Genomic DNA, 50,901 nt, shown 5'->3' with positions numbered 1-50,901 from the left:
GCGTTTGGTTTTGGTGCTTGTTGGGAAATGGGGGGGGGGGGGGATAGGGCATAAACAGGGGGGTGGAGCGGAGGGGGGGGGTGGGTCGGGGTGGGCCAGCTGGCGGCGTTCCGTCGGTCGTGCAGACCACGAGCCGGCGGGCCGCATGATCTACGGTCACCGGGGACAGGCGGCCCTGGGCTGCGTGTCCCACCGTGCGGAGGTGTATCGCTGGTCGGTCGCGACGCGGGGCCGCGGTCCCCGCCAGGGCTACGGCGTGATGCACGGACAACCTGCGGCAGAGCGGGGATGGACTCCCCCCGGCCGCGGCTGTCGGTCAAGGCGTCCGTTCTAACCGCCGGGAAGCGCTGGCGGGGGGGGAAGCGGGCGAAGACCCTATCTCGCTTCGGGGCCTAACTACCAGACGGAACGCCCCGGGGTTAGCCTGGGGCCGGGGCCGTGACGCCGTGGGTGCAAGTTCCGTGCCGCCCCGAACGGGGAAGGCCCGCGCCGCATCCTCTGCCTGACGGACGCGGGGTGGCCCGTGTCCGGACAAGGAGACGGATGGACCGGCGCCTCGCCCTGGCCGAGCGTACGGCCGTATTCGGAAGAATGCCGGCCATCGGGCGGCGTTCTGGCCCCTCGGGCGGCGGGGCGGTGGAGCCCGCGTCCCGGGGGGCGGGTCCCGATGACCGCGCCGGACGCCGACCCCGGCCTGGCCGACGGCGTGTCTTCGAGGAGTCAAAAACGACGCGCTGCTGTTCTCCACTCCGTCGCCTACCGCCTCTCGGGCAGGCGGACGGGGATCCGACGCCGAGGACGCGGGTGCAGGAACTGAAGCCTGGCTCAAGTGTGTCCGCCGCGGACCGCGTCGGCAAGGTGGCCGAACCGCGAAGGACCACCTGACGGGCGGATCGGTGTGCCCAACGTGGCGCTGGAGCGCTGGCGTTTTCGCCCGGCTACAAGCGGAGCTGTACGTGGTCCACGTGGCTCCGGGACGCGATCCTCACAGCCGAGGGGGACGGCCGCGTGACGAGGTGGCCGTGGTTGGAACGCGCGGAGAGTCGGTGTCGACGGCGCTGCTTGTGGTGCTGGAGACGCTCAGCCCTCTGGAGCGCGGCGGTGTTCGTGCTGCGGGAAGGCGTTTTCGTGGGCTTCGGCCACGCCGGGATCGCCGGAGGCGTTCGAGCGCTCGGAGACGGCGGTAACTGGCAGGCCAAAGCGCACCGGGTCCCGCGCAGCGATGTAAGAGCCCGCCGCCCCCGCTGTCACCGCGGACCGGTCGCGCAGAGGCGCGAGGGTCCAACGGAGGCGGTTTCCTCGCCAGCCACGGGCCGGCGGGGATCGTCACGCGCTGATGAGAGCTGCTCTCACGGACGTCGCCCCCTGTGACAACGGACGGCGGGGCAAGGTTCCGCCGAGGCGCTGCTGCCCGGTGAGGGGCGCGGAGACTGTCGCCGCCTGTCGCGGCCCTCGTCCGCGTCACCTACCAGTTGTGGACCCGGCGGACGTGCCCCCCGGGGCCGTCCTCCGCGGGGAGGTGAACGGCGTGCCGGGCGGTGGTGTTCCACGCGCCGGATCGCGGTGATCGCCACGCTCAAACCTCGACTTTGGTCGCGCGGACGGGGGCCGATCACGGCCCTGGCACACGTGGCAACCCGGGACAAGGCTCCGGCGGGCGTGTCGCCGAGGGCACCGCGTAACGACGTGGGTGCACGGGCGCGATGAGGCGGGCCGGGCTAACCGTAGACGACCGTGACCGGCGCGTGGTCCGACACAAGCGTTTCCGGGCGTGGGGGCCGCGCGCCTCCAACGTACGGGCCTTTAAGCGCGGCGGTCCGCGAGGGGGCCCCCCGGGAGGTCTCTGGTAGTTCGATCCTCCAACCGGGGTAGTCGTTGTCGAGGCCCGGGGGCCCACGGTAACGGTACCACGACCAAGTGTCCGGCCCCGTTCCACCTCGGATGCAAAGCTAGAGCGCCCGCACCACGTCGACGTAGCCTGCTGGCCGTCGGCCGGGTCGAGGCAGGACGCGGAGAGCCACGTCTGGCCCGCTCCTCGGGCAGGAAGCCGAGGACCGGAGTTCTCTTGGTGGTTGCCGCTCCAGTTCTTGGGTCGGGCCTCTCGTGTGCGCGATGTTTCCGAGTTCCGCCGCAGACGGAACGGACCTCGTCGTGGCCCTACTTGGGCACAAGGTCGGGATTCTGCGGCCGAAGCAAAAAATTGGCCAATGCTCCGTCGCACGTTGGTATCGCTTCTCCTCCTATTGTTGCTATCACGCTTTGCGGTCATTTTACAGCGTAGCGTGAACGCGCTCGGTACGGCAGGTTAGTGCTGTTTGGCGTCTCGGGCTGTCTTGCATGACATCTCCCACTCATGGCTAGACTTGCGCTTCTCTGATTGCTGACTGCTGATCCCGTTCCTCTATTTCTGGATATTATTTTGATTGAGCGCCTGCGTCGATTGCATGGGAACTCGTGCACAGGGTCCGCAATACCAGTGCTCCTCGCTGTCCGGGAGTCTGCGGGAACGGCTGGTATGTGTGTTACATAGAGAGATTAGATGTGTATATTTCCGGCCGTTTCGTGTGCTCCACAGCTCTTGCGTCGCGACTAGTCCGGCTGTTTACTACTTCTTGTCGATGGCGAATTCACTCGGGCTCCCGACCGTTTCCGCAGCTGCGCCGGCCCTCGTCCCTTACTCCTGGAGGCACAGCACACGGCGGAGTTCCGGCGAGCCACTCAAACTCACGAAGCCCTTCTTGTCGGGCGGGCCGCGGAGTCCATTGACGTTGACAGAGTCACAGTGAGCACCTAGGTCACGTATACGAACACGCGCAGGTGCCGGGCATGTTTTAAAGGCGGTAATCGTCTGGAAATTCCCTCCCGGTCCCCTAACGAGACCACCGCCGACGTCCGAAAGGGTAAGGCTGACGCAGCCGTCCAGGCCGTGTACACATCCGCTACGGGCGACGCCTGCCCGGCGGGAACTCCACCCCCATAGTGACCCGCCGCTGTGTACTTCCCGTCCGCGCCCTTGAACGGCACCTCACGCCTGATCGAGCCTGACGACGGAGATGCCTCTCAGCGTGCCCCGTGCCTGCCGGCGCGCTGGCGTCGTCCAGGGTGACGGCCCAACTGGGGGGAGGGGGACAAAAGAGTCCGGGGACGGGGGAGGAGGGGGGGGCGACGCCGGAGCAGTGTAAGGCGCATGTACTTCGTCGTGGAGATGCCGGGCGGCAGGGGGGGCGTCGGCACGGGGCCCATCCTCGCCGCCCTGGAGGGGACGGCACCGGCGCCGCCGCCTTAGGCGTCCGCAGATGGGTCCCTGTAGACCGTCACGACAAGGGAAGCAGCCGGAGGCCATCGCACCTGCGTACCACCTCAGCGGCCTACGAGCCCGTGGCGAGGGAAGTTCGGCTAGCTAGCCGCTTCCACGAGACCAGACCGCGTGGCTAGGACGCGAGTACTTGTAGGTCCGCCGGGAAGTACAAGCTCCCCCTGTGCGCGATTGAGTTCCGTGGGGCCACTGTGTTGGAGATGGCGACCAGGGCTTCGCGCCGGGAATCAGGGGAAAAGGCGGCAGACGCGCGCACAAGTCGAAGCCCCCCCCCCCCCGTCCGGTGAACCCGGCCGGGGCTTCGTTGCGTGGACACTGAGGGGATTTGAAGCCCTGGCCCCCTCTATGCGAACGTAGGTGCCTACGGGGGGACTGGCTCCACACAAGGTCCCTTGCAACGAGTGAAACTTTAAGCATCCCGATCGTGGTGCTCAAAAATCGGCGGTTGGGCCGGGTGCTACTCGTTCGCGGCCTTTGGGGCGGTCGCCGTCCTCGTACGTGTGGTCGAACAGCGGGTGCGTCGCCGGCGTCGCTGGGCGTGCCCGGCTGGGCCGGTGCATGGTCTGGCACGGCGGCGTCGGAGCGTGGTGCCGTCGTTCTCTGGTCCCGGTCGGTCGGCCGGGCGCGGCGGGGTGCTCCTGCTCCTCGGCCGCCGCCCGCCCTCTTCCTCGGGCCGGTACGGCTTGCTGGAAACTGGCGGATCGTTCCAGGTGTCGGACGGGGCCCGAGGTCGGACGTCGCGCGTGTTGCGGCGCGCGGGGCGGGGTTTGTTTTTCACTCTGGGCCTGGTGCTACTTACGTGTGGTGTCTAGCGGTGGACGCTGGGGGACCGGGTCGCAGCCATGTCACCAGCCCTGACCGGCCGCCGGCTGCGCCTCTGCGCTGCTGTGTCGAGCGGGCCCACATCGGGCGGTGGTCCGGTCTGGCTCGACCATCGCGCGCCGGTCCGCCGCGAGTCGCGGACAGGCGGGGTCGGTGTCGGCACCGGCTTCCGGTCCCTCCAGGTTTCCCGGGTCCGGGTCGGACTCGTCGCCGGGCCGGGAGCGGAGAAGAGGGGTGGGATTCGCGCAGGGGAGGAGAGACGGGGGGCCGCGGTCCGTCGGCCATTCGCCTGGCGGCGGTCCCATAGGGCTGGGTTAGGCGAACCGCGGCGCTCGGGACGCAGGTAAGAAGGCGATGTATGCGCTGAGCAGCACGGGCGGGATCATCGCCCGGCGCCCCAGAGGAACGCCCCAGCCCGCCGCGGCGGCCGACGACCAAGCAGCCGAGCGTGAAGGCGATGAACAGCATCGTGGGATGGGTGGGCGGCCGACGGCGCCGCGAGGAACCTTCGAGCAGCCGGCGCGCTGCGCGGCGTGCCTGGTCCGCTGCGGTCCCGGCGGCGGCGTCCGGGGGAGCGGCGCGCGGCGGGGGGAACGCCGGGCGCCTGGCGCGGCGGGGAGCCGCGGCAAGCGGGCCCGGTTCCCCTCGGTCGGCGGGCCGCTCCCTCACGCGGGGCGGCCTCCTCCGGCCCAGCTGCGGGTTTCTGCGCGCGCTCAGGCGATGCGATAAGAGGTGGTGCTGCTAGTACCCGCCCGTTCGCCGTGGGGCGGTGACCCGTCCGTGCGCGGCCCGGCTACCGGTGCCCACTCCTCGAGGGCGGGGTCGGTACGGGGAGCCTGGGTCTGGCGACGGGTCTGGGACACGGTGCGAAGGTCCCGGACGTCCCACCAATGTCGGTGATGCGCGATCCGGGTCGTGACGCCCTGGGCTCCCCCTCGCGCGGAGCGCAGCCCTCATCCTTGGCGTACCGGCGCTCCTGCCCGCGCCGTCCGGACAGCAGGTCTGAATGGCGGTGCTGAAGGTTTCGTCGGACGTGCCTCGTTCAGGCTCGTCCTGCCTACGAGCCACATCGCAACCGAAGTAGGCGGGCCCAGGCAAGGCCCCTCGACAATGACTGAGCGTAGATAGGGGCCGCTGCTGCTCTACGAGTCTCACAGGGGCCGTAGAGGGGTTTTTGCACGAGGCATAGGCCAATCTGGGCCGGTGTGGTCCGCACGAATCTGGGGCTGATATTTCGAACTTTTCTTGTGATGGATGCGATCAGGGGACAGTCGCCGGATCCCGGTAATTGCCGTTCCGTTCGGTCATCCCGCTCATTAAGAAAACAATTCAACGTGTATTCCAATTACCGGGGCCGTGCGGAATGTCCGCGGATCGCGGGAGGGCTGGTCCGCGTCGGGCAGTCTCGCGGGTCCGGGGGAGCTCCTTTTGCGCGCAGGGTGCGGCGCTAGCTGGAGGGAAGATACACCGGTCGGGGACGTCCTGGGCCGTGGAGGGGGGGGCTGTGAGTGCGAACAGACAGATGGTCAACCGAGGGCGGGGGCCACGCGCCGGTCATAGTGTTGAGATAGCGCGAGGACGCATGCCCTTCCTCACGGAATCCGAGTGTTTCTCCATCGACCCCTGGCTAGCGGCCTCCGGGGGCGCTCGTTCTCTTAGGGGCGTAATGCAGGACCAGACTCGATGCGGTGCAGTCCGACGGCGCGGAAACAGTGGTCCACGACCATCGCCGACGGACGTGGGCAGCCACGCCCCGGCCGGCCGAGCGGACCGGCCTCGTCCACCCAGTAGCGCTTGTGGCCCCGAGCACACGAACCCCAGGTGATCCCGTTGGCCTGCACCGTCACTCCCGATCCAGGCGCCCCTGGTACTTGGCGATGACGACGGCAGCATGACGGCCGCGCGTTGGGCCCGTCGGGGAGTCGCAGGTGGCGGGACTCACTGCCTGTACGGTGTGGGGCGGTGTTTGACGGGTCCGCTGGGCGTGGGCGGCGGGATGGTCGCCTCCCGAGGGCGAGCTAGTCGCGGTTGCGGACCGGTTTCACCTCGCGCCAGGCCTGGTTCTGGTCGGGCGCATCTTTATCGGGCCGGAGGACGATGTCGGCCCTTCCCTCAGCTCCACGGGCCGTACGGCGTGTTTCAGCGCGCAACCCCCGCGGCGCGTCGCGGCGTCCCGGGACGGGGGTGTCCCCCCGCGGCAGCTGGTTCCACCGCTTGCCTCGCAGCGCTCCAGGACGCGGGAGGCCGGTCTACCCCAGCCGCTGGACCGGGGCAGGTTGACGATCAGCAGTGGGCGCCCAAAGGCGACGCCCGTGATGCTCGTGAGAGGGGGCAAAAGGGGCGGGGTGGGGCACCGGTGTCCCGGCCAAGGGTACGCGCGCGAGATGGCCTCCGCGTGCCGGGGGACGCTGTGTCGGCGGTCGATCACGCGGCGGTTTGCCTCGGTTGGGGGTGCGGCGGGTGGTGCGAGATGCGGGTGCCGCTGGGGGAAAAGAGTGGTGACGACGAGCGTCCCGTAAACACCTGCGTCGCCGGCCCGCGCGGGCCCCAGGGGGCGGCTCTCCACGGGGTCGCGCGTCGGGAACCACCTGCGGGCCGTCGACGGCGAAGGCCGAAGGCGCCTTTCAGGCCGTCGGCGATCAGCGGGGCCGTCACTTGTCGACTTCGATATGGGTCGCCGTGTCCCGCTGGGGGTCGGTAGATAGGCAGACCGGGGCGGCCCTGTTTGATCGTTTGTACGATGTGGACCTGTGACCACGAGCTTGCGTGTTAGCCTGTCCGATGTTGGATTTTGCTGTGCGTGCGAGCCGCGCAATTCATACAGTTGGTAACTACGTGGCGATCCTTGGCCGATCGGGTTTCGCTTTCTGTGTAGCTGTCGTTGTGTATTTGGTTTGGTTTCTGTATTTTGACCGGGCTCCAGTCGCCCGACTTGCCCGCCCGTCTTTCTCCTCCACCGCCAACCCGCACCGTCCGTGATTACCCCCCAATCGCTTGAGGTCGTCCGCCTTGACCATGGGTGTCTGATGCGGTGAGCGCTGGCCACATGGACCGCGGTGGAGGTCTTCCATCTTCGGACGCCCGTGCGTCCGTCGTCCGTAGACTGTTCGGCCTTCGATCTCCACGGCTTCTGTTCCGCGAGCTACGACATTTCCGCATTTTCACCACCGGAGACCAGCGCCAGGGGGGTGACACAGCGGGATCAGGTCGGGGTGCGTTTGGAGCGGCAGCCATGAATGCCCGGCGACTGCGCGCGGTAGGCGAGCGCGTCGCCCTATGGGGCACGGCCCCTCGCCGCGGAGACTCGATCACAGCGGGGCGCGACGTGATGCAACGCGGCCGGTGGCGCGTGCGGGTGCGGGCGGTGACGTCCCTTGGCGACACGTCTACCATGCGGCCGGGGCCCGTCGTCGATGTGGGTCAGAACGTGGACTGGTCCGTCGGTGGGTGCCGGGGTGTCCCCCCGGGATTGGCCACGGTTCATGATCGTGTGGCGCTCCCGGGTCCTCTCTGGGTGGGGGGGGGGCCCTTCGCGGTGCGGGGTTCGCGGGGCACTGCTGTGGCGGACACACGGGTATAAGTCCGCGGGGGGGCAACGGGCGTGCTCAGCCGAGTGCAGGAACCACCCCTCGACCTCGGTGCCGGGCGCCTACGTCCTCGACGTCCCGGGGACACGACGATCGCGTTTCCGCCTGCGCGAGGGCGGGGGTGTTGGGGGGGGTGGGCGGAAGACCAGAATGAGATGCGAAATAAATCCAGGCGCCAGGGGGGTCCGTGGCCGCAGGAGGGGGGGGGCGGCCGGAAAGCGGGGCGCCGACGAGTCGTGTGAACGACTCATTTTTCCGGTCGGCGTAGCCGCCGCGCAGGAACTACTGGCGCGTGTGCTGCGGTGTCCCCGTTCGTCGGCGAGGGTCAGGAGCCGGCCTTCTCCGCGCTCAGTTCGGGGCGCGGACGCGCGGCCGGTGGACGTCCTGGGAGGACCCATCAGGTGCGGGGGATGGCGGGGGCGGACGACAGCTCGGAGGGAGACTGTAGGAGGAGGGACCCCGGGTTGCCGGCGGGGAGGCAGAGAGCGAGACGGGGGTGTGGGGGCGGAGGGGTGGGGTGGGAAAAGGCGGGGGGGTGTGGGTGGGTCTTGGGGGGGGGGGATGGTTGGTCGGGGGGGGCCGAATGGAGGCCGAAGGGGCGCGCCCGTGGCCGAAGCCCTGGCGGCGGGCTGCTTCTGTTAGTTGGCTTGCCCCGGTCCTGGCAATAGAATGGCGAGGAGCGATTGGGCGGAGGGAAGCCTGATGCGGACGGGGGGGAGGCGGGGGGCCCCCTTGAACCGCGGGGGAAGGGACGCCAAACATGGTCCACAAAACTCCACAGAAGGGGGGGGGGGCTTCCAACACAGGAACGAATAACCGATTGCGCGCCAATCCACAGGCACAAAACTCCAACTCGCGCGCAGAAGGTCCACAACATATAGGCGTGGGCAGGGGCACCACCTGGCGGCAGCCCGAGGTCCGCGGGCTGGTCACCGCCGTTCCGGCCCACGCGACCTACTACGGCCTGGTCCACGCCGCGCTGGACCCGGACGGTCCGCCGGCCGGAACGGTGCTGGACCGGGCCGCCGTTGACGGCCTGTCACCGTACGCCCGGCTGGAGCTGCGCTACTACGCCGACCAGGCGCGGGCCCGCCACACCATCGAGCCGTACGCCGCACTGGTCGAACGGATCGAGCTGGTCACGCTGCCCGCGGCTGTGCGGGAGCGGGCGGTGCCGGACGGCGAGCCGCCGGTCTCCGTCCCGGACGCGTACGGCATCACGCACTCCAGCTACTACCTGACCGACTTCGGCCGGACCGCCCCACCGCTCTCCGCCGAGCGGCTGGCGGACGCGCGGGACCTGGTCCGGACGGTGCTGGAGCACTGCGTGCGGCGGAGCTGGTGGGACCTGGCGGCCGAACTGATGATGGCCCAGGTCTGCCTGGGGGAACGGCCGTTGGACACCCCGTGGGGCAGGGCCGCCCTCGACCTCCTGGTCCGGGCCCAGCGGCCGGACGGCGCGATCCCCGGACGCTCGGCCAACACCGCGGCGGCGCCGTCCGCCCCGGCGGACGAGTTCTTCGCGGCGGCGTACCACACCACCCTGGTCACCGCCCTGATGGTGCTGCTGGTCTCCTCGGCGGACGCCCCGGCGGTCGGTCCGGCGGTCGGTGCGGGAGCCGCCTCGTGAGCCGTCGCCGTCGATGGGTGCTGATCAGCCCCGAGTACACCCGGCTCTGGTTCGGCCAGGCGCTCTCCACCGTCGGGGACGCGGTGTTCTCCACCTCCCTGGTGCTCTGGGTGGCCACCGACCTGGCGGCGGGCCGCCCCTGGGCGCCGCAGGCGGTCAGCGGCGTGGTGCTGGCGACCAGCCTCTCCGTGCTGGTCGTCGGCCCGCTGGCGGGTGTCTTCGTCGACCGCTGGGACCGGCGGCGCACCATGCTCGGCACCGAGGTGCTGCGCGGCGGTCTGGCCGGCGTGCTCACCGCCGTCTCCTTCCTCCCGGCGGACGCCCTCCCGATCGGACTCTGGCTCGGCCTGATCTACCTGACGGTCGCGTCGCTCAACGCCGTCGGCCAGTTCTTCACCCCGGCCCGGATGTCCGTCATCGCCGACATGGTCACCGGGGAGGGCGACCGGGCCCGTGCGGCCGGAATCGCCCAGGCGACCGCCACCACCGCCTGGATCATCGGGCCGCCGCTGGCCGCGCCGCTGCTGTTCACCGTCGGCATCCAGTGGGCGCTGCTCTTCAACGCGCTGTCCTACGTGGTGTCCTGGTTCGCCGTCCGCTCGGTGCGCCCGGACCCCTCGACGGAACCCGCGCGGACCCGGCCGAAGGCCGAACGGCCGAGCCTCGTCCGGGACTTCGTGGACGGCCTGCAGTTCTACAGCGGCAACCGGTTCCTGGTCGCGCTGCTGCTGATGTCCGTGATCGGCCAGATCGGCGCGGGCGCGCTGAGCGCCCTGAACGTCTTCTTCGTCACCGACAACCTGCACGTCTCCGCCCAGCTGTACGGCTACCTCGGCACGGCGACCGGGATCGGCGGCATCCTCGGCGCGCTGGCCTCCGGCCGCGTGGTCGAGCGGATCGGGGCACGGCGCGCCGCCTGGGCCGCGCTGCTGGTGAGCGGCATCCTGCTGGTGGTGTACTCGCGGCAGAGCGCGTTCCTGCCCGCCATGGCCCTGCTCTTCGTCGTCGCGCTCCCGCTCACCGTGCTGAACAGCGCGCTCTCGCCGCTCCTGCTGGACGCCGCCCCGGCGGAGTTCCGGGCCCGGGTGATGGCGGTGTTCTACCCCGCCACGCGGCTCGCGTCGATGATCGGCGCGGTGCTCGCCGGCTGGATCGCCGGCACCGGACTGGACGGCTTCCGGGCCACGCTGCTCGGGATGCGGTTCGGGCCGATCGACACCGTCCTGGTGGCTGCCGGGATCGTGATCGTGCTCGCCGGGGTCTACGCCCGGAGCGCACTTCCCGTCCTGGACAGGGGAGATGGCGCCACGGCAGGTCCGAGCCCCGACCGGCCGCCCGAGGCCGCCGATGCCGTCGAGCCAACTGAGGCCGTCGAGGTCGCCGAGACCGCCGGGGTCGCCGAGACCGTCCAGGCCGTGGGTGCGGTCGAGGTCGGGGCGGAGGCCGAACCCCGGGCCGGGTCCGGGCGGAGGCCCGCTCCGGAGGGCAGGCCGTGACCTGCACCGGCTGCGGGTGGAGCGTCGCCGAGGCGGACCGCTTCTGCGCCGGGTGCGGCCGGCCGCTGACCGCCGGCCCGCAGCGCGAGACGCGTCGCAAGGTCTCCGCGCTCTTCCTCGACCTGGTGGACTCCACCGTCATGGCCGAACGGCTCGACCCGGAGCCGCTGCGCCGGGTGATGGACCGTTGGTTCGCCGGCTGCGTCGACGCCGTCGCCGAACACGGCGGTGCGGTCGAGAAGTTCATCGGCGATGCCGTCCTCGCCGTCTTCGGTGCCACCGAGGCCCACGAGGACGACGCGCTGCGGGCGGTGCGGGCCGGGGTCGGGGCGCTGACCGCCCTGGCCGAACTCACCGCCGAGCTCCGCGCCGAGTACCAGGTGGCACCGGAGGCGCGGGCCGGAGTCTGCACCGGTGACGTCGTGGTGCTCACCCGGGCCGGTGAGGACTTCCGCGTCATCGGTGACGCGGTCAACACCGCCGCCCGTCTCCAGACCGCCGCCCGTCCCGGCGAGGTGCTGGTCTGCGCCGACACCGCCGTGATGGTGCGCGGGCAGGTCGGCCTCGCGCCGGTCGCACCGCTCAGCTTGAAGGGCAAGGCGCGGCCGGTCCCCGCCTGGCGGGTCGGCGGTCCCGGGCCGACTGCCGGACCGTCCGCGCCGTGCGTCCCCTTCATCGGGCGGGAGGGCGAACTCTCGGTGCTGGAAGACGGTTTGCGGACGGCCCGGCAGCGGCGCCGGGTGCAGCTCGTCACCGTGGTCGGGGCACCGGGCATCGGCAAGTCCCGGCTGGTGCGGGAGTTCCTGGCCGGGCTCCCGGCGGACGAGGTGGCGGTACTCACCGGCCGCTGCTCCGCCTACGGAAGGGGCATCACCTTCCGGCCGCTCGCCGAGATGGTCGGCGCACTGCCCGGTGGCCTGCCGGCGCTGGCGCGGGCCGGGGCGCCTGACGGTCCGTCGGAGGCGCGGCGCGCGGCGCAGGTGCTCGACCTGGTGGAGAAGGGCGGTTGCACCGGCCTGGTCGGTGTTGAGGACATCACCTGGGCGACCGGCCGGCTGCTCGAAGTGCTCGGCCGCAGCCGCGCGGTGGTGATGCTCTGGGACGACCTGCACCGGTCCGAGCCGAGCCTGCTGGACCTCATCGAGGAGCTGGCGGTCCGGCTGCGGGACACCCCGGTCCTGCTGCTCTGCCTGGCCCGCCCCTCACTGCTGGAGCGCCGGGCCGGCTGGGGCGGAGGCCGGGCGGACACCACCGTCCTCGAACTCGGTCCGATGACGGAGAGTCAGACCACCGAACTCCTCGGCCACCTGGCGCTCCGCGAGGAGGTCCAGGCGCACCAGCTGCCGGTGGACTCCGGCCGGGTCGCCACGCTGTGCGACGGCAACCCGCTCTTCGCCGAGCAGCTGATGGACGTGCTCGCCGAGGGCGCCCCGGGTGCCCGGGTCCCGGTCGGCATCCAGGCCCTGCTGGGCGCCCGGCTCGACCAACTGTCGGAGAACGAACGGCGGTCGGTGGAGCTGGCGGCGGTCATCGGCCGTGAGTTCGGCCGTGCTCCGCTGGTGCTGATGGCCGAGGCGGAGGCCCTCACGGCCCCCGCCCTGGACGAGGCGACCGCCCGGCTGGTCCGGCGGCGGATCCTGGAGCGGGGCCCGGGCGGCAGCCTGCGCTTCGCCCAGGAGCTGATGCGCGACACCGCCTACGAGTTCACCCCCAAGGCGCGCCGCGAGCGTCGGCACGAGCTGCTGGCCCAGTGGTTCGCCGAGCAGCCGGAACCGGACCCGCTGGTGGTCGCGCACCACGTCGAGGCCGCCCACCGGCTGCGCCGGCAACTGCGGCCGGGCGACACCGGTCTGCCGGTGCTGGCGAGCGCGGCGGCGGACACCCTGACCGGCCAGGGCCGGCACGCCCTGGTCCGCCGGGACCTGCCGGCCGCCGTCCAACTCCTCTCACGTGCACGCGACTTGCTCTCCACCGGTGACCACCGCCACACCGCGCTCGCGCTACGCCTGTGCGATGCCGGGATCGCGCTCCGGGACGCGGAGCTGTGCAGCGCGGCCCTGGCCCGCGCCGCGGCCGCCGGGCCGGACGACCCGGCGGCCGCGGCCGTCCTGGCGATCCAGCGCGGGATCGTCGAGCTCCGGCTCGGCCTCGCCCCGAGCTCTGCGGCGGAGCCGGCCCTCGACCCCGGGGACCACCTCGGCTGGTGCCGCCTGCACCAACTCCGCTGCCACCGGCACCTGCTGGCAGAGCGCACCGGCGCTGCCGAGGCCGAGCTGCGGCTCGCGCTGGAGCGCGCCCGGGCGATGGCGGACGACGACGAGGAGGACCGACTGCTGGGCGCCGTCGGCGAGTTGGCGCGGCGTTCGCCCACCTCGGTGGCGGCCGGGCTCGCCCTCTGCGCGGAGCTGGGCGAGCGGTTCGCGGACGGTTGGGCCCTGCTCGTCCCGGTCCTGCTGACCAGGGCCCACCTGACGGCACTCGGCGGGGACCTCGACGCCGCCCGCCGCATCCTGGGCGACCTGCTGATCTCGGCCCGCGACAACCGCTCCGACCCGGGCGACGCGGCGGTGCTCGCGGCCGCCGGGTACGTCGAATCCCTGGCCGGGGCGCACCCGGTGGCCGAGGCCCGGTACCGGCAGAGCCTGGCCGCGCGGTACGCCGGTCCGCACGCCCCCGACGTCCGGGACGCCGAAGTGGCCCTCGCCCGGGCGCTGTTCGACCAGGGGCGGATCGCCGAGGCGGCGGCCTCCCTCCCGGAGGACGGAGCCGCCCCGCTCCGGGCCCTGATCGGCGCGGCCGCGCTGCGCGGCCGGATCGCCTCGGCGCTCGGCCGGCACGAGGAGGCGCTCGCCGCCGCCGACGCCGCGCGGGCCCTGGCCACCGGGGCGGACGACCCCTGCCTGGTCGGCGGAGTGCTCTTCGACCTGGCCGTCGTGCGGCGGGCGGCGGGCCGGGCGCAGCCCGCCCGGGACGCGGGTACGGCGGCCGTACGGGCCTTCGAGGCGAAGGGCGCCGTGCTGCCGGCCGACCGCGTCCGCGCGTGGCTGGGCGCCCTCGGAGGTCCGGATGTCTGAAGCCCTGCCGTCACCGCCTTGGCGCAGGCCGCCGCGCGACCAGTTCCCCGGCGTGCCCGCCTGGAGCATGCCCGTCACGACGGTGCCTCAGGAACCCTTCGACGTCAGCCCGTCGGGCCCCACCCCCGTCACCCGGGACTGGGCCTGGGGCGGCGCGGACGGCTCCGGCGTCCGGGTCTGCGTGCTCGACAGCGGAGTCGAGGCCGACCACCCTCTGATCGGCGGCCTCGACCGCGCCATGGACGTACGCCCGGACGGGTCGGGAGCGCTCACCGTCCACGCCGCCGACCCCGGCGAGCCCGGCGACACCGCCGGTCACGGCACCGCCTGCGCCAGCATCATCCGCGCCCTCGCCCCCGGCGCGGCGATCACCTCGGTCCGGGTCCTCGCCAACGGCCCGCACGGCGGGGGTGCGCACGGCAGCGGCGCGGCGCTGCTCACCGGTCTGAGCTGGGCCATCGACGAGGGCTACGACGTCATCAACACGAGCCTGTCGACCACCAAGCCCGAGTTCCGGGACGCGCTGCGCGACCTCGCGGACCGCGCCTACTTCCGACGCAGCGTCATCGTCGCGGCCGCCCACAACATGCCGGTGCGCAGCTACCCCTGGCTGTTCCCCTCGGTCATCTCGGTGGCGAGCCACGACGGTCCGGACCCGAGGTCGTTCTACTACAACCCCGCCCCGCCGGTGGAGTTCTACGCGAGGGGCGTCCGGGTCCCGGTGGCCGGGCTGGGCGGCGGGCGCCTGCTCTCCACCGGCAACAGCTTCGCCACCCCGCACATCGCCGGCATCTGTGCGCTCATCCTCGGCAAGCACCCCGCACTGACGCCGTTCCAGCTCAAATCCGTGCTGTACCTGACCGCCGAGAACGTGACCGCCATGTCCGCCGACGCCGACACCGCCGCCCGCGCCGACGCTCGCGCGGCCGCCCACACCGATGCCGAAGGGGGCCACCGTGCCGACCGAACCGCCCCGGACCGCTGACCTCCCGCAGCGCCGACTCCTCCAGTCCATCGTCGAGGTGGCCCGCAGCGTCTTCGGCGCCGCCGCCACCTCCGTGATGCTGATCGACCCGGACAACGGCGACCTGGTCTTCGAAGCCGTCGCCGGCGAGGGCGAGCACCACCTCGTGGGCACCCGCCTCCCCGGCGGCACCGGCATCGCCGGCTGGGCCGTCCTCTCCGGCCAACCCGTCGTCGTCGACGAGGTCACCGAGAGCCCCCTGTTCGCCCGCGCAGCAGCCGAGTCGACCGGCTACGTCCCCCGCACCATCATGGCCGCCCCCCTGATCTGCGACGGCGACCGCGTCGGCGTCCTCTCCGTCCTGGACCGCGACACCCACCCCCGCTGCGACCTCGGCGACCTCGGCTCCCTCGGCCTCCTGGCGACCGAGATGGCGACGGTCCTCGAACTCCTCACCCACCTCCGCACCCGCGACACCTTCGACCACCCCCTCCTCCAGCGCCTCGCCGAGCGCCTCCCCACGGCCTCCGACCACGTGAGCGCGACGGTCACCAAGCTCCTCCTGATGGCCGACGACCTGCTGGCCGCCGACGACCGCCCCTGACCGGTCCGCTCCACCTGCCCGTCGTCAGGTGGAGTAGAGCGACGTGATGACCTCGCCGTATCCGAGACCCAGGTCGGCCAGCATCTCGGCGAGTCGGGGCGGGGCTCCGTTCGCGCGCGGGGCGGGCCGTCCGACCAGCCCGGGGACGGCGGAGAGGTCTCCGCCCGAGAACCGCGAAGCGGGAGTGGCCGGTCGGGCCACCCGGTAGGTCCGCCAGCTGGCGACCTGCTGGGTGAGCATGACCAGGTCGGGGCTCCGCCAGGCGATGAAGGTCCAGCGGGAGCCGTTGCGGGCCCGGACGAGCAGTGGCTCGTCCGGGTCGGTGTGCTCGCCCAGCCGGGTGACGGCCCTCGCGGCGATCGGGGTGGCGTTGGAGAACGGGCCGGCGATCTCCCAGATCCGGTCGCGGAGTTCGACCTCCCAGCCGGCGGCCTCGAACTCCGCCCGGACCGCCGCGTGGGGATCGGTGTCCCGGGCGAGGGAGAGGAGACCCTCCAGGTCCCAGCGGTCGACCACCCGTGCGCGGGCGCGCTTCGAGGGCAGCAGCAGGTCCTCGGCCAGCTCGGGGTCGGCGTCCGCGACCAGCGTCCGCGCGTGCGTCCACGCGCGGGCCGCGGTGATGTCGCGGCCGCGGTCGCCGGTGAGGGTGGCGTCCTGGCAGATCAGCGCCATGAGGACCGCGGTCACGGCGCGGAGGCGCTCCTCGGCCTGTGCGGGTGGGGAGTCCGTCTCCTGACGGGCACTCAGGGCGACGAGCAGGTCGGTGAGCCGTTGGCGCCAGCTCTCGTCGTCATCGTCCCAGATGCCCGCGGCGAGCAGTTGGACGCAGAGGCTCGCCACGACGAGCCGGGCGGCGAGCGGCGCGGACGTGACGCCGTCCGACCCGTCCGAGGCACTGGAGACCGCGTCGATCCATCGTCCGGCCCAACGGCGGTAGCGTCCGCGGAGGTCGGTCGGGATGTCCGGTACGAGGTCGGGGTCCTCGGTCGTGGCGGACAGCGTGCCCTCGTCGGTCGTCCGATCGAGGTCGGCGTCCTCCTCGGTGTCCCCGGCCGCCGAGACGGTCCAGGAGAGTCGGCCGGGCGCGGCGGGGAGCCGGGTGAGCAGCGGGCCGTAGGCGAGTGACGTCGGCCAGTGGCCCAGCGCCTCCTGGCACTGGCTCTGGTAGCTCTCCCACTGGTCCGAGCTGCTTGTGGTGGCGACGTCCTGGCGGCTGACGGTCGCCGTAGCGGGAGAGCCGGCCGGCCTGCCGATCTGGCGGAGCCGGTTGAGGTCCTGCTCGAACCGGCGGGCGGCCAGCTCGTCCTCGAACAGGCTGCCGGCGGTGTACTCGTGGGTGACCCTCGGGTCGGACCGTGACTCGCTGGGCCGTGCGCGGCGCACCAGGTTGTTGGCGAAAACCGCGGCCGACTCGACGAGTTCGCCGTCCGGGCCGCGGTAGGAGGCCCGCACCGCCGCCCCGGGTGCCTCCGGGACGGCGAAGGAGAAACAGGTCTCCCCGGGCGGGACGTGGCCGACCGGCTGCCAGGAGGCCGGGGAGCCGTCGGGTGAGGTGCTGATCTCGACCGTGACGGCCTGTGGTTGACCGAGCGTCACGTGCAGCCCCGCGCCGTCCACCTTGGCACCGAGGAGCACCAGGGAGTGGCGGCGGGCGAGGACGGGGCGGATGGTGCCGCGACCGCGGAGGGCGTCGACCGGAGCGGGCCTGCCCTCCTCGGGCAGGAGCGGGCCGGTGGCGGAGCTCAGGGTCGCGAGCTCGCAGTTCCCGCCCGCCGAGGTGGCGGTGGTCAGGGCGCTGCGGGTGAGATTGGGGCTGCCGGTCAGGGCGTGCCAGTGCGGTCCGGTGCGCCACTCGATCAACTTCCCGTGACGGAGCCTGGATTCCTCCAGGAGCCGTAGCTCGGCCTGCTGGCCGTCGAGGGCACGGTGGAGGGCGTCGCCGTCGTAACTGGACCAGCGTTGCTGGACGGCGACGGTGACCCGGGCGGGGGAGAAGTGATCGAGCAGGCGGCGGACGGCGGTGCCGGACGGGTCGAAGAACGGCGCGTACAGGTGGAGTTCGTCGACCGGCCCGGGCGGAAGCTGGTCGAGGATGGCCTGGTCCAGGTTGTGCAGGAGTCGGAGATCCGAGGTGGCGGCGGGCGTGAGGCCGGCCATCCGCTCGGCGGTCAGCTGGAGTTGGGCGGCAATGGTGCGATCGAGCCGGACGTGTCGGGGGAGCCCTTGCAGCCAGTCGGCCAGCTCCCCGAGGACGGGGTGCGCGGGGGTGTGTGCCGACTTCACGACCGTCCACAGCTCGTCGTTGGCTCCCCAGCCGGAGAGGGTCGGATTGCCGGAGCCCACGGCGATCCAGGTCTCCTCCTCCCCGCTCAGCAGCGCGAGCTTGGGGTGGAACGCGCCGCTGCAGGAGGCCAGGCCGTTGAGGTAGCTGCGGCCGGCCAGCCGTACGTCGACCGGGTCGTACAGGCCCTGCGCCGCGTCGCCGATGACGGTGATGCGGGCGTCGAGCGCGCGGGCACGCGGGACGGCGGTCTTCTCGAGGAACGGGAGGTCGACGGTGAAGCCGAGCAGGAGCAGCTCGTGCAGCTCGGCCTGGTCGATCCGCTCGCTCCACTCGCGCAGCAGCGACAGCGGCGAGGCGAAGGTCCATCGGGTGTCGGTGCTCACTGCCGGACCTCCAGAACGGTGCTGCCCTTCGGGGTGATGTGCCAACTGCCGTCCTCATCCCGCTCGAAGAGCCCCAGTTGGATGCCGAACGAGCCCAACTGCCGCAGACGGGTGCCGATTTCCGCGTCCCCTTCGTCGCCCGTCTTGTAGTAGCGCTCGTTGCGCTGGTGGAGGCGGGAGAAGGTCCGTACGGTCCCGGTGCTGCTGTCGATCTTCAGCTTGGACAGTGCCACCCGGCGGGACTGCGCCAGCATGTCGTCCGCCAGCTGGGCGGCGAGGTCGCGGACGGGGCGGTCCCAGTGGTCCTGCAGCCGGGCGAGCACCCAGGTCGGATCGAGGAACTCCCCACCGCGGCGGCGGTGCCCCAGGAAGATCGACCGCACCTCGTCCGACAACCGGCCCGGCTCGCCGCGTTGGGCACCCACCAGCAGCAGCTTCAGGTTGGTGACCGGATCGCGGGGGTCGGCGTCCTGCAGCAGCGCACGTTCGGCGGGGGCCGGGTGTCCGTGGGCGTCCCACGGGTCGGGCAGGTCCTGGACGAAGGCCCGTACGGAGCGGTCCTGGGGTACCTGGTCGGCCAGCCAGGCCCGCAGTTCCTCACGGGAGCGGTCCGCTTCGCCGTGCTCGCTGCCGATGCCGGAGACCAGCCCGGCCCAGAGCCGGCGCCAGGCGTTGACCGAGTAGTTCCGCAGCAGGACACCGCGCCACCCGGCCGCCTGCGGGACGGTGAGCAGGACCTGATCGTCCGTCAGCGCCGGACCGAAGGCGACCGCCGATCCGACCAGGTACTCGACGGACCAGGGCTCCGTCGGCCCGTGCAGGGCGATCGCGCGGGCGATGACCCGTAGCGAGGCCCGGCGGGTACGGTCGGCCGGCTCCCAGTCGTCCGGGTCGTGGGCACCGGACCGGGTCGCGGTCATCAAGTCGGTGAGCCAGCCGGTCTCGGGCTGTTCGGGATGCTGGAGTGCCGCTGGCCGGGCGGACTCCAGCTGGTCGGGGGTGATCGAGTCGTGCTCCGCCAAGTCCATTACCGGAGCGAACAGTTGCCGGACCACGGGAGGACACGGCCGGGCGCCGGGGCGGAGCGCGCCCTTCACCAGCCGGGCGGTGCCGAGCACCGCGCTCGGTCCTCCGTACTGTGCCCAGAAGCCCCACTCCCGCGGCGAGTAGGTCTTCTGCAGCTGCTTCTGGGCAGCGGCCCGGGCGAGTTCCAGACCACCGTCGGAGCAGAACGAGCGGACCCGGTCGACGCCGTGGGCGGGGCCGGGCGGGGTCTCCGCCGGGGTGTCCAGCGACAGTGCGGCCAGGATCACCTCGGCACGTCGCACCAGACGCCGCGAGCCCTGGGAGTCGAGGTCGTGGTGTTCGGCGTGGGCGGCGAGCGCGGCGTAGAGGGCGTAGTAGCGCGTGTAGCGGGTGACGCTCGACAGGCCGGGTGCCAGGCGCTCGACCGCCCGCATGACCGGCCCTTCGACCGACAGCGGCAGGCGGCCACCACTCGAGTCGAGCCCGTTGACCGCCCAGTCCGGACCGAGCACCTGAGTCATGGACCGTCCCTTCCGTAGACACCGTCACCCTAATGACCCGTCAGGTGGCACATCGTGGTGGGTGCTCCCCGCGCGTTCCCGGGCGAGGGCGGACAGACCTGTGGTGATGCGGGCCGCGCAAGCGTTCGCCCGGGCGGAGAGGCCCACCCGGGCACGCGAGCCCGGCGGCACCGAAACGCGAAAGTGCCGGTCGAGATCAATCTCGACCGGCACTTTCGCGAGCCCCGAAGGGCTACTGCTGGTGTCCGAGGGGGGACTTGAACCCCCACGCCCGATAAAGGGCACTAGCACCTCAAGCTAGCGCGTCTGCCATTCCGCCACCCGGACCAGGTGTCTGTCTCGGCGGTGTGTTCCCCGCTCCGACACAGAGAACATTACCAGGCTCCGAGGGTGGTTCTCGACCACGTTTGCGCCGGTCACAGGGTGCGCGGGGGTATATGGGGGCACATCATCACAGAACGGACAGGTTGGCGGCTGGAGGTGGCTGTGGTGGGTGCGGTCGGCGGGCGGAACGAGGGCCGGGGCGGGGACGGGGAGGCGGCGGAGCGGGGGTTGGCGCGGGGGTTCGGGGCGTTGGTGGTGCTGGGGGTGGTGCTGATCGGGGCGGCGGTGTTCGGGCTGCTGTACACGGCGTTCGCGACGCTGACGGGCGTGCTGCTGTTCGGGTGGCTGCTGCTGATCGGCGGGGCGGCCGGGCTCGCGCACGCGGTGCTGGCGCGGAACGCGAACTACTTCTGGCTGGGGGCCTCGGTCGCGGCGCTGAACATCGCGGCGGGCGCGGTGATGATCGTCCGGCCGGACGCGGCGGCGGAGGGGCTGACGCTGTTCGCGGCGCTGCTGTTCCTGAGCGCGGGGACCTTCCGGCTGGTCGGTGGGCTGGCGGTGCGGGGGCCGCAGTTCGGGTGGACGCTGCTGCTCGGGGTGCTGGACGTGATCATCGGCCTGCTGGCGCTGGCGCAGTGGCCGAGCGATTCGCTGTACACGCTGGGCCTGCTGTTCTCGCTCTCGCTGCTCTTCGACGGCCTGGGGCTGGTGAGCATCGGGGTGGGGGCCCGCCGTGTGATCGGGATGCTGGGGGACGCACGGCGGGAGGTGCAGCCCGAGCCGCTGCCCGAGGCGGAGGCTGAGACATCGGCGGAGACTGAGGCGGCGGTGGATGTGGAGAAGCCGTCCAGTCCGTGAATGTTCCGTCGGCTGTCGGGCGGATTCGGAGCGGGAAGCGTCAGGAGGGGAGGGGAAACGGTCGGGACACGCCACGGCACGTCAAGTTGTAGTCGCTGAGCCGGTGCTGACTGCCGTTCTCCTAGCCTCGGTGGTCCAGTGCGAAGGGCGGCTAGACGTGGAGCAGACCAGAAGACCGGCCGAGCCCGTGACGAGGACGAGACCGGTGGCGCCGGTCGGGGCGGTGCGCGTGGCGCACGGCACGCACGGCCGGCGCGAGGAGGGCGGCCCCGGTGAGGGGGTCTGGCGGTTCTCGGCGGTGGCGCACGAGGCCTCGGTGCCGCAGACCAGGCACGCGGTGCGGGACCGGCTGTTGGCGCAGGGGATGGCGGGTGAGGCGTACCAGGAGCTGATCGACGACGTGCTGCTGATCGTCTCGGAGCTGGTGGGCAACGCGGTCACGCACGCCGCGGTGCTCTCGCCCCACCTGACCACCGAGCTGGCGATCGAGGGCGGCTGGGTGCGGGTCTCGGTGGAGGACGGGCACCCGTACCGGCCGAAGGCCCTGGAGAGCGACATCGGGCAGCTGGGCGGGCGCGGGCTGCTGCTGGTGAAGAGCGTGACCCTGCAGGCGGGCGGGGTCTGCGACGTGGAGCGGACGGGGGAGGGCGGCAAGGTGATCTGGGCCTCGCTGCCGCTGCCGGAGGTGTTCGCGGAGCCGGACGAGGCGGCCGGGCTGCCCGAGGCCGTGCTGCCGGGTGTGCTGCGGCCGGGCGTCGGGCACCAGGCGGTGCGGCCGGCCGCCGCCGTGCCGGGCCCGGTGCGCCCCGAGGTCTGACAGGGCCCGAGGCCTGACCGCCCAGGGACAGCGCGAGCGGCGGAAGGGCGCCGGACGAGCACGAGGGGGCGCCGGGCCGGGGAGTGGTGCTCCCCGTCCCGGCGCCCCCTCGTGCCCGGCGGAGGGTCCGTTACCAGCTGGGCCCGGCGATCTCCCGGATCCCCGGGAGGGCGGCCTCGAAGACCGTGCGGAACCAGACCGAGGTCGGCTTCTCGGCCTCCAGCGCCTTGAGCTCCTCGGCGGTGACGTAGCGGAAGTCGTCCACCTCCTCCGGGTCCGGCTTCGGCTCGTCGGTGACCAGGCCGACGAAGAGGTGGTTCCACTCGCGCTCGATCAGGCCGGAGGCCTCGTCGGGCAGGTCGTAGCGGACGGTGCCCGCCTCGCAGAGCAGGGCCGGGGCGACGCCCAGCTCCTCGGCGGTGCGGCGGGCGGCGGCGACGAAGGGCTGCTCGCCGGGGTAGGGGTGGCCGCAGCAGGTGTTCGACCAGACGCCGGGGGAGTGGTACTTGCCGAGCGCGCGACGCTGGAGCAGCATCCGGCCCTGCCGGTCGAAGAGGAACACCGAGAACGCCCGGTGCAGCCGGCCGGGCTGCTGGTGGGCCCAGAGCTTCTCGGCGGTGCCGATGGTCACACCCTCGTCGTCGACGAGCTCCAGCAGGATCTCGGCGGGCGTGCCGGGGGCGGCGCCGTCCTCGGTGAGCAGGGACGGTCGGGACTCGGGCATGGGGCCTCTTTCGCGACGGGGAGGTGGCTGGTTCGTGAGCGCGGCGGCCGCTCCGGACGCCGCCCGGGCGTCCGGGGCAAGTCTGCCGTATGGGTGGGTACCCGAATGGGCGCGACGCACACGGAGGCGTGGAAGGGCCGGATGATCAGGCAACCCGTTCGATTCCTGATCGGCCCGGGCAGCCCCCTGATCCTTTCCGATCATCTGCCCGGTTCTCCTGACCCGTGTGGTTTCGGGGGTGTACGCCCGTTCCGGTAGCCTCACCGTGCCCGGGTGGCACGGGGGAGGGCCGTGCGGTACCGGCCGCGTTCGGGCCGGTCGTGACCGTCGCCTACGATCACAGCGGGAGCCGCCGACCCCGCCGCGGACCACCGGGCGGCACCACGCGGCACGATGCGGCACCACGCACCACCACCGCGACACCACGCAACACCACGAGTCAGGAGACACCGCATGATCGGCCTCGTTCTGGCCGCCGGCGCCGGTCGCCGGTTGCGCCCGTACACCGACACCCTGCCCAAGGCGCTGGTTCCGGTGGACGGCGAGCGGACCGTGCTGGACCTCACCCTCGGGAACTTCGCCGAGGTGGGCCTGACCGAGGCCGCCGTCGTGGTGGGGTACCGCAAGGAGGCGGTGTACGACCGCAAGGCGGAGCTGGAGCGCACGTACGGCGTCAAGCTCACCCTGGTCGAGAACGACAAGGCGGAGGAGTGGAACAACGCCTACTCCCTCTGGTGCGCCCGTGACCTCTTCGCCGAGGGCCTCCTGCTGGCCAACGGCGACACCGTGCACCCCGTCTCGGTGCAGCACACCATGTTGGACGGCTACCGCGGCCGGATCGCCGCCGGCGAGACCCCGGGCATCCTGCTGGCGCTGGACACCGTGAAGAAGCTGGCCGACGAGGAGATGAAGGTCGTCGTCGACCCGGCCTCCGGAATGCGCCGGATCACCAAGCTGATGGAGCCCTCCGAGGCCACCGGCGAGTACATCGGCGTCACCGTGATCGACCCCTCGGCCGCGGCCGACCTGGCCTCCGCCCTGCAGGCCACCTTCGAGCGCGACCCGCAGCTGTACTACGAGGACGGCTACCAGGAGATGGTCGACCGCGGCCTGCGCATCGACGTGCAGCCGATCGGCGAGGTCTCCTGGGTGGAGGTCGACAACCACGACGACCTGGCGAAGGCGCGGGAGATCGCGTGCCGGTACTGACCAGGCTGGTGCCCTCGCCGGTCTTCATGGAGATCCGCCCGGGCGCCCTGGACTCGCTCGGCGGCATCCTCGCGGACCAGCGGCTCTCCGCCTCGGGCCGGATCGCGGTCGCGGTCAGCACGGGCTCCGGGGCCCGCCTGCGCGAGCGCCTGGAGCCCGCCCTGCCCGGTGCCGACTGGTACGAGGTGGAGGACGGCTCGCTGGACGCCGCGGTGCGGCTCGCCGACCAGGTCCGCGGGCACTACGACGCGATGGTGGGCCTCGGCGGCGGCAAGATCATCGACGCCGCCAAGTACGCCGCCGCCCGGGTCGGCCTGCCGCTGGTCGCGGTGGCCACCAACCTGGCCCACGACGGCCTCTGCTCGCCCGTCTCCACCCTCGACAACGACGCCGGCCGGGGCTCCTACGGGGTGCCCGGGCCGATCGGCATCGTGGTCGACCTGGACGTCGTCCGGCAGGCCCCGCCGCGCTTCGTGGCGGCCGGGATCGGCGACGCCGTCTCCAACATCTCCGCCTGCGCGGACTGGGAGCTCTCGCACGTCCACACCGGTGAACCGGTCGACGGACTGGCCGTCGCGATGGCCCGGACGGCCGGCGAGACCCTGCTGCGGCACCCCGGGAAGCTGACGGACGGGGACCTCCTCACGACGCTCGCGGAAGCCCTGGTACTGTCCGGCATCGCGATGAGCATCGCGGGCAGCACCCGGCCCTCCTCGGGCGCCTGCCACGAGATCTCGCACGCCCTGGACGTGCTCTACCCCAAGCGCTCCGCCCAGCACGGCGAACAGGTCGGCCTCGGCGCGGCCTTCGCCACCTTCCTGCGGGGCGAGCGCGAACTGTCGGCTCTGATGGTGGACCGGTTCCGGTTCCACGGCCTGCCGGTGACGGCAGATCAGATCGGCTTCACCGAGGCGGAGTTCACCGAGGCGGTGCACTACGCTCCGAACACCCGTCCGGGACGCTTCACCATTCTGGAACACCTCGACCTCTCGCCCTCAGACATCAGGGACTCGTACGCCGACTATGTCCAAGCCGTCAACAGCTGATCGCCCCCCGGTCGACCTGACCCGCCGCCCCTCGATCGAGGAGCTGCGCGCGGTGATCCACCCCGAGGGCATGCTCCAGCGCAGGAGCGCCGAGCACTGGGCCGGGCGCCTCTACATGCGGAAGATCTCGCTGAGGATCACCCGCGTGCTCTCCACCGTCACGGCGATCACGCCCAACGGCCTGACCTACCTGATGATGGTGACCGGCATCCTGGCCGGTGCCGCCCTGGTGGTGCCCGGCATCGCCGGCGCCGTCCTGGGAGCCCTGCTGATCCAGGTCTACCTGCTGCTGGACTGCGTGGACGGCGAGGTGGCCCGCTGGCGCCGGCAGACCTCGCTGACCGGCGTCTACCTGGACCGGGTCGGCCACTACATGTCCGAGGCCGCGCTGCTCACCGGTCTCGGCCTGCGGGCCACCGACCTGTTCCACCGTCAGGGCAGCGCCTCGCACTGGGAGTGGGCCTTCCTCGGCACGCTGGCCGCGCTCGGCGCCATCCTGATCAAGTCGGAGACCGACCTGGTGGACGTGGCCCGGGCCCGCAGCGGGATGACCGCCGTCGAGGACAGCGCCTCGGTGCCGCGTTCGGCCGGGGTGGCCAAGGCCCGCAAGGCCGCCGCCTTCCTGAAGTTCCACCGGCTGGTCGGCGCGGTCGAGGCCTCGCTGCTCATCCTGGCGGCCGGGATCGCCGACGCGGTGGCCGGCGACCTCTACTTCACCCGCCTCGCGGTGGTCGTGCTGGCCGCGATCGCGATGCTCCAGACCGTCCTGCACCTGCTCTCCATCGTCCTGTCGAGCAGGCTGCGATGAGCGACCCCAAGAGCAGTCAGGGCTTCAAGCTCGGCGCCGTCATCATCACCATGGGCAACCGCCCCGCCGAGCTCAACGCCCTGATCGAGTCCGTCCGCGCCCAGGAGGGCCCGGAGGTCGAGCTGGCCGTGGTCGGCAACGGCGCCCCGCTGCCCGAGCTGCCCGCGGGCGTCCGCTCGGTCGAGCTGCCCGAGAACCTCGGCATCCCCGGCGGGCGCAACGTCGGCATCGAGCTGTTCGGCCCGGACGGCCGGGACGTGGACGCCGTCCTCTTCCTGGACGACGACGGCCTGCTGCCCCGCACCGACTCCGCCCGGATCCTGCGCGAGGCCTTCAGCTCCGACCCGGGCCTGGGGATCGTCTCCTTCCGGATCGCCGACCCGGACACCGGCGAGACCCAGCGCCGCCACGTGCCCCGGCTGCGGGCCAGCGACCCGATGCACTCCTCCCGGGTGACCACCTTCCTCGGCGGCGCCAGCGCCGTCCGCAGCGCGGTCTTCCCGCAGGCCGGGCAGCTGCCCGCGGAGTTCTTCTACGCCCACGAGGAGACCGACCTCGCGTGGCGGGCGCTGGACGCCGGCTGGTCCATCGACTACCGCGCCGACGTGGTGCTCTTCCACCCGACCACCTCCCCGGCCCGGCACGCCGCGTACTTCCACAACGTGGCCCGGAACAGGGTGTGGCTCGCACGACGGAACCTTCCGGCCCCTCTCGTGCCTCTCTATCTGGGAGTCTGGTTCCTGCTCACGGTGGCCCGCCGTCCCTCCGGGGACGCGCTCAAGGCCTGGCTGGGCGGGTTCCGGGCCGGCTGGCGCGAACAGTGCGGTCCGCGTCGTCCGATGCGTTGGCGTACGGTGTGGCGATTGACCCGTCTGGGCCGACCGCCGATCATCTGATCGCAGAAAATCTTCCGGCGACCCCCGTCGTCGGACCGGTACTTCCCCCCGTTGATCCCGGTGGGTCAGACCGGAACCGCCGCCGTTCCCCCGTCGGCGGCCCGGTCTTCCGATCCCGTGAAGGACGAATGTGTCGACAGTGAGTGACCCGGTCAACTTCTCCGCACCCAGCGGCGTTGACGCGGGTCTGACCCCGAAGCAGCTCGTGGCCAAGTACGGCCTGACCGTGAGCGGCAAGCGGCCCGGCCTGTTGAGGTACGTGCGCGAGCTGTGGTCGCGGCGCCAGTTCATCATGGCGTTCGCCACCGCGCGGCTGGTGGCGCAGTACACCACGGCCAAGCTCGGCCAGGTCTGGCAGGTCCTCACCCCGCTGCTGAACTGCGCGGTGTTCTACCTGGTCTTCGGCGTCATGATGAAGTCCGGGGAGTCGATCGACCCCTACATCCCCTGGCTCTGCATCGGCGTCTTCGTCTTCCAGTTCAGCCAGAGCGCGGTGCTCTCCGGCACCCGGGCGATCTCCGACAACCTCGGGCTGATCCGCGCGCTGCACTTCCCCCGCGCCAGCCTGCCGATCGCCTTCACCGTGATCCAGCTCCAGCAGCTGCTGATCTCGATGATCGTGCTCGTCGGCATCGTGCTGTTCTGGCAGCCGCCGGCGATGACCTGGCTGCTGCTGATCCCGGCGCTGGCCCTGCAGTGCGTCTTCAACACCGGCCTCGCCCTGATCTTCGCCCGGATCGGCGCCAAGACCAGCGACATGGCCCAGCTGATGCCGTTCCTGCTGCGCACCTGGATGTACACCTCCGGCGTCATGTACTCGGTGCAGGGCGCGGTCGAGAAGTGGCCGACCATCTGGCAGGCGCTGTTCCGGCTGAACCCGGCCTCGGTCTACATGGACCTGATCCGCTACGCGTTCATCCCGAACACGTACAACAAGGAGGCGCTGCCGCCGCACGTCTGGGCCATCGCGGGTGGCTGGGCGCTCGTCGCCGGCCTGGTCGGCTTCGTGTACTTCTGGAAGGCAGAGGAGCAGTACGGCCGTGGCTGACACCGTGACCGACGAGACCCGAGGGGCCGTCATGAGCAAGACCCAGGACGCCCGGATCCCCACCGTGGTGGTGGACGACGTGCACATCGTCTACCGGGTGCACGGCGCCGGCTCGGGCCGCGGCAGCGCGACCTCCGCGCTCAGCCGGATCATCTCGCGCAAGCGCTCGCCCGCGATCCGCGAGGTGCACGCCGTCCGGGGCATCAGCTTCACCGCCTACAAGGGCGAGGCGGTCGGCCTGATCGGCTCCAACGGCTCCGGCAAGTCGACCATGCTGTCGGCCATCGCCGGTCTGCTGCCGACCGAGAAGGGCGCCATCTACACCAACGGCCAGCCCTCGCTGCTGGGCGTCAACGCGGCACTGATGGACGATCTGACGGGGGATCGGAACATCGTGCTCGGCTGCCTGGCGATGGGCATGTCGATGGCCGAGGTCAAGAGCCGCTACCAGGACATCGTGGACTTCTCGGGGATCAACGAGAAGGGCGACTTCATCTCGCTGCCGATGCGCGCCTACTCCTCCGGCATGGCGGCCCGCCTGCGCTTCTCCATCGCGGCGGCCAAGACCCACGACGTGCTGCTGATCGACGAGGCCCTGGCCACCGGTGACCAGAAGTTCCAGCGCCGCTCCGAGGACCGGATCCGCGAGCTGCGCAAGGAGGCGGGCACCGTCTTCCTGGTCAGCCACAACAACAACTCGATCCGCGACACCTGCGAGCGCACGATCTGGATCGAGAAGGGCGAGCTGGTCATGGACGGCTCGACCGACGACGTCATGAAGGAGTACGAGAAGGAGCACTGAGCCCACGGGGGCTGGTGGTTCCTTCAGGCGGAGGGGCCGGTGCCGAGCAGTCGGCGCCGGCCCCTCCGCCGTGTCCGGGTGGGCCGCCGGGCGTCGGCGGTGTAGAACGGGGGAGTGACGGAAGTGGCTTCAATGCAATCGGACAGTAGGACCGACGGCGAGACCCTCGGCAAGGCGGGGGCGGAGAACTTCCCGGTCGCGCCCGGCTTCCTGCCGGCCGCCTGGCGGGCGGACCTGATGGCGGTGTACGGCTTCGCCCGGCTGGTGGACGACGCCGGTGACGGCGACCTGGCCGAGCCGGAGAATGTGGCCGCGCTGCTCGGGGTCGAGGGGGGCCCGGCCGACGAGGGCTTCCGGCTCGCGCTGCTGGACGGGCTGGAGCGGGACCTGGACCGGGCCTTCGGGGCGGCCCTGGACAGCCGCGCCGAGCCGCCCCGGCACCCGCTGATGCGGGGCCTGGTCCCGCTGATCGACCGTCACCCGGTGACCCCGGAGCCGTTCCGCCGTCTGATCGAGGCCAACCGGGTGGACCAGACCACCTTCCGGTACGCCACCCAGCAGGACCTGATCGGCTACTGCACCCTTTCGGCCGATCCGGTCGGCCGCCTGGTGCTGGCGCTGGCCGGCAAGGCCACCCCGGAGCGGATCGCCCACTCGGACGCGATCTGCACCGGTCTCCAGCTGGCCGAGCACCTTCAGGACGTGGCCGAGGACCTGGGCCGCGGCCGGATCTACCTCCCGCAGCAGGACATGGAGCGCTTCGGCGTCACCGAGCGGGACCTCGCCGCGCCCACCGCGAACGCCCGGGTGCGCGAGCTGGTCGCCCATCAGGTGGAGCGCACCCGGACCCTGCTCGACCACGGAGCGCCGCTGGTGGGTACGGTGCACGGGAGGCTCCGACTGCTGTTGGCGGGATTCACCGCCGGCGGGTACGCGGCCCTGTCGGCGATCGAGGCCGCCGGGTACGACGTGCTCGCGGTGCAGGCGAAGCCGGACAAGCGCCGCCTCGCGGTCAAGGCGGCGGCAATCTTCGCGAAGGGAAGGTGAACGCCCGCGTGGCGGCATCACCACTGGCCCCGGCCCCCGTCATGGCGGCCTACCGGTACTGCGAGGCGGTCACCGCCCTCCAGGCCCGGAACTTCAGCTACGGCATCCGGCTGCTGCCCGAGCCCAAGCGGCTCGGCATGTCGGCGCTCTACGCGCTGGCCCGCCGGGTGGACGACATCGGCGACGGCGAGCTCCCGCCGGAGCAGAAGGCCGATCAGCTGCGGCAGACCCGGCTCCTGCTGGAGGAGGTCCGGCTCGGCACGGTGAGTGACGAGGACACCGACCCGATCAAGGTCGCGCTGGCCGACACCGCCCGCCGCTTCCCGATCGACCTGGGCGGCTTCGACGAGCTGATCGACGGCGTCGAGATGGACCTCCGGGGCGCCGAGTACAAGACCTTCGAGGAGCTCAAGGTCTACTGCCGCTGCGTGGCCGGGTCCATCGGCCGGCTCTCGCTCGGCGTGTACGGCTGCGAGCAGCCCAAGCTCGGCGCCGAGTACGCCGACACCCTGGGCCTGGCCCTGCAGCTCACCAACATCCTGCGCGACCTGCGCGAGGACGCCGCCAACGGCCGCACCTACCTGCCCACCGAGGACCTGGTGCGATTCGGCTGCGAACAGGGTTTCGACTTCGACCGGCCGCCGGTCGGAGCCGACTTCACCGGCCTGGTCGCCTTCGAGGCCGAACGGGCCCAGCAGGCCTTCGCCGACGGCCTGCGGCTGCTGCCGATGCTGGACCGGCGCAGCCGGGCCTGCACCGCCGCGATGGCCGGGATCTACCACCGGCTGCTCGGCCGGATCGCCGCCGAACCCGAGTCGGTCCTGCGCGGCCGGGTCTCGCTGCCGGGCTGGGAGAAGGCGTACGTGGCACTCTCCGGGCTCGCCGGAGGGCGTTCTTGATTCTCTCCGCGTTTATGTCACGCTGTGTCAGCACCCGGTCGCCGCACGGCGGTCGGGCACGGGCCGGCCACGACCACCGAAGGGGAGGCGCGAGATGACGGCAGGGCACGACCGGGAGCTCACCGCCGTGGTGGTCGGCGGCGGTCTGGCGGGCATCACCGCCGCGCTGCGGCTGGCCGAGGCCGGCCGGCGGGTCACCCTGGTGGAGGCCAGGCCCCGCCTCGGCGGCCTCGCCTTCTCCTTCCGCCGCGGCGAGCTGACCGTCGACAACGGCCAGCACGTCTTCCTCCGCTGCTGCACCGCCTACCGCGGCCTGATCGACCGGCTGGGTGCGGGCCGACTGGTGGACGTCCAGCCCCGGCTGGACGTCCCGGTCCTGTCGGTCTCGCCGGACGGGCGCCGCACCCTGGGCCGGCTGCGCCGGGCGGGCCTGCCCGTCCCGCTGCACCTGGCCGGCAGCCTGGCCTCGTACCCGCACCTGACCGCCGCCGACCGGCTGCGGGTGGTGCGGGCCGCGCTGGCCCTCAAGGGGCTGGACCTGGACGATCCGGGCCTGGACCGGATCTCCTTCGCCGAGTGGCTGCGCGCCCCACGGCCAGACCCCGGCCACCACGGCCGCGCTCTGGGACCTGGTCGGCGTGGCCACCCTGAACGCCACCGCCGAGCAGACCTCGCTGGCGCTGGCCGCGATGGTCTTCAAGACCGGCCTGCTCTCCGACCCGGGCGCCTCCGACATCGGCATGGCCAAGGTGCCGCTCGGCGACGTCCACCACGACCTGGCGCTGGCCGAGTTGGAGCGGGCCGGGGTCTCGGTGCGGCTGCGCGCCCGGGTGGCCGAGGTGAAGACCGCCGAGCAGCACTGCGTCCGGCTGGAGGGCGGCGAGCTGCTCACCGCCGACACCGTGGTGCTGGCCGGCGCCCAGGAGTCGGCCGCCGCACTGCTCCCGGACGGCGCGCTGGAGCACCCCGAGCGCCTGGCCGCGCTCGGCCACGCGCCGATCCTCAACGTGCACGTGGTCTACGACCGCAGGCTGCTGAAGCAGCCGTTCTTCGCCGCCCTCGGCTCGCCGGTGCAGTGGGTCTTCGACCGCACCGCGCACTCCGGGCTGGACGTGCCCGGCGCGCAGTACCTGGCCCTGTCGCAGTCGGCCGTGCAGGACGAGATCGACCTCCCGGTGGCCGAGCTGAGGGAGCGTTACCTGCCCGAGCTGGAGCGGCTGCTGCCGGCCGCCCGGGGCGCGGAGGTCCTGGACTTCTTCGTCACCCGGGAGCGGACCGCGACCTTCGCGCCCGCCCCCGGCACCGCGGCCCTGCGCCCCGGCCCGGTCACCCGGGTGCCCGGCCTGCTGCTGGCCGGTTCGTGGACCGCCACCGGTTGGCCCGCGACCATGGAGGGGGCCGTCCGCAGCGGTCACGCGGCCGCCGACGCGGCCCTGGCCGGAAGGCGCCGTCCGGTGGACCGGAGTGACGGAAGGTGGCCTCGATGAGTCTGGGGCCGGGTAGAACTGACACCGCACCAGAGCGGCCTCGCGTGCCGTTCGCACCGTTCGCAGGACAGGGAGAGGGAACGTACGTGGAGCCTCGCAGCGGGACCGGTTCGGTCCAGGACGCGCCGGCCGCACTCCCGGTGCCGGAACTGCTGGCCCGGGGCCGCGCCCTCTGCACCCCGCCGCTGCGCGCCGCCGTCGCCCGGCTGGCCGCACCGATGGACACCGTGGCGGCGTACCACTTCGGCTGGATCGACCGGGACGGCACGCCCGTCGCGGGGGACGGCGGCAAGGCGGTGCGCCCGGCGCTCGCCCTGCTCTCGGCGGAGGCCGTCGGCGCTCCGGCGCAGGTCGGCGTGCCCGGTGGCGTCTCCGTCGAACTGGTGCACAACTTCTCGCTCCTCCATGATGACTTGATGGACGGTGACGAGACGCGCCGGCACCGGGCCACGGCCTGGACGGTCTTCGGCCCGGCCCAGGCGATCCTGGTCGGCGACGGCCTGGCCGCCCTGGGCACCGAGGTCCTGCTCGACGCCGCGGTCACCGGCATCGCCTCCGCCGCCGACGCGGCCCGTGCGGTCCGGCTGATCACCACCACCACCCGGCAGCTGATCGACGGGCAGGCCAAGGACCTCTCCTTCGAGCACCGCGACGTGGTCACCGTCGAGGAGTGCCTCGACATGGAGGCGGGCAAGACCGGTGCCCTGCTGGCCGCCGCCTCCGCCATCGGCGCGGTGCTGGCCGGGGCCGACGACCGGGTCTCGGACGCCCTCCAGCGCTACGGCATGCACGTCGGCCTGGCCTTCCAGGCGGTGGACGACCTGCTCGGCATCTGGGGCGCCACCGAAGTCACCGGCAAGCCGCACTGGGGGGACCTGCGCCAGCGCAAGAAGTCCCTCCCGGTGGCCGCCGCGCTCGCCGAGGGCGGCGCCGCCTCCCGCCGGCTGGCCGCCGAGCTGGCCGACCCGAGCGGCCGCGGCGAGGAGGGCGAGGACCAGCTCGCCGCCCGCGCCGCGCTGATCGAGCAGGCCGGCGGCCGGGCGTGGACCCAGCAGGAGGCCCGCCGGCAGCACCGGACCGCCCTCGCCGCACTGGACGAGGTGCCCATGACCGACGAGGTGCGCCAGCGCTTCGTCGCACTCGCCGAATTCGTGGTGGTACGAGAGAGGTGACGTTGACGTGACAGCAACCGCGGACGGCCGGCTCGACCCTGAGTACGATCCCGAGCCGGCCGCGGTGGGCGAACGCCCGCCGGTCACGGACCGGTTGACCGGCCGTCAGACGACGGTCGCGACGGCCCCCGCACCGGGGGCCGGGAGGCGGCAGGCCGAGGGGCCGGAGCGGAGCGGTCCGCTCGATCCGGCCCAGGCCCTGGCCCGGGCCACCGCCGAGCTGTTGTCACGCCAGAGCCCGGACGGCTGGTGGAAGGGCGATCTGGAGACCAACGTCACCATGGACGCCGAGGACCTGTTACTGCGTCAGTTCCTCGGCATCCGCGAGCCGGAGCAGACCGCGGCCACCGCGGCCTGGATCCGCTCCCAGCAGCGCGAGGACGGCACCTGGTCCACCTTCTACGGCGGCCCGCCCGAACTGTCCACCACCGTCGAGGCCTACGTCGCGCTCAAGCTCGCCGGCGACGACCCCGGCGCACCGCACATGGCCGCCGCAGCCCGGTACGTGCGGGAGCGCGGCGGCATCGCGGCCAGCCGGGTGTTCACCCGGATCTGGCTCGCGCTGTTCGGCTGGTGGCCGTGGGAGCGCCTGCCCGAGATGCCGCCGGAGATCATCTTCCTGCCCCGCTGGCTGCCGCTGAACATCTACGCCTTCGGCTGCTGGGCCCGGCAGACCATCGTCCCGCTCACCGTGGTCTCGGCCCACCGCCCGGTCCGCCCCGCCCCGTTCGACCTCACCGAACTGCACACCGACCCGGCCGACCCGTACCCGCTGCGCCCGCTGGCCCCGCCCACCGGCTGGGACGGCGTCTTCGAGCGCCTCGACCTGGTCCTGCACGCGTACCACAAGCGCGCCCTGCGCCCGCTGCGCCGGGCCGCCCTGGCCCAGGCCGGCCGCTGGATCGTCGAACGCCAGGAGGCGGACGGCTGCTGGGGCGGCATCCAGCCGCCCGCCGTGTACTCCCTGATCGCCCTCCACCTGCTCGGCTACGACCTCGAACACCCCGTCATGCGGGCCGGGCTGGCCGCCTTCGACCGCTTCACCGTGCACACCGAGGACGGCCGCCGCTGGCTGGAGGCCTGCCAGTCCCCGGTCTGGGACACCTGCCTGGCCACCATCGCGCTGCGGGACGCGGGCCTGCCCGCCGACCACCCCGCGCTGGTCTCGGCCGCCGACTGGATGCTCGCCGAGGAGATCCGCCGCCCCGGCGACTGGTCCGTCCAGCGCCCGCGGCTGGCGCCCGGCGGCTGGGCCTTCGAGTTCGAGAACGACAACTACCCCGACATCGACGACACCGCCGAGGTGGTGCTCGCCCTCAAGCGGGTCGCCCACCCGGACCGGGCGCGGATCGACGGTGCGGTGCGGCGGGGCGTCGAGTGGAACCTCGGCATGCAGTCGCGCAACGGCGCCTGGGGCGCCTTCGACGTCGACAACACCAGCACCCTCCCCAACAAACTGCCGTTCTGCGACTTCGGCGAGGTGGTCGACCCGCCCTCGGCGGACGTCACCGCGCACGTGGTCGAGATGCTCGCCGAGACCGGCCTGGCCGGGGACCGGCGGACCAGGCGCGGCATCGACTGGCTGCTCAAGAACCAGGAGCCGGACGGCTCCTGGTTCGGCCGCTGGGGCACCAACTACATCTACGGCACCGGCTCCGTCCTGCCCGCCCTGGTGGCCGCCGGGATCCCCGGCTCGCACCCCGCCGTCCGCCGCGCGGTCGACTGGCTGGCGGACCGTCAGAACCCGGACGGCGGCTGGGGCGAGGACATGCGCTCCTACGAGGACCCGGTCCGCTGGTCCGGGCGCGGCGACTCCACCGCCTCGCAGACCGCCTGGGCGCTGATGGCCCTGCTGGCGGCGGGCGAGGGGCCGGACGGGGCGCGCAGCGAGGTGGTCGAGCGGGGCGTCCAGTGGCTCTGCCGCACCCAACTGCCCAGCGGCAGCTGGGACGAGCCGCAGTTCACCGGGACGGGCTTCCCCTGGGACTTCTCGATCAACTACCACCTGTACCGCCTGGTCTTCCCCGTGACGGCCCTCGGACGGTACCTGCACGGCAGTCCGCTGACGGGAGGCGGAGCATGACGGAGTGTGCGCTGCGCGCGGCGGGTACCGGGCCGCTCTCCCCGGTTCCCGGCCCCGGCTGGTACCTGCATGGCAGTCCGCTGACGGGAGGCGGAGCATGACGGAGTGTGCGCTGCGCGCGGCGGGTACCGGGCCGCTCTCCCCGGCCTCCGGCCCCGGCCGGTACCCGCACGGCAGTCCGCTGACGGGAGGTCACCGATGAGGCACGTCGCACCGCTTCCGCCCGAGGGAGCCGCCCCGGACGGTCCGCTGCTGGTCGTCTGCGCGCTGGGCCCCGAGGTCTGGGCGCTGCGCGGCGGCGACTGGAGCGGGACCCCGGCCGTGCTGCTCCGCACCGGTATGGGCCGGGCCCGGGCACGGAGGGCGGTCGGCGGGCTGCTCACCCGCCCGGGCTACGGGGCGCTCGCGGTGGCCGGCTTCGGCGCCGCCCTCGGGCCGGGCGTCCTGCCCGGGGACGTGATCGTCGCGGACTCGGTGCGGGACGCCGAGGGTGACGCCTGGTCACTCGACTCCGCCCCCGCCCTGGCCGCCGAACTGCGGGCCCGCGGCCTGACCGTCCACATCGGCCCGCACCACACCGCCGACCACGTGGTCCGCGGCGCCGAGCGCAGCGACCTGCACGCCACCGGCGCCCGCGCCGTCGACATGGAGGCCGCCGCCGTGCTGGCCGCCCGGGCCGAGGCCGGCTCCGGGCTGCCGGCGGCGGTGCTCCGGGTGGTGGTCGACACCCCCAGCCGGGAGCTGCTGCGGCCCGGCACCCTGCCCGCCGGGCTGCGCGCCTGGCGGACCCTGCGCGCCACCGTTCCGGCCCTCGCGGCCTGGCGGCGGTCGGTGGCCCGCGACGAGCTGAAGAACCGTGCACCACAGTCATCGACGCTCCCTCAGGAGGCGAGCTAGCCATGGCAATGCCGCTGCGCCAGTCCGTGCGCGTCAGCACGTACCTGCTCCAGCAGAAGCTCAAGCGGAACAAGAAGTTCCCGCTCATCGTCGAACTGGAGCCGCTCTACGCCTGCAACCTGGCCTGCGAGGGCTGCGGGAAGATCCAGCACCCGGCGGGGGTGCTGAAGCAGCGGATGCCGGTCGCCCAGGCGGTCGGCGCGGTGCTGGAGTCGGGGGCCCCGATGGTCTCCATCGCGGGCGGCGAGCCGCTGATGCACCCGCAGATCGACGAGATCGTCCGGCAGTTGGTGGGGCGGCGCAAGTACGTCTTCCTCTGCACCAACGCGCTGCTGCTGCGCAAGAAGCTGGACAAGTTCACCCCCTCGCCGTACTTCACCTTCACCGTGCACATCGACGGCCTGCGCGAGCGGCACGACGCCTCGGTGGCCAAGGAGGGCACCTTCGACGAGGCGGTGGAGGCGATCAAGGAGGCCAAGCGGCGCGGCTTCCGGGTGACCACCAACTCGACCTTCTTCAACACCGACACCCCGCAGACCATCATCGAGGTGCTGGACTACCTCAACGACGAGCTGCACGTCGACGAGATGATGATCTCCCCGGCCTACGCCTACGAGAAGGCGCCCGACCAGGACCACTTCCTGGGCGTGGAGCAGACCAGGGAGCTGTTCCGGAAGACCTTCGCGGGCGGCAACCGCCGGCGCTGGCGGCTCAACCACAGCCCGCTCTTCCTGGACTTCCTCGAGGGGAAGATCGACTTCGAGTGCACCGCCTGGGGCATCCCGAACTACTCGCTGTTCGGCTGGCAGCGCCCCTGCTACCTGATGGCCGACGGCTACGTCCCCACCTACCGTGAGCTGATCGAGAAGACCGACTGGGACAAGTACGGCCGCGGCAAGGACCCGCGCTGCGACAACTGCATGGCGCACTGCGGGTACGAACCGACCGCCGTACTGGCCACCATGGGCTCCCTCAAGGAGTCCCTGCGGGCTGCCCGCGAGACCCTCGGCGCGCACTGACACCACCCTCGGGAGCCCGCTGCGGCGGGCTCCCGACAGGCGCACCGGCAGCGATGGCCGCAGGCTGGACACAGACCGTCACCAGCACGGACCGTCATCGCCCAGTACCGAGCCACGAGGTGAAGCCATGTCAGTCCTGTCCACCGTCCAGGGCCCCGCCGACCTCCGCCGCCTCTCCCCGCCGGAGCTCGCCCGGCTCGCGGACGAGATCCGCGAGTTCCTGGTCTCCGCCGTCACCAAGACCGGCGGACACCTGGGGCCCAACCTCGGTGTGGTGGAGCTGACCATCGCGCTGCACCGGGTCTTCGACTCGCCGTACGACCGCATCCTCTGGGACACCGGCCACCAGGCCTACGTCCACAAGCTGCTCACGGGCCGTCAGGACTTCGCCCGGCTGCGGATGCAGGGCGGCCTCTCCGGCTACCCGTCCCGCGCCGAGTCCGAGCACGACCTGATCGAGAACTCGCACGCCTCCACCGCCCTCGGCTACGCCGACGGCCTGGCCAAGGCGCACCAGCTGCTCGGCACCCCCGGCCGGCACACCGTGGCGGTGATCGGCGACGGGGCGCTCACCGGCGGGATGGCCTGGGAGGCGCTCAACAACATCGCCGAGGCCGACCGCCCGCTGGTCATCGTGGTCAACGACAACGAGCGCTCCTACGCGAAGACCATCGGCGGCCTGGCCCACCACCTGGCCGCCCTGCGCACCGCCCAGGGGTACGAGCGCTTCCTGGCCCTCGGCAAGGGCGCGCTGCAGCGCACCCCGCTGGTCGGCAAGCCCGTCTTCGACGCGCTGCACGGGGCCAAGAAGGGCTTCAAGGACGCCTTCACCCCGCAGGGCATGTTCGAGGACCTGGGCCTGAAGTACCTCGGCCCGATCGACGGCCACGACCTGCTCTCGGTGGAGCAGGCGCTCCGTCAGGCCCGCGGCTTCGACGGCCCGGTGATCGTGCACTGCCTGACCGTCAAGGGCCGCGGCTACCGCCCCGCCGAGCAGGACGAGGCCGACCGCTTCCACGCGGTGGGCGCCATGGACCCGTACACCTGCCTGCCCGTCTCGCCCTCCTCCGGGACCTCCTGGACCTCCGTCTTCGGCAGCGAACTCGCCGCCCTCGGCGCCGAGCGCCCCGACGTGGTGGCGATCACCGCCGCCATGCTCCAGCCCGTCGGCCTGGCCCCGTTCGCCGCCGCCCACCCCGAACGCACCTACGACGTCGGCATCGCCGAACAGCACGCGGTGGCCAGCGCGGCCGGCCTCGCCACCGGCGGCCTGCATCCCGTGGTGGCCGTCTACGCGACCTTCCTCAACCGGGCCTTCGACCAGGTCCTGATGGACGTCGCCCTGCACCGCCTCGGCGTCACCTTCGTGCTCGACCGGGCGGGGGTCACCGGCAACGACGGCGCCTCGCACAACGGCATGTGGGACATGTCCATCCTCCAGGTCGTCCCCGGGCTTCGGCTGGCCGCGCCGCGCGACGCCGAGCAGCTGCGCGTCCAGCTGCGGGAGGCGGTGGACGTCGCGGACGCCCCCACCGTGGTCCGCTTCCCCAAGGGCGACCTCGGCCCCGAGGTCCCCGCGATCGAGCGGCTCGGCGGCGTCGACGTGCTGCAACGCACCGGCCCCGCACCGGAGATCCTGCTGGTCGCGGTCGGGGCGATGGCCCCCGCCTGCCTGGACGCGGCCGCGCTGCTGCTCGCCGAGGGCTTCAGCTGCACAGTGGTGGACCCGCGCTGGGTCAAGCCGGTCGACCCGGTGCTGCCCCTGCTGGCCGCCGAGCACCGCCTGGTGGTCACCGTGGAGGACAACGGCCGGGCGGGCGGCGTCGGTTCGGCCATCGCCCAGGCGATGCGGGACGCCGGCGTGGACGTGCCGCTGCGCGACCTCGGCATCCCCCAGGAGTTCCTGACGCACGCCGGGCGGGGAGAGATCCTCGAGGAGATCGGCCTGACCGGGACGGGCGTCGCCGCCCAGGCGGCCGTCTTCGCCAAGCAACTCCTGCGCCCCCAGAACCCCGCACGCGGGGAGAACCCGAACCGCGAACCCGACCAAGGAGCGAACCAGCACCATGCCGGCTGACCGTCTCGACCTCTCCGCGCTGCTCGCCGAACGAGGCTCCGAACGCTACGAGTTGCAGGCCAAGTACCTCAACCCGCAGCTGGCCCGGATGCTGCACACCATCGGCTTCGACAAGTTCTACGAGCGCGCGGAGGGGGCCTACTTCTACGACGCGGAGGGCAACGACTACCTCGACATGCTGGCCGGCTTCGGCATCTTCGCCCTCGGCCGCCACCACCCGGTGGTCCGGGCCGCCGTGCAGGACGTGATGGACCTCGGACTCCCCGACCTGGTCCGCTTCGACTGCTCCCCGCTCCAGGGCCTGCTGGCCGAGCAACTCCTCTCCTTCACGCCGGAGTTGGACCGGGTCTTCTTCGGCAACAGCGGCACCGAGGCGGTCGAGACGGCGCTGAAGTTCGCCCGCTACGCTACCGGCAAACGGCGGGTGCTCTACTGCGACCACGCCTTCCACGGCCTGACGACGGGCTCGCTGTCCGTCAACGGCGAGAACGGCTTCCGCAAGGGCTTCGACCCGCTGCTCCCCGACACCGCCATCCCGCTCGGCGACCTCGGAGCCCTGAAGAAGGAGCTCCGCAAGGGCGACGTCGCCGCCCTGATCGTCGAACCGATCCAGGGCAAGGGCGTGCTCGCCCCGCCGCCGGGCTGGCTGCTCGCCGCCCAGCAACTGCTGCACGAGCACAAGGCCCTGCTCATCTGCGACGAGGTGCAGACGGGGATCGGGCGGACGGGCACCTTCTTCGCCTACCAGGCCGAGCCGGGCGTGCGGCCGGACCTGGTCTGCGCGGCCAAGGCCCTGTCGGGCGGCTACGTCCCGGTGGGGGCGACCCTGGGGAAGGGCTGGATCTTCGAGAAGGTGTACTCCTCGATGGACCGGGTGCTGGTGCACTCGGCCAGCTTCGGCTCCAACGCCCAGGCGATGGCGGCCGGCCTCGCCACCCTGCACGTGATGCGGGAGGAGGGCGTGGTGGCGAACGCGGCGAAGGTCGGCGAGCTGTTCCGGACGAGGCTGTCGGCGCTGGTGGACAAGTACGAGCTGCTGGCGGAGGTGCGGGGGCAGGGGCTGATGATCGGCATCGAGTTCGGCCGGCCCAAGTCGCTGAAGCTGCGCACGGGTTGGACCGCGCTCCAGGCGGCGCGGAAGGGTCTCTTCGCCCAGATGGTGGTGGTCCCGCTGCTGCAGCGTCACCGCATCCTCACCCAGGTGTCGGGCGACCACCTGGAGGTCATCAAGCTGATCCCGCCGCTGATCATCACGGAGCGGGAGGTGGACCGGTTCGTGACCGCCTTCGAGGAGCTGATGGACGACGCCCACCGGGGGAGCGGCCTGATGTGGGACTTCGGGCGGACGCTGGTCAAGCAGGCGGTGGGGAGCGGAGGACGGTAGGTCCTGCTGAGTGATGGTGGTGCGGGCGCTTCTGTTGCAGGACCGGGACAGGGGCGCCCGCTCCGTGCGATCCCTCGAACACTATGATCGCTGCACGTTTGGTTGATCGTCAGTAACGGGGGATGACGAAGTGGCGCTCATGTTGCCGGACAGCGTCGAGTGGGTTCTCGAGATGCTGGGCTTCGACTGGCCGACGGCGAATGAGGACAAGCTTCGTGAGTCGGCGCAGGTGTGGCGTGACTTCGCCGATCAGGTGGAGGAGTTGCACTATCGGGGTGCGTCGGCGGCGAACGGGGTGTTGTCGTCGAACTCGGGTGATTCGATCGACGCGTTCGGGAAGACCTGGGAGAAGTTCTCGGGTGGTGGGGGTGGGTATCTGGCGGATGCGGCGACGGCCGCGCGGTTGATCGCGGCGGCGTTCGATGCTGCCGCGGTGATCGTGATCACGTGCAAGATCGCGGTGATCGCGCAGTTGGTGGCGTTGGCGGTGGAGTTGATCGCCGCTCAGGCGGCTGCGCCGTTCACGTTGGGGTTGTCGGAGTTGGGGGCGGCCGGGGCGACGTTGGCGACGAAGGCCATCGTGCGGCGGTTGTTGAAGGAGCTTCGGCAGGCTCTGGTCGAGGCGATCATGGAGACGCTGAAGGAGCCGGTGGTTTCGGCTGTTCAGGCGATGATCAGTGATTTGATCGCGCAGACGGTGAACCAGGGTTTCGGTGCGCAGGACGGGTATGACCTGGGGCGGACGGGGAAGGCGGGTGCGGACGAGTTCAAGGATGCGGTGAAGAACTCGGGGCAGACGTTCACGGAGTCGTTGCGGGACGGGTTGGGTTCGCGGGCGGGGCGGCATGCGCGCAACGGTCTGGAGAACGCGGCGGGTCGTAACGGTGGTGGTGACGATCCGGGGTCGGGCAACAACGACGCGGGCTCGTCGAACAGCAACACGTCGCCGTCCTCGACGTCGAACTCTCCGTCCAACTCGACGTCCACGCCGAACAGTTCACCGTCTTCGTCGAACCCGTCCAGCTCCTCGCCGTCCTCGTCCAACTCCACGCCGTCGTCGAACAGCACTCCAGGGGACAACGGCACCACCTCGCCGAGCAGCACCTCCTCCCGGCCGACGAGCACCGCGCCGGACAGCACCCCGACCAGCACCCGGGACACCACGGCGCCGAGCCACACGCCGTCGCCTTCGCAGCAGCCGGGTGGTGACTCGTCTCCCTCGCCGCGGACTCCGTCTCCGGCGTTGGACCCGTTCGGTACCCGGGTGGGCCCGGACGCGGCGACGGACGGTCCCTCGCGCACGCCGGTGACGCCGGAGCACAGCACGCCGCCGGCCCGCAACGACGACGGGGCCGGGCGCACCAACACCCCGGCGCCGGAGGGCCGTTCGACGCCGGACAATTCCGGCCCGACCCGCACACCCGACCACGACCCCAGCTCCACGCGTCCGGCGGCGAACGATGGTCCGTCGCGTACGCCTGACCACGACCCGGGTTCCACGCGGCCTGCGGCGAATGATGGTCCGTCGCGGACGCCTGACCACGACCCGGGTTCGACCCGTCCTGCGGCGAACGACGGTCCGTCGCGGACGCCGGACCACGACCCTGGCTCCACGCGGCCTGCGGCGAACGACGGTCCGTCGCGCACGCCCGAGCACGATCCGGCTCCGTCGCGGCCCGAGCACGATCCGGCTCCGTCGCGGCCGTCGCAGGAGTCGCCCGCGCCGACGCTGGGGCCGGTGCGCCCCTCGGAGGCGGGTCCGGTTCCGCAGCCCGCGCACGTTCCGTCGGCGGATGTGCCGACGCCGCGTCACGAGAGCGCGCCGGAGCCCGTGTCGACGCGTCCGGACGCGACGACGCCGTCCCCGCAGCAGCAGCACCAGCCCGCGCCGGAGCGCACCGCCCCGGCCGAGCCCGCCGGCACCGCCACCGACCCGCGCACCCACACCCCGGCACCGTCGCACACCCCGGGCTCTGACGGCACGTCGCCGGCGCCGTCGCGGGTGGACCCGCGGACCGCGTTCGCCAACGACCCCACCCCGAACCCGGCACCGGCCTCGTCGGACCCGTCCTCCCCGGCGGGCACGCCCCGCCTGAACACCGCGGGCCTGGGTGCGACAGCCACCGCACCCCCGCCCTCCTCGTCGGACCACCGCCCCAGCCCGCAGCCCACGGGCGACCCGACCCCCAACACCCCCAACACCCCTGGCACGCCCGGCACCCCGGGCATGGCGGGTGGTGTCCCGCACGCCGCCACCCCGCAGGCCGCCAACCCGAGCACTCCGTCGAGCCGCCCGACCGCTCCGCAGGCCCCGGCCACGCCGACCGGTCCGGTGCCCTCGCAGCGCCGCCCCGACAGCGACGGTCCGACGTTCGGGCCGCGTCCGGCCGCCGACCGCGGACCCGCCCGCCCGGACCCGCGCGCCGCCTACGCCAACCCCCGCCCCGCCGACATCAACAACCGCCTCAACCCGGACGGCCAGAACACCACCCCGAGGCCGGACAGCACGCCGCGCCCGGACCTGGGCAACCGGCTCAACCCGGACGGGCAGAACACCGCGCCGTCGAAGCCGGACAGTGCGCCGCGCCCGGACCTGGGCAACCGGCTCAACCCTGACGGCCAGAACAGCACCCCGTCGAAGCCGGACAGCGCGCCGCGCCCGGACCTGGGCAACCGGCTGAACCCGGACGGCCAGAACACGGTGCCGAAGGCGGACAGCACCCCGCGCCCGGACATCGGCAACCGGCTCGACCCCACCGGCGACAACTCCCGCCCCGACGCGCCGCGTTCGCACGACACGGACCCCGGCAAGCCGGACATCGGCAACCGCCTGGACCCCGAGGGCCACAACACCCACCGCACCACCGACGACGACGGCCACACGTCGAAGGAGCCCTACCGCCCCGCCACCGAGGACCGCCCCAAGGGCAGCCCCGGCGGGCTCGACGACCCCTCACCCGCGGACAACCGGCACATCAACGACGCCGTCCCCCGCAACCCCGACGGCACCCCCACCCGCCACCCCGACCCCAACGAGGGCAACTGGCCCGGCGCTGTCAACGGCACCGACCCCCACGCCCCCGGCCGCACCAACAACTGCGTCGACGTCGCCCTCGCCACGGTCGACACCTACTCCGGCCACCCCACCGCCGCCGCCTCCCGCACTCCCGACACCGACGCCAACGGCAACCCCTCCGACCGCGGCGAGCGCGGCGGCCGCGACCGCATCGAGAACGCCCTCGGCGCCCGCTTCAACGACATGGGCAACGGCGACCAGGCCTACCGCCGCCTCGAAGACACCCTCCGCAACAGCGGCCACGGCTCCCAGGCCGTCATCATCACCACCGACAAGGACGGCCGCTCCCACGCCTGGAACGCCGTCAACCACAACGGCACCATCACCTACATCGACGCCCAGACCGGCCGCCGAAGCCCCCAACCCCTCCACAACGGCGACAACGGCGTCTTCGCCATCCCCCTCGACCCCAACCGCACCCCCACCACCCCCGACCACCACACCACCGACCCCACCCACAACCCCGACCACGACCGCACCGCCCCCGAAGAAGCCGCCGGCACGGATCCGAATTCGGGTGGCGATCATGGTTCTGACGGCACTGAAAACTGGGGCACGCACAATGGTGAGCCGGTCAACTACGCAACGCCGCCCGACGAAAAGGCTGTAGCGGCTTATGACCGAATCCGGGCAACCGAGGGTGATGTCGAAAGGATTGCCGAAGAGTATGGATTCGATCCTGCGGTGATCGAGCGGGCGAAGAACAATTTGTTCATGGAAAAGCATGACGCGCAGGTGGGGCCGGGGCCGGAGAACCTCAAGCAGGACATCTACTTCACTGCCTATGATGAGATCGCGGATCTTTGGACCAAGGCCATGAATGGTAGGTTGAAGCCCGACGAGATCGGGCCCTTCCGTGGGCTGATCGTTCATGAGTATGTGGAAAGTCGCCTCATGGAAGCTGGCATGCCGTACACGTCGGATCATCCGCTAGCATGGGTTGACGAGGGGCGCGACTGGGGGAATGGGCATATCGGGGCCCATGATGTAGCCCCGATTTCTTTCCGAGGGGCGCCAATTACGGTGAGGGGCACGCTTGTGCTCTGGCCGAAGATGGGGCTCACGCCCCCAGACACGCCCATTGCTGATGACCTGTCGAACCTGGATCTGCTCGTTGAGGCTGCCAAGAAGGGACTTGATCTGCCGTGAACGTCAAGGCTGCGGAAGTGATGTTGGAGCGCCTGTCAGCCGTTGACTGGGTAGCGTGGGAGCCCGCGTTCGAGCATGCGGAGTCGCGTGCGCGGCTGTTGCGTGAGTACCTCCGCCGCGCCGCGCTCTGGGCAGAAGCACTGGGCGGGGCTCCCTCCTGGCCGTTCTTCGACATCGCGGGGCTGGTTCACCCGGAAGGGGAGATCGAGCCCGAGCTCACCACGAAGCTCGAGGAGCTCATCGAGGAGAAGGTCCCGGGTGTCACGGCCCCCGATGCATGTCGGTCCGCTGTGCGCTGGGCGTCTCTCCCGGAGGCCGAGCAGTTGCGCTTCCCGCAGCTTCCTGACCCGTTCGAACCGCTGATCCGCATGTTCGAGCGTGGAGGGGGGGTCAGCCTGGAGAACGGCATGGTGGACTTCGTTACTACGCGTGTACGGATTCGTGATTGGCAGTCCAACATCGCGAGTGAGCCGGTCGTCTCGATGGATGATGCTGCCCTCGATGCTCTGGACTCCTGAGGGCGCTGGTGTCCGGTAGCGCCAGCGTTCTCGCTGGACGCGCATGGCGCCGGGTATGCCAGTGGTGGTGGGCGGCGGACTTGCTCAGGCTGCCGCCCACACCCGCGGTCTCGTTCATGTCGGCGTACGGAATCAGCGTCAGTCGGGTGGCCGCTCCTGACCTGAGGCACTTCCGGCGAGTCGACTTCTACCGGGAGCGGCTGGAGGAGTGGATCGCCGAGCGGGGTGGGCGGGTGCGGGTGATTCCGCCACGGGGAGAGAAGGGGTGCGCGCAGTGAGCCGGGCCGCTGCCGTGGCCGCGCGGTTGATGGCGGTCGACTGGCGGGACGAGCGCGACCGGGCGTTGGCCGAGGCGGACAGCCGGGCGGTGCTGCTGCTGGAGTACTTCCGGCGGGCCGCGAACTGGGTGGAGTGGTGCGGTGGGACGGAGGACTGGCCGTTCGTCGATCTGGCGGAGCTGGTCGATCCCACGGTGGTGATCCCGGCGGAGGTCGCGGCGCCGTTCGAGGCCTACCTCCACGACAACGTCGGGCTGTTCAGCGCGAGCGAGATGTCCCGCGCGGCCGTGCGGTGGGCGGTGCTGACCGAGGTGTCGACCGTCCCGAGGCCAGCTCTGGAGGATCCGTACGAGCCGCTGATCCGGTGTTTCGAGCTGGGCGGTGGGCTCGCCACCGAGGGGCACTGGGTGGACCTGTGGATGATGATGATCCCCAAGCGGAAGCCGGCCGACTACGCGGGGCCCGACCGAGTGACCCTGCTGCTGGACCGTCTGGCGGCGGTCGGCTGGAACGACGACCGGGCCGCGACGCGGCACGAGGGGTCGAGGGCCGCGCTGTTCGCCGAGTACCTGCGCAGGATGGGGAGTTGGGCGCTGGAGCACGAGGCCGGGCGGCCGTGGCCGACGCTGGATCCGGTGGAGTTCCTCGATCCGTCGGTGCGGGTGGACGAGCGGCACGCGGGGCACCTGGAGCGGATCGTCGCGGAGCACTCGCTCGGGCCGCTGACGGCGCGGCTGTGCCGCAACGCCGTCCGCTGGGCGGAGTTGGGCAGGTGGCGGGCGGTGGGGGAGGAGGACCCGTTCGAGCCGTTGTTGCGCTGCTTCGAGCGGGGTGGGCAGCTCTTCACCGAGAACCGGGTGGCGTTGTTCGGCGCGGGCGGGGTGCCGTTCCGGACGGCGGCGGAGTGTGCGGGGTGGCGGCCGCTGGAGTCCCTGGAGGCAGGCCGCCTGGACGCGTTGGACCGGGGCTGAACCGTGGTGGTCAGTGCCGCCGGGCAACGGCGCGCTCCTCCGCCGGTTGCCCGGGCCCGGCGACGCCGACCCGGACAACCACGCTCGTCACGACCCGGGCAACCACGCTCGTCACGACCCGGCGAGCGCGATCCGGAAAGCCGGAGCGCAGCCTCGCCTACGGCTTCGCATCGAGGCGCACGAGCGCGCCGATCTCGACGAGTTGGTCCGGCAGCGCCAGGTCGGACACGCCCATGACCGTGCTGGCGGGCCGGTGCTCCCCGAAGTACTCGGAGTGGAGGCGGGCCGTCGCGTCGAAGTTCTCGCGCAGGTTCCGCACCAGCACCGTGGTCTCGACTATCTGGCCGCGCTCGGCGCCGAACTGCCGCAGGACCAGGTCCAGGTTCTCCAGCGCGGTGCGGACCTGCAGTTCGAAGTCGTCGGCGCCCACGAAAGTGCCCTCGCCGTCATGGGACAGCTGCCCCGACACGTAGACCGTGTCGCCGACCCGAGTGGCCTGGCTGTATCCGTACAGCGACTCCCACGGCATGCCGAACCCGAACGCCTGCACCTGAGTACTCATGACCCGCTCCCTTGCCGCAGCTCGTGGGCCGTCCGTCGCGGACGGGCCCCTCATGTGAAGAAGCTACGGATTCGCGTGGACCGTGGTTGCCCGACAGTGCCACCGAAGTGTCCTCCGTGCGCACGGCCGGTCGGGTGGGACCGGATGGTCGGCGAGGTGGCCGATTCTCCGTCAGATCGGCGCCCCGCCGCGGCACGGTAGGGTCCTGCGGATGGCTACCCCGTTGCTGGTCCGTGCCCTGACCGCCCCCGCCGAGCCGCCGTTGCGGCCGCTGCCCGAGGAGGTGGCCGGGCTGCTGCTCGCCCTCGACGCCCCGCCGCGGCTGGCCGCGCACCTGCGGGCGGTGCACGACGTGGCGTACCGCCTGCTGGAGTGGACGGGGGAGCACCACCCGGAGCTGGGGGTGGACCGGGAGGCGGTGCTGTTCGGGGCGGCGACGCACGACATCGGGAAGGTGCGGCACCCGGAGGAGCTGTCCGGGCCGGGCTCGCGGCACGAGGAGGCGGGGCGGGAGCTGCTGCTGGAGCACGGCACCGCCCCGGAGTTGGCGCGCTTCGCCGCCACCCACGCGAGCTGGACGGCACCCGGCACCACGGTGGAGGAGCTGCTGGTGAGCACCGCCGACAAGGTGTGGAAGAACAAGCGGGTGCCGGAGCTGGAGGACCTGCTGCTGGACCGGCTCGCCGAGGCGGCGGGCCGGGAGCGGTGGGAGGAGTACCTGGCCCTGGACGAGCTGCTCACCGCGCTCGGGGACGGCGCGGAGGAGCGGCTCGCGTTCCAGGGGGCGTTCCCGGTCTGACGCCTGGTCGAGGGCTCAGTGCGGGATGGCCGCGATCAGGTCGGAGGCGCCCTGGCGCTTGAGGGCGAGGGCGGTGGCGGTGCCGAGGTCCTCGGGGGTGAGGGAGCCGGCCCACTCGTGGGCGTCGAGGATCTGCTTGCCGTCGGGGGAGAAGACGCGGCCGCGCAGGGAGAGGCGGCCGTCCGGTTCGGCCTTGGCGTAGCCGGCGATGGGGGAGTTGCAGTGGCCCTGGAGGACGTGCAGGAACATCCGTTCCGCCGTCGCCTCGCGCCAGGTGTCGTGGTGGGCCAGGCCGCGCACGGTCTCGATGGTGCGGTCGTCGTCCTTGCGGCACTGGAGGGCGAGCACCCCGGCCCCGATCGGCGGGCACATCGTCTCGACGGACAGCACCTCGGTGATCCGGGCGGTCTCGCCGATCCGCTCCAGGCCGGAGAGGGCGAGCAGCAGGGCGTCGTACGCGCCGGCTTCCAGCTTGGCGAGCCGGCTGTTGGCGTTGCCGCGGATCGGGAGGCACTCCAGGTGCGGGTGGGTGGCGGCGAGTTGGGCCACCCGGCGCACGGAGGAGGTGCCGATCCGGGCGCCGGGCGGGAGTTGGTCGAGGGTGAGGCCGGCCGGCTGGACGACCGCGTCGCGGATGTCGTCGCGGCGCAGGTAGGCGGCGAAGACCGTCCCGGCCGGCAGCGGCCGGTCGGCCGGGACGTCCTTGAGGCAGTGGACGGCGAGGTCCGCCTCGCCGGCCAGCAGCGCGGCGTCGACCTCCTTGGTGAAGGCGCCCTTGCCGCCGAGCTGGGCGAGGTCACCCATCCAGCGGTCGCCCGAGGTGGTGACGGGCACCACCTCGGTGCGCAGGGCCGGGTGGAGGGCGGCCAGCTCGGCCTGGACCCGCTCGACCTGGGCGAGGGCCATCGGTGAGGAGCGGGAGACGATGCGGATCAACTCGGCTGCGGGCATGGAGGGATGATAGTCCGTCACGCTCGACCGGCCGTCCAGCCGCCGTCCAGCCGCCGTCCACCGGAGGCGGGCGGGCGCGGCGCCCCGTCAGAGCAGGACGGCCTGCCGGGCGGTGGCACCCGGGGCCTGCCGGACGAGGTCGAGGAAGGCCGAGACGGCGGGGGAGAGGCGGGCGCCCGCCGACCACAGGGCCTGGGCGTAGGTCTCGGCCCGGGGCAGCCAGGGCAGGACGGAGAGGCCCTGCCCGGCCAGGCCCGCGCCGCTGACCGCGCTCTCCGGGACCATGGCGACCCCGAGTCCGGCCTGGGCCATGCTGAGGGCGCCGCGGGTGGAGCCGGTCTCCATCACGGCCGGGTCGATGCCGTGCTCGCGGCGCAGGTGGTGGACGAGGGCCTCCTGGGAGGCGCAGTCCGGGTCGACCACCAGGACGCGTTCGATGGAGTCGGTGCTGGGCGGCGTGGTGGTGCCGTTCGGCTGCGGCTCGCCGACCGGGACCATCGGGACGCGGAACAGGGACTGGCGGCTGACCCCTGGCAGGCCGGTGGCCTCGTCGTCGGGGTCGGCGGTCAGGGTGAGGGCCACGTCCACCTCGCCCTCGGCGACGGCGCTCTCCACCTCGGTGGCGGTGAGCACCTTGGGCGAGATCCGGACCTCCGGGTAGCGGAAGCGGCACTGCCGGACCAGCTCGCCCATCTCGTACTCCATCAGGAGGGTGGTGGAGCCGACCACCACCCGGCCGGTGGCCTGGCCGCCGATCTTCATGGCGGAGTTGAGCTCGTCGAGCACGGAGAAGATCCGGGCGACGTAGTCGCGGGTGGTCTCGCCGGCCGGGGTGAGGCGGACCCCGTGGGGCAGGCGGTGGAAGAGCTGGGCTCCCAGCCGGCTCTCCAGGGACTGGATGTGGGTGGTGACGCTCGACTGCGAACAGCCGAGGTTCTTCGAGCTCCTGGTCAGACTGCCGGTCTTGGCGACGTCCCAGAAGGTTCTCAGCTGACGGACCGTGAAATCCACGTATGCCCCCCGACGGCACATGGCGACGTTGAGAATCTAATGGCTATGGTGCTCTCTAGGCATTAGATGGTGGCACGCGTGTTCGGGTTTCTCAAACCCCCGTCGGCCGGGGTGTGACGCAAGGGTCGGGATTCTCCGTCAGTTACGCGCGAGTAGGGGCAACCAGAGGGGCGGTAGGTCAGTCACAGGGTTCGTGACGCGCATGATGACGGGCCGCTGAGCTGCGCGAGCTCACAGCTGAGCGGCCGTCAGGTGCGCCGTGCGTAACGCGGTGGGCCCGACCCTCGTCATCTGATCGCAACAGGGGCTTCTTACGGTGGAGCGCCAGGATCCGCCGGAGGAAGGGACGCAGCGTGGACGAGGGACGCGGCGTGGACCAGCGACGCAGTGTGGACCAGGTACGGACCGCCTGCTCGTACTGCGGGGTCGGCTGCGGCATCGTGCTCGACCTGGCCACCGGCCCCGACGGCCGGACCACGGCCGCCAAGGTCTCGGGCGACAGGGAGCACCCGGCCAACGCCGGACGCCTGTGCACCAAGGGCGCGACCCATGCCGAGCTGCTCGCCGCCCCCGGCCGGCTCTCCACCGCGCTGGTCCGGGCCGAGCGGGGCGCGCCGCCGGCTCCGCTGGACGTGGACGAGGCGATCGCCGAGACCGCCCGGCGGCTGCGCGCCGTGCTGGACGAGCACGGCCCCGACGCGCTCTCCCTCTACGTCTCCGGTCAGATGTCCATGGAGGCCCAGTACCTGGCGAACAAGCTGGCCAAGGGCTACTGGCGGACCAACAACATCGAGTCCAACTCGCGCCTCTGCATGGCCAGCGCGGGCAGCGGCTACAAGCTCTCGCTCGGCGCCGACGGTCCGCCCGGCTCGTACGAGGACCTGGACCGGGCCGACCTCTTCCTGGTGATCGGCTCCAACATGGCCGACTGCCACCCGATCCTCTTCCTGCGGATGATGGAGCGGGTCAAGGCCGGGGCGAAGCTGATCGTGGTGGACCCGCGCCGCACCCCGACCGCCGACAAGGCCGGCCTCTTCCTCCAGGTCCGCCCCGGCACCGACCTGGCCCTGCTGAACGGGCTGCTCCACCTGCTGGTCGAGAACGGCCGCACCGACCGGGCCTTCATCGACGCGCACACCGAGGGCTGGGAGGAGCTGCCCGCCTTCCTCGCCGACTACACCCCCGCCGCCGTCGCCGCGCTCACCGGCATCCCCGAGGCCGACCTGCGCACCGCCGCCGAGTGGATCGGCGCCGCGGGCGAGTGGACCAGCTGCTGGACCAT

31 protein-coding genes, 1 tRNA gene and 2 pseudogenes (1 of these 34 cut by a window edge) are annotated in these 50,901 nt (G+C 72.1%); 27 read left to right on the top strand and 7 right to left on the bottom strand.

The genetic code is table 11. The features are described from left to right. Nucleotides 1–8,608: 8,608 nt before the first annotated feature. The 5 genes from ABD946_RS06055 to ABD946_RS06035 all read left to right on the top strand — a co-directional run bounded on the left by ABD946_RS06055 (nt 8,609) and on the right by ABD946_RS06035 (nt 15,493). Nucleotides 8,609–9,355: a DUF6895 family protein gene (locus tag ABD946_RS06055; RefSeq protein WP_345280815.1), complete on the top strand. Its 747-nt coding sequence runs from the start codon at nt 8,609–8,611 to the stop codon at nt 9,353–9,355. Beyond that, a complete protein-coding gene (locus ABD946_RS06050; RefSeq protein WP_345280813.1) occupies nt 9,352–10,851 on the top strand; it encodes an MFS transporter in 1,500 nt (499 codons plus the stop codon). Before ABD946_RS06055 ends, ABD946_RS06050 begins: the two co-directional genes overlap by 4 nt. After that, complete coding sequence (locus ABD946_RS06045; protein WP_345280811.1) at nt 10,848–13,925, top strand: AAA family ATPase; 3,078 nt, start codon at nt 10,848–10,850, stop codon at nt 13,923–13,925. The genes ABD946_RS06050 and ABD946_RS06045 overlap by 4 nt, the downstream gene beginning before the upstream one ends. An 82-nt stretch (nt 13,926–14,007) precedes the next feature. Next, on the top strand, nt 14,008–14,910 hold the full coding sequence (locus ABD946_RS06040) for a S8 family serine peptidase (RefSeq protein WP_345280809.1): 903 nt from the start codon (nt 14,008–14,010) through the stop codon (nt 14,908–14,910). Next, complete coding sequence (locus tag ABD946_RS06035; RefSeq protein ID WP_345280807.1) at nt 14,882–15,493, top strand: GAF domain-containing protein; 612 nt, start codon at nt 14,882–14,884, stop codon at nt 15,491–15,493. Before ABD946_RS06040 ends, ABD946_RS06035 begins: the two co-directional genes overlap by 29 nt. Nucleotides 15,494–15,517: 24 nt before the next feature. Here ABD946_RS06035 and ABD946_RS06030 read toward each other — a convergent pair whose 3' ends face one another. The 3 genes from ABD946_RS06030 to ABD946_RS06020 all read right to left on the bottom strand — a co-directional run bounded on the left by ABD946_RS06030 (nt 15,518) and on the right by ABD946_RS06020 (nt 20,034). Continuing rightward, a complete protein-coding gene (locus ABD946_RS06030) occupies nt 15,518–18,160 on the bottom strand; it encodes a hypothetical protein (RefSeq protein WP_345280805.1) in 2,643 nt (880 codons plus the stop codon). Next, nucleotides 18,157–19,707 carry a hypothetical protein gene (locus tag ABD946_RS06025; RefSeq protein WP_345280803.1) on the bottom strand — a complete coding sequence of 517 codons (1,551 nt, stop codon included), beginning with the start codon at nt 19,705–19,707 and terminating at the stop codon, nt 18,157–18,159. Before ABD946_RS06025 ends, ABD946_RS06030 begins: the two co-directional genes overlap by 4 nt. Before the next feature lie 239 nt (nt 19,708–19,946). Beyond that, nucleotides 19,947–20,034 (bottom strand) — tRNA-Leu (locus tag ABD946_RS06020). Between the two features lie 162 nt (nt 20,035–20,196). On the opposite strand from ABD946_RS06020, the gene ABD946_RS06015 reads away from it, so the two are divergent. Together ABD946_RS06015 and ABD946_RS06010 are read left to right on the top strand one after the other, a co-directional pair. Further along, a complete protein-coding gene (locus ABD946_RS06015; protein ID WP_345280801.1) occupies nt 20,197–20,889 on the top strand; it encodes an HdeD family acid-resistance protein in 693 nt (230 codons plus the stop codon). 229 nt (nt 20,890–21,118) lie between these two features. Further along, a pseudogene (locus tag ABD946_RS06010) lies at nt 21,119–21,568 on the top strand (ATP-binding protein); the annotation flags it as partial. A gap of 268 nt (nt 21,569–21,836) precedes the next feature. On the opposite strand, the gene idi reads toward ABD946_RS06010, so the two are convergent. Further along, nucleotides 21,837–22,430 (bottom strand): isopentenyl-diphosphate Delta-isomerase, encoded by a 594-nt coding sequence (gene idi, locus ABD946_RS06005; protein ID WP_345280799.1) that lies wholly within the window; start codon nt 22,428–22,430, stop codon nt 21,837–21,839. Nucleotides 22,431–22,883: 453 nt separating this feature from the next. On the opposite strand from idi, the gene ABD946_RS06000 reads away from it, so the two are divergent. The 18 genes and pseudogenes from ABD946_RS06000 (at nt 22,884) to ABD946_RS05915 (ending at nt 46,296) form a co-directional block, all read left to right on the top strand. Further along, nucleotides 22,884–23,639 (top strand): phosphocholine cytidylyltransferase family protein, encoded by a 756-nt coding sequence (locus ABD946_RS06000; protein ID WP_345280798.1) that lies wholly within the window; start codon nt 22,884–22,886, stop codon nt 23,637–23,639. Continuing rightward, nucleotides 23,627–24,685, top strand: a complete 1,059-nt coding sequence (locus tag ABD946_RS05995; RefSeq protein WP_345280797.1) for an iron-containing alcohol dehydrogenase family protein — start codon at nt 23,627–23,629, stop codon at nt 24,683–24,685. Before ABD946_RS06000 ends, ABD946_RS05995 begins: the two co-directional genes overlap by 13 nt. A gap of 115 nt (nt 24,686–24,800) precedes the next feature. Then, nucleotides 24,801–25,493, top strand: coding sequence for a CDP-alcohol phosphatidyltransferase family protein (locus tag ABD946_RS05990; RefSeq protein WP_380150116.1), 693 nt, complete (start codon nt 24,801–24,803; stop codon nt 25,491–25,493). Further along, complete coding sequence (locus ABD946_RS05985; protein ID WP_345280796.1) at nt 25,490–26,389, top strand: glycosyltransferase family 2 protein; 900 nt, start codon at nt 25,490–25,492, stop codon at nt 26,387–26,389. The genes ABD946_RS05990 and ABD946_RS05985 overlap by 4 nt, the downstream gene beginning before the upstream one ends. Nucleotides 26,390–26,519: 130 nt before the next feature. After that, the gene (locus ABD946_RS05980) at nt 26,520–27,437 is read left to right on the top strand and encodes an ABC transporter permease (protein WP_380150111.1); all 918 of its coding nucleotides are present in this window, start codon (nt 26,520–26,522) and stop codon (nt 27,435–27,437) included. A gap of 31 nt (nt 27,438–27,468) precedes the next feature. Beyond that, nucleotides 27,469–28,239 carry an ABC transporter ATP-binding protein gene (locus tag ABD946_RS05975; RefSeq protein ID WP_345280827.1) on the top strand — a complete coding sequence of 257 codons (771 nt, stop codon included), beginning with the start codon at nt 27,469–27,471 and terminating at the stop codon, nt 28,237–28,239. A gap of 132 nt (nt 28,240–28,371) precedes the next feature. After that, on the top strand, nt 28,372–29,286 hold the full coding sequence (gene hpnC / locus ABD946_RS05970; protein ID WP_345280793.1) for a squalene synthase HpnC: 915 nt from the start codon (nt 28,372–28,374) through the stop codon (nt 29,284–29,286). Between the two features lie 41 nt (nt 29,287–29,327). Continuing rightward, nucleotides 29,328–30,185 carry a presqualene diphosphate synthase HpnD gene (gene hpnD, locus ABD946_RS05965; RefSeq protein ID WP_345280825.1) on the top strand — a complete coding sequence of 286 codons (858 nt, stop codon included), beginning with the start codon at nt 29,328–29,330 and terminating at the stop codon, nt 30,183–30,185. A gap of 94 nt (nt 30,186–30,279) precedes the next feature. Continuing rightward, a pseudogene (hpnE, locus tag ABD946_RS05960) lies at nt 30,280–31,672 on the top strand (hydroxysqualene dehydroxylase HpnE). A gap of 86 nt (nt 31,673–31,758) precedes the next feature. Further along, nucleotides 31,759–32,844 carry a polyprenyl synthetase family protein gene (locus tag ABD946_RS05955; protein WP_380150113.1) on the top strand — a complete coding sequence of 362 codons (1,086 nt, stop codon included), beginning with the start codon at nt 31,759–31,761 and terminating at the stop codon, nt 32,842–32,844. A gap of 7 nt (nt 32,845–32,851) precedes the next feature. After that, on the top strand, nt 32,852–34,927 hold the full coding sequence (shc, locus tag ABD946_RS05950) for a squalene--hopene cyclase (RefSeq protein WP_345280792.1): 2,076 nt from the start codon (nt 32,852–32,854) through the stop codon (nt 34,925–34,927). A 198-nt stretch (nt 34,928–35,125) separates the two neighbouring features. Beyond that, a complete protein-coding gene (locus ABD946_RS05945; protein ID WP_345280790.1) occupies nt 35,126–35,824 on the top strand; it encodes a phosphorylase family protein in 699 nt (232 codons plus the stop codon). 2 nt (nt 35,825–35,826) lie between these two features. Then, the gene (gene hpnH / locus ABD946_RS05940; RefSeq protein ID WP_345280788.1) at nt 35,827–36,843 is read left to right on the top strand and encodes an adenosyl-hopene transferase HpnH; all 1,017 of its coding nucleotides are present in this window, start codon (nt 35,827–35,829) and stop codon (nt 36,841–36,843) included. A gap of 127 nt (nt 36,844–36,970) precedes the next feature. Beyond that, on the top strand, nt 36,971–38,920 hold the full coding sequence (gene dxs, locus ABD946_RS05935; RefSeq protein ID WP_345280786.1) for a 1-deoxy-D-xylulose-5-phosphate synthase: 1,950 nt from the start codon (nt 36,971–36,973) through the stop codon (nt 38,918–38,920). Then, nucleotides 38,910–40,304, top strand: coding sequence for an aspartate aminotransferase family protein (locus ABD946_RS05930; protein WP_345280784.1), 1,395 nt, complete (start codon nt 38,910–38,912; stop codon nt 40,302–40,304). Before dxs ends, ABD946_RS05930 begins: the two co-directional genes overlap by 11 nt. Nucleotides 40,305–40,443: 139 nt before the next feature. Further along, nucleotides 40,444–44,529 (top strand): toxin glutamine deamidase domain-containing protein, encoded by a 4,086-nt coding sequence (locus ABD946_RS05925; RefSeq protein WP_345280821.1) that lies wholly within the window; start codon nt 40,444–40,446, stop codon nt 44,527–44,529. Continuing rightward, nucleotides 44,526–45,047: a hypothetical protein gene (locus ABD946_RS05920; protein WP_345280782.1), complete on the top strand. Its 522-nt coding sequence runs from the start codon at nt 44,526–44,528 to the stop codon at nt 45,045–45,047. The genes ABD946_RS05925 and ABD946_RS05920 overlap by 4 nt, the downstream gene beginning before the upstream one ends. A 265-nt stretch (nt 45,048–45,312) precedes the next feature. Next, on the top strand, nt 45,313–46,296 hold the full coding sequence (locus ABD946_RS05915; RefSeq protein ID WP_345280780.1) for a hypothetical protein: 984 nt from the start codon (nt 45,313–45,315) through the stop codon (nt 46,294–46,296). 157 nt (nt 46,297–46,453) lie between these two features. On the opposite strand, the gene ABD946_RS05910 is transcribed toward ABD946_RS05915, so the two are convergent. Then, on the bottom strand, nt 46,454–46,858 hold the full coding sequence (locus ABD946_RS05910; protein ID WP_345280778.1) for a Rid family hydrolase: 405 nt from the start codon (nt 46,856–46,858) through the stop codon (nt 46,454–46,456). Between the two features lie 211 nt (nt 46,859–47,069). Here ABD946_RS05910 and ABD946_RS05905 point away from each other — a divergent pair, with 211 nt between their 5' ends. Then, nucleotides 47,070–47,657 (top strand): HD domain-containing protein, encoded by a 588-nt coding sequence (locus ABD946_RS05905; protein ID WP_345280776.1) that lies wholly within the window; start codon nt 47,070–47,072, stop codon nt 47,655–47,657. Nucleotides 47,658–47,672: 15 nt separating this feature from the next. On the opposite strand, the gene hemC is transcribed toward ABD946_RS05905, so the two are convergent. Continuing rightward, nucleotides 47,673–48,608 carry a hydroxymethylbilane synthase gene (hemC, locus tag ABD946_RS05900; RefSeq protein ID WP_345280774.1) on the bottom strand — a complete coding sequence of 312 codons (936 nt, stop codon included), beginning with the start codon at nt 48,606–48,608 and terminating at the stop codon, nt 47,673–47,675. An 87-nt stretch (nt 48,609–48,695) separates the two neighbouring features. After that, the gene (locus ABD946_RS05895; RefSeq protein WP_345280772.1) at nt 48,696–49,619 is read right to left on the bottom strand and encodes a LysR family transcriptional regulator; all 924 of its coding nucleotides are present in this window, start codon (nt 49,617–49,619) and stop codon (nt 48,696–48,698) included. Between the two features lie 353 nt (nt 49,620–49,972). On the opposite strand from ABD946_RS05895, the gene ABD946_RS05890 reads away from it, so the two are divergent. Further along, on the top strand, nt 49,973–50,901 hold the 5' portion of the coding sequence (locus tag ABD946_RS05890; RefSeq protein WP_345280770.1) for a bifunctional nitrate reductase/sulfite reductase flavoprotein subunit alpha. It continues 3,127 nt past the right edge of the window; only the first 929 of its 4,056 coding nucleotides appear in the window; the start codon lies at nt 49,973–49,975; its stop codon lies off the right edge, out of view.

Origin of the sequence: Kitasatospora albolonga (assembly GCF_039535905.1) — a bacterium.
Lineage (GTDB): Bacteria > Actinomycetota > Actinomycetes > Streptomycetales > Streptomycetaceae > Kitasatospora > Kitasatospora albolonga.
Note: the sequence above shows the minus strand (reverse complement) of the source record. Positions and strands in the feature narration are given on the sequence as shown.

Coding starts and splice junctions, on each gene's coding strand:
- ABD946_RS06025 (WP_345280803.1), bottom strand. CDS start 19,707: ATGACTCAGGTGCTCGGTCCGGACTGGGCGGTCAACGGGCTCGACTCG.
- idi (WP_345280799.1), bottom strand. CDS start 22,430: ATGCCCGAGTCCCGACCGTCCCTGCTCACCGAGGACGGCGCCGCCCCC.
- ABD946_RS06000 (WP_345280798.1), top strand. CDS start 22,884: ATGATCGGCCTCGTTCTGGCCGCCGGCGCCGGTCGCCGGTTGCGCCCG.
- ABD946_RS05990 (WP_380150116.1), top strand. CDS start 24,801: ATGCGGAAGATCTCGCTGAGGATCACCCGCGTGCTCTCCACCGTCACG.
- ABD946_RS05985 (WP_345280796.1), top strand. CDS start 25,490: ATGAGCGACCCCAAGAGCAGTCAGGGCTTCAAGCTCGGCGCCGTCATC.
- ABD946_RS05975 (WP_345280827.1), top strand. CDS start 27,469: ATGAGCAAGACCCAGGACGCCCGGATCCCCACCGTGGTGGTGGACGAC.
- hpnC (WP_345280793.1), top strand. CDS start 28,372: ATGCAATCGGACAGTAGGACCGACGGCGAGACCCTCGGCAAGGCGGGG.
- hpnD (WP_345280825.1), top strand. CDS start 29,328: ATGGCGGCCTACCGGTACTGCGAGGCGGTCACCGCCCTCCAGGCCCGG.
- ABD946_RS05945 (WP_345280790.1), top strand. CDS start 35,126: ATGAGGCACGTCGCACCGCTTCCGCCCGAGGGAGCCGCCCCGGACGGT.
- hpnH (WP_345280788.1), top strand. CDS start 35,827: ATGGCAATGCCGCTGCGCCAGTCCGTGCGCGTCAGCACGTACCTGCTC.
- dxs (WP_345280786.1), top strand. CDS start 36,971: ATGTCAGTCCTGTCCACCGTCCAGGGCCCCGCCGACCTCCGCCGCCTC.
- ABD946_RS05930 (WP_345280784.1), top strand. CDS start 38,910: ATGCCGGCTGACCGTCTCGACCTCTCCGCGCTGCTCGCCGAACGAGGC.
- ABD946_RS05925 (WP_345280821.1), top strand. CDS start 40,444: ATGTTGCCGGACAGCGTCGAGTGGGTTCTCGAGATGCTGGGCTTCGAC.
- ABD946_RS05910 (WP_345280778.1), bottom strand. CDS start 46,858: ATGAGTACTCAGGTGCAGGCGTTCGGGTTCGGCATGCCGTGGGAGTCG.
- ABD946_RS05905 (WP_345280776.1), top strand. CDS start 47,070: ATGGCTACCCCGTTGCTGGTCCGTGCCCTGACCGCCCCCGCCGAGCCG.
- hemC (WP_345280774.1), bottom strand. CDS start 48,608: ATGCCCGCAGCCGAGTTGATCCGCATCGTCTCCCGCTCCTCACCGATG.